Origin of the sequence: Halomonas sp. Ps84H-12 (assembly GCF_024124725.1) — a bacterium.
GTDB lineage: Bacteria > Pseudomonadota > Gammaproteobacteria > Pseudomonadales > Halomonadaceae > Vreelandella > Vreelandella aquamarina.
This window is the reverse complement of the sequence record NZ_JAMXSJ010000006.1, coordinates 1-54,819: the sequence shown is the minus strand read 5'-3', so window position 1 is coordinate 54,819 and position 54,819 is coordinate 1. Positions and strand designations below refer to the sequence as shown.

Sequence of the window (54,819 nt, the reverse complement as noted above, 5' to 3'; positions counted from 1 at the left end):
GTCTGCGTCTGAAACGCCCGCGGGGCAGATGACCACGCATCGGTCACCCATGGTGAACAAGCTGGGGAATACAGATGGCTTACTCATATACTGAGAAAAAACGCATCCGCAAGGATTTCGGCAAACTGCCCCAAGTGATGGATGTGCCTTACTTGCTGGCCATCCAGCTTGATTCCTACTACGACTTTCTCCAGCAGGATCGTTCGCCCGACGAGCGCCACGAGGTTGGCCTGCACGCGGCGTTCAAGTCCGTGTTCCCGATCGAGAGCTTCTCCGGCAATGCGGCCCTGGAATACGTCAGCTACCGCTTCGGTACGCCAGCGTTCGATGTCAAAGAGTGTCAGCTGCGTGGCGTGACCTATTCCGCTCCGCTGCGTGTCAAGGTTCGCTTGATCATCTACGATCGCGACTCTTCGAACAAGGCCATCAAAGACATCAAAGAGCAGGAAGTCTACATGGGGGAGATCCCCCTGATGACCGAGAACGGTACCTTCGTCATCAACGGTACTGAGCGGGTTATCGTTTCTCAGCTCCACCGTTCGCCCGGTGTGTTCTTCGATCACGACAAAGGCAAGAGCCACTCCTCAGGCAAGTTGCTCTACTCTGCTCGCGTGATTCCTTACCGTGGCTCTTGGCTCGACTTCGAGTTCGACCCGAAAGACAACGTCTTCGTGCGTATCGACCGCCGCCGCAAACTGCCGGCCTCGGTACTGATGCGTGCGCTGGGTATGAGCACCGAAGAGATCCTGGCTGAGTTCTTCGAAACCAGCAAATTCCACATCGAGAAGACCGGCTTCTTTGTGGAGCTGGTGCCATCACGCCTGCGCGGTGAAACGGCCACGTTCGACATCAAAGATGGCGAAGGCAGCGTCATCGTCGAAGAGGGTCGCCGGATCACTCAGAAGCACATTCGTCAGCTTGAAAAAGCCGGCCTTGAGCGTCTGGAAGTGCCGATGGAGTATCTGTTCGGCAAAACGCTGGCCAAAGACCAAATCGATACCAAAACCGGTGAGCTGATCTGCCCGTGTAACACGGAAATCACTCCGGAAGTCCTCGAGCGTATGGCGCAGGGCGGTATCACGCATATCGAAACCCTCTACACCAACGACCTCGACTGCGGTTCGTTCATTTCCGACACTCTGAAGCTGGATACCACCGGCTCTCAGTTGGAAGCGCTGGTCGAGATCTACCGCATGATGCGTCCCGGCGAGCCGCCCACCAAAGAGGCTGCCGAGACGCTGTTCCATAACCTGTTCTTCACCGAAGACCGCTACGACCTGTCGGGCGTTGGTCGGATGAAGTTCAATCGTCGCCTGCGTCGTGAAAGCGACACCGGCTCCGGCGTGCTGGATCGCAAGGACATCCTCGATGTCCTGCGTGAGCTGATCAATATCCGTAACGGCTTCGGCGACGTGGACGATATCGATCACCTGGGTAACCGTCGTATTCGCTGCGTGGGCGAAATGGCCGAGAACCAGTTCCGCGTCGGTCTGGTGCGTGTCGAGCGTGCGGTGAAAGAGCGTCTTTCCATGGCGGAAAGCGAAGGCCTGATGCCGCAAGACCTGATCAACGCCAAGCCGGTTGCGGCAGCGGTGAAAGAGTTCTTCGGTTCCAGCCAGCTGTCCCAGTTCATGGACCAGAACAACCCGCTTTCCGAGGTGACCCACAAGCGTCGTGTATCGGCACTCGGCCCGGGCGGTCTGACCCGTGAGCGTGCAGGCTTCGAAGTACGTGACGTACACGCCACGCACTATGGCCGCCTGTGCCCGATCGAAACGCCGGAAGGCCCGAACATCGGTCTGATCAACTCGCTGGCAACGTACAGTCATACCAATAGCTACGGCTTCTTGGAAACACCGTACCGCAAAGTGAATGCCGGTCAGGTCACTGACGATATCGTCCACCTGTCAGCGATTGAGGAAGGTGACTTTGTTATCGCCCAGGCGTCTGCGGCGGTTGACGAGTCCGGCAAGCTGATTGATGACTTGGTACAGGTACGCCACCGCGGTGAGACCACCTTTATGCGTCCCGAGCAAGTGACGCTGATGGACGTGTCTCCGCGTCAGGTTGTATCGGTCGCAGCGGCCCTGATCCCGTTCCTGGAGCACGATGATGCCAACCGCGCCTTGATGGGGGCGAACATGCAGCGTCAGGCCGTTCCGACCCTGCGTGCCGACAAGCCGCTAGTAGGTACCGGTATGGAGCGCTTCGTGGCCCGTGACTCCGGCGTTTGTGCCGTGGCACGCCGCGGCGGCGTCATCGACTCCGTGGATGCGCGTCGTGTCGTGGTTCGGGTGAACGAAGATGAAATCATCGGCGGTGAAGCTGGCGTTGATATCTACAACCTGACCAAGTACACCCGTTCCAACCAGAATACCTGTATGAACCAGCGCCCCATCGTGCGTCCTGGTGACAGCGTTGCCCGTGGCGATATTCTGGCCGATGGCCCGTCTGTCGACATGGGCGACCTGGCGCTTGGCCAGAACATGCGCATCGCGTTCATGCCCTGGAACGGTTACAACTTCGAGGACTCCATCCTGCTCTCTGAGCGGGTCGTTCAAGAAGACCGTTTCACCACGATCCACATTCAGGAACTGACCTGCGTGTCTCGTGACACCAAGTTAGGGCCGGAAGAGATCACGTCTGATATTCCTAACGTTGGTGAATCCGCGCTGGGTAAATTGGACGAGGCGGGCGTTGTTTACATCGGTGCCGAAGTCGGTCCCGGCGACATTCTGGTCGGTAAGGTTACGCCCAAAGGCGAAACCCAGCTGACGCCCGAAGAGAAGCTGCTGCGCGCCATCTTCGGTGAGAAAGCGTCCGACGTAAAAGATACCTCTCTGCGTGCCCCCACCGGCATGAAAGGGACGGTCATCGACGTTCAGGTCTTCACCCGTGACGGCGTAGAAAAAGACTCCCGTGCGCTCTCCATCGAGCAGATGCAGCTGGACGAAGTGCGCAAGGATCTTCAGGAAACCTACCGTATTGCCGAAGACGCAACCTTTGAGCGTCTGAAGCGTACGCTGGATGGCCAAGCGGTTAATGGCGGCCCGAACCTGAAGAAAGGCGACGTGCTGAGCGAGGCGTACCTGGACGAACTGCCGCGTCAGCAGTGGTTCAAACTGCGCATGCAGGATGAAGCCTACAACGAGCTACTGGCCCAGGCCGACGAACAGCTTGAGAACCGCCGTAAAGAGATGGACGAGCGTTTCGAAGATAAGAAGCGCAAGCTGACCCAGGGCGACGACCTCGCACCGGGCGTGCTGAAAATCGTCAAAGTCTATATGGCGGTCAAGCGTCGCATTCAGCCCGGTGACAAGATGGCCGGTCGTCACGGTAACAAAGGTGTTATCTCTGCGATCATGCCCATCGAAGACATGCCGTTCGACGAGAAGGGCGAGCCGGTGGACGTGGTGCTGAACCCGCTGGGCGTACCGTCGCGTATGAACGTTGGTCAGATCCTGGAAACTCACCTGGGTATGGCGGCACGTGGTCTCGGGGTCAAGATTGACGCCATGCTGCGTGATGCGCGTGGTCAGCAGGTTGCTGAAATTCGCGACTTCCTGGGTCAGGTGTATAACACGCCCGGTACCCGCGTTGAGGATATCGACTCGCTGACCGATGACGAAGTCATCGCACTGGCGAAGAACCTCAAAGGCGGCGTGCCGATGGCCACGCCGGTGTTCGACGGTGCCAAAGAGCACGAAATCAAGCACCTGCTGAAGCTGGCGGACATTCCGGAGTCGGGCCAAATGACGCTGTACGATGGCCGTACCGGCGATGCGTTTGACCGTCCGGTGACCGTTGGCTACATGTACATGCTGAAGCTCAACCACCTGGTAGACGATAAGATGCACGCGCGTTCTACCGGTTCTTACTCGCTTGTTACGCAGCAGCCGCTGGGTGGTAAGGCGCAGTTCGGTGGTCAGCGCTTTGGTGAGATGGAAGTGTGGGCGTTGGAAGCATACGGCGCCGCGTACACGCTACAAGAGATGCTCACCGTCAAGTCGGACGACGTCGAAGGCCGCACCAAGATGTATAAAAACATCGTGGATGGCGACCACACCATGCAGGCAGGCATGCCGGAATCCTTCAACGTACTCGTGAAGGAAATCCGCTCGCTGGGCATCGATATCGAGTTAGAGAGCTAGGAGCCGTCCCATGAAAGATTTGGTGAAAGTACTCAAATCGCAATCTCAGTCCGATGAGTTTGACGCGATCAAGATTACCCTGGCGTCGCCGGACATGATTCGCTCCTGGTCCTTCGGCGAGGTGAAGAAGCCTGAGACCATCAACTACCGTACCTTTAAACCGGAACGGGATGGTCTGTTCTGTGCCAAGATTTTCGGCCCGGTTAAAGACTACGAGTGCTTGTGCGGCAAATATAAGCGCATGAAGCACCGCGGCATTATCTGTGAGAAGTGTGGTGTCGAAGTGACCAAGGCGGCCGTGCGCCGTGAACGCATGGGTCACATCGAGCTGGCATCGCCGGTGGCTCACATTTGGTTTTTGAAATCCCTGCCGTCACGTATCGGCATGTTCCTCGATATGACCCTGCGTGATATCGAGCGCGTGCTGTACTTCGAAAGCTTTGTGGTCATCGATCCCGGCATGACCACGCTGGAGCGTGGTCAGCTGTTGAACGACGAGCAGTACTTCGAAGCGCTAGAAGAGTTCGGCGATGATTTCGATGCCCGTATGGGTGCCGAAGCGGTTCAGGAGCTGCTGAAAGATATCGATCTGGAAGAAGAGATCAATACGCTGCGTGAAGAGATTCCGCAGACCAACTCTGAAACCAAGATCAAGAAACTGTCGAAGCGCTTGAAGCTGCTGGAAGCGTTCTACCACTCCGGCAATGCGCCGGCGTGGATGGTCATGGAAGTGCTGCCCGTGCTGCCGCCGGATCTGCGTCCGTTGGTACCGCTGGACGGCGGCCGCTTTGCGACCTCCGATCTTAACGACCTTTACCGTCGTGTGATCAACCGCAACAACCGTCTGAAGCGACTGCTGGATCTTAACGCACCGGATATTATCGTGCGTAACGAGAAGCGGATGCTCCAGGAAGCGGTCGACGCGCTGCTGGATAACGGCCGCCGTGGTCGTGCGATTACCGGCTCTAACAAGCGCCCGCTGAAATCGCTTGCCGATATGATCAAAGGTAAGCAGGGTCGTTTCCGTCAGAACCTGCTGGGTAAGCGCGTAGACTACTCAGGCCGTTCGGTCATTACCGTGGGCCCGACCCTGCGTCTGCACCAGTGTGGTCTGCCGAAGAAAATGGCGCTTGAGCTGTTCAAGCCGTTCATCTACTCCAAGCTGCAGTCGCTGGGCCATGCATCCACGATTAAAGCCGCTAAAAAGATGGTTGAGCGCGAGCTGCCGGAAGTGTGGGACATCCTGGCCGACGTTATCCGCGAACACCCGGTACTGCTTAACCGCGCGCCGACGCTGCACCGTTTGGGCATCCAGGCGTTTGAGCCACTGCTGATCGAAGGTAAGGCGATCCAGCTGCACCCGCTGGTGTGTGCGGCTTACAACGCCGACTTTGACGGTGACCAGATGGCGGTCCACGTACCGCTGACCCTGGAAGCACAGCTCGAAGCCCGTGCGCTGATGATGGCGACCAACAACGTGCTGTCGCCGGCCAACGGCGAGCCGATCATCGTACCGTCGCAGGACGTTGTTCTGGGTCTGTACTACATGACCCGTGAAAAGATCAACGCCAAGGGTGAAGGCATGGTGTTCTCCGACCTCAACGAGGTGGAGCGTGCTTTCGGCACCCAGTCCGTTTCGCTGCACGCCCGTATCAAAGTGCGTCTGGATGAAGTGGATGTCGAAGAAGAGACCGGTGAGCGCAGCTTCCACCGTCGTCTGTACGACACCACCGTTGGACGTGCGCTGCTGTTCCGCATCCTGCCGGAAGGCGTGCCGTTCGCGCTGATCGATCAGCCGATGAAGAAGAAGGCGATCTCCAGCCTGATCAACGAGGTGTATCGTCGTGCGGGCCTCAAGCCCACGGTTATCTTCGCTGACCAGCTGATGTACACCGGCTTCCGTCTGGCGACCTGGTCCGGTGCCTCGATCGGTGTTAACGACTTCGTTATCCCCGATGCCAAGACCGAGATCGTTGATGCCGCTGAAGCAGAAGTCAAAGAGATCGAAGACCAGTTCTCCTCTGGCCTGGTAACCGCAGGCGAGAAGTACAACAAGGTCATCGATATCTGGTCCAAGGCGAATGATAAAGTCGCCAAGGCGATGATGGTCGGCATCTCGAAAGAGACGGTTGTTGATCGTGACGGCAATGAAGTCGAGCAGGACTCCTTCAACAGTGTCTTCATCATGGCCGACTCCGGTGCCCGTGGTTCTGCGGCACAGATTCGCCAGCTGGCGGGTATGCGTGGCCTGATGGCCAAGCCGGATGGCTCGATCATTGAAACGCCGATCGTGGCGAACTTCCGTGAAGGTCTGAACGTACTTCAGTACTTCATCTCGACCCACGGCGCACGTAAAGGTCTGGCGGATACGGCCCTGAAAACGGCCAACTCCGGTTACCTGACTCGTCGTCTGGTAGACGTTGCTCAGGACTTGGTGATTACCGAGACCGACTGTGGCACCGAAAACGGCCTGACGCTGCACCCGATCATCGAGGGTGGCGACATCATCGTACCGCTGTCTCAGCGCGTACTGGGTCGTGTTGTGGCCATTGATGTTGTCGATCCGAGTACCGAAGAAGTACTGATTCCGCGTAATACGCTGCTCGACGAGAAGTGGTGTGCCTCGCTGGACACCATGGGCGTGGACGAAATCGTCGTACGCTCCACCATCACCTGTGATACGGCTCACGGCGTGTGTTCCGCCTGTTACGGACGTGACCTTGCCCGTGGCCACCAGGTCAACATCGGTGAGTCTGTAGGTGTCATCGCCGCACAGTCGATCGGTGAGCCGGGTACTCAGCTGACCATGCGTACCTTCCACATCGGTGGTGCGGCATCGCGTTCCTCTGCGGTCGACAGCGTTCAGGTCAAGCACGGCGGTAAAGTGCGCCTGCACAACATCAAGCACGTTGAGCGCGCTGACGGCAAGCTGGTCGTGGTGTCTCGTTCGAGCGCCCTGGCGGTGGCCGACGATCATGGTCGTGAGCGTGAGTACTACAAGCTGCCCTACGGTGCTGAACTCTCCGTACGCGACGGCGACGTGGTTGATGCCGGTGCGGTCGTGGCTAAGTGGGACCCGCACACCCATCCGATCATCGCGGAAGTAGAAGGTAAGGCGCAGTTCATCGATCTCGACGAGGGTGTCACCATGCACCGCAGCGTCGATGAAATGACCGGTCTGTCGTCCATCGAAGTGATCGAGTCGGCCGCACGCCCAATGGCGGGTCGTGACAAGCGCCCGATGGTGATGCTGAAAGATGCCGCTGGTGAGTACGTATCCGTGTCCGGTTCCAATACGCCGGTTCAGTACCTGCTGCCGGGTAACTCCATCATCTCGGTGGACGACGGTGCGACCATCGGTGTAGGTGAGGTCGTTGCGCGTATACCGGTCGAGGCGTCGGGTAACAAGGACATCACCGGTGGTCTGCCCCGCGTGGCTGACTTGTTCGAAGCGCGTAAACCCAAAGAGCCTGCCATTTTGGCGGAAATCAGCGGTGTGGTGAGCTTCGGTAAAGAGACCAAAGGTAAGCGTCGTTTGACGATTACGCCTGAGTCTGGCGATCCGTTCGAGGCGCTGATCCCGAAATGGCGTCAAATCGCCGTGTTCGAAGGCGAGACGGTCGAGAAGGGTGAGGTGATCTCCGATGGCCCAAGCAACCCGCACGATATCCTGCGTCTGCTGGGTGTCGCGGAGCTGGCCAAGTACATCACCGCCGAAGTACAGGACGTTTATCGTCTACAGGGCGTAGGCATCAACGACAAGCACATCGAAGTCATCGTGCGTCAGATGCTGCGCAAGGTGGAGATCACCGATTCCGGCGACTCTGACTTCATTACCGGCGACCAGGCGGAACTGGTGCGCGTACTGGAGCAGAACGAGCGCCTGGAGAAAGAAGGCAAGTTCCCGGCCAAGTATCAGCGCTTGCTGCTGGGTATCACCAAGGCCAGCTTGGCCACTGAGTCGTTCATCTCCGCCGCGTCGTTCCAGGAAACGACCCGCGTACTGACCGAAGCAGCGGTAACCGGCAAGCGCGACTACCTGCGCGGCCTGAAAGAAAACGTGGTGGTTGGACGTCTGATTCCGGCAGGTACCGGTCTGACTCACCACGCAGAGCGTCGTCGCAAGCGCGAAGACGTAGAGCGTCTGTTCAACCCCTCGGCTACCGAGGTTGAGCAGGAGCTGGGTGCTCAGTTGACCGCCCTGGATTCAGACGACGATCTGTAACCCAGGACAGGCCACGAGCAGCCAAGAGCGGCTGACCCTGAATGGCAGGAACCTGGCGGTAAACCACCGCCAGGGCTTGACGCCAGGCAGGGGCAGCCTTTAGAATGCGCAGCCTTTAACAGTGGGGTGGGTGCGCCCGCATCCGCTGCTTGTATTTGTTAATAGGCCAAGGCAACCATTGGAGTCAGCTAAACACCATGGCAACGATTAATCAGCTAGTGCGCAAGCCGCGCAAGCGCCCCGTCACCAAGAGTGACGTGCCTGCGCTTCAGGCATGCCCGCAAAAGCGCGGCGTTTGTACGCGCGTTTACACCACCACCCCCAAGAAGCCGAACTCGGCCCTGCGTAAGGTTTGCCGTGTGCGCCTGACCAACGGTTTCGAAGTCTCTTCTTACATCGGTGGTGAAGGTCACAACCTCCAAGAGCACTCTGTTGTTCTGATTCGCGGCGGTCGTGTAAAGGATTTGCCAGGTGTGCGTTATCACACCGTTCGTGGCGCCCTTGACACCTCTGGCGTACAGAACCGTAAGCAGGGTCGTTCTAAGTACGGTACCAAGCGTCCGAAGTCCTAAGGCGTCTTGTTGCAGCGTCTTAAGACGCTGGCGTTGTTACCTTAATACGAATATGACGGTCTGATAAGAGTAAGGTCGGGCGGCGCTATTGGCGCAATGAGTTCCGGGTTTACCTGAAGGATCCTTAATTGAGGGCTTATCATGCCTAGAAGAAGAGTTGTAGCTAAACGCGAAATCCTGCCGGATCCTAAGTTCGGAAGTGAGCGTCTGGCGAAGTTCATGAACCACCTGATGGTCAGCGGCAAGAAGTCCGTAGCTGAGCGCATCGTATACGGTGCGTTGGACAAGGTTGCCGAGCGTAGTAAAGAAGAGCCGCTGGAAATCTTCGACAAAGCGCTGGAAACCATCCAGCCGATGGTCGAAGTGAAGTCGCGCCGCGTGGGTGGTGCTACTTATCAGGTGCCGGTTGAAGTTCGTCCGTCACGTCGCCAAGCGCTGGCTATGCGCTGGCTGGTAGACGCTGCGCGTCGTCGCGGTGAAAAAACGATGGTACAGCGTCTGGCAGGTGAAATGCTGGATGCCGCTGAAGGCAAAGGCTCGGCTGTTAAGAAGCGTGAAGATGTGCACCGTATGGCAGAAGCCAACAAGGCCTTCTCTCACTATCGTTTCTAAACTCGGCGTTTCTGAGTTTGTGTTTGATTTTGTTGGTTGTGCTGCGCTAAAGAGTTTTTTCGCCATGCTGCAACACACTGCCGCTACCTTTGAGGGTGGCGGCGGTGGGATAAGCAAAATGAACACTGCTGAATTAACGGGCATTGCCAACTAACGGGAGCTTCACCGTGGCACGCAAAACACCGCTTAATCGCTATCGCAACTTGGGTATTGTTGCCCACGTTGATGCAGGTAAGACAACCACGACAGAACGTGTTTTGTTTTACACTGGCGTAAACCACAAGCTGGGCGAAACCCATGAAGGTGCTTCGACTACTGACTGGATGGAGCAAGAGCAGGAGCGTGGTATTACTATCACCTCGGCTGCTGTTACTACCTTCTGGAAAGGTATGAATCACCAGTTTGATGAGCACCGCATTAATATCATCGACACCCCTGGGCACGTTGACTTCACTGTCGAAGTTGAGCGTTCTTTGCGTGTTCTTGATGGTGCTGTGGTTGTACTGTGCGGTTCTTCCGGCGTTCAGCCGCAGACCGAAACCGTATGGCGCCAGGCTAATAAATATGAAGTTCCGCGTATGGTCTTCGTCAATAAGATGGACCGTACCGGTGCAGACTTCTTCATGGTTGTTGACCAGTTGAAGGAGCGCTTAGGTGCTAACGCTGTGCCAATCCAGATTAACTGGGGTACAGAGGAAGACTTTAAAGGCGTTATCGACCTGATTGAGATGAAGGCTATCCTCTGGAATGAGGCAGACTTAGGCACTTCGTATGAGCTTGTCGATATTCCTGCTGAGCTACAAGAGACTGCCGAAAAATATCGCGAGCAAATGGTCGAAGCCGCAGCTGAAGGCTCTGATGAATTGATGGATAAGTACCTCGAAGGTGAGGAGCTGACCATTGAAGAAATCAAAGCAGGCCTTCGTGCGCGCACACTGGCTAGCGAAATCGTTCTAGTGACCTGTGGTTCTGCCTTTAAGAATAAGGGTGTTCAAGCAGTCCTGGATGCGGTTGTTGAGTATCTGCCCTCGCCGACAGAAGTTAAAGCAATCGAAGGTGAGCTGGACGACAAAGACGGCACCATCGCGACTCGTGAAGCAGACGATAGCGCTCCGTTCGCTGCACTAGCGTTCAAGATCGCCACCGACCCCTTCGTTGGTACGCTGACCTTCATTCGCGTCTACTCAGGCGTTCTGAAATCTGGTGATGGTGTTTATAACTCCGTTAAGCAGAAGAAAGAGCGTGTTGGTCGTATCGTTCAGATGCACGCCAACTCTCGCGAAGAGATCAAAGAAGTACTCGCAGGCGACATCGCTGCTTGTATCGGTCTGAAGGACGTCACTACAGGTGATACCCTGTGTGATATCGATCACAAGATCGTGCTTGAGCGCATGGAGTTCCCGGATCCGGTTATCTCTGTTGCCGTAGAGCCTAAGTCGAAAGCTGACCAGGAAAAAATGGGTGTTGCGCTGGGTAAACTGGCCCAGGAAGATCCTTCCTTCCAGGTGAAGACCGACGAAGAGACCGGCCAGACCATCATCTCGGGTATGGGCGAGCTGCACCTGGACATCATCGTTGACCGTATGCGTCGCGAGTTCAAGGTAGAAGCGAACATCGGCAAGCCGCAGGTTGCTTACCGTGAAACGATTCGTGGCAGCGTCGAGCAGGAAGGTAAATTCGTACGTCAGTCCGGTGGTCGTGGTCAGTACGGTCACGTGTGGCTGCGTATCGAGCCGCTGACTGCAGAAGAGAAGGGTGAAGGCGAAGAAGAGATCTTCTTCAAGTTCAACTCTGAGATCGTAGGTGGTGTGGTTCCGAAGGAATACGTACCTGCGGTTGAGAAAGGTGCTTTCGAGCAGCTGCAAAATGGTGTCATCGCGGGTTACCCGATGATCGACGTCAAAGTCACGCTGTTTGATGGTTCCTACCATGACGTGGACTCTAACGAGACTGCGTTCAAGATTGCTTCTTCTATGGCAGTGAAAGAAGGTGCCAGGAAGGCCAAGGCCGTGCTGCTGGAGCCGGTGATGAAGGTCGAAGTCGTGACCCCCGAAGAGTTTATGGGTGACGTCATGGGCGACCTGAACCGTCGTCGCGGCCTGGTGCAGGGCATGGATGACTCTTCCTCTGGTAAAGTCATTCGTGCAACGGTGCCACTGGGTGAGATGTTCGGTTACGCAACCGATCTGCGCTCACAGACCCAGGGCCGTGCGAGCTACTCTATGGAGTTCGCGAAGTACGAGGAGGCGCCCTCCAGCGTCGTTGAAGCCGTCATCAACCAAAACGGTTAACCGTTAGCTAACGTAAAGAGGTTATAGCAGTGGCTAAGGAAAAATTTGAACGTTCCAAACCGCACGTCAACGTCGGCACCATCGGTCACGTCGACCACGGTAAAACGACTCTGACAGCGGCCCTGACCCGCGTGTCTGCTGAGGTTTTCGGCGGCGACTGGCGTGAATTCGATACCATCGATAACGCTCCGGAAGAGCGTGAGCGTGGTATCACCATCGCGACATCTCACGTTGAATACCAGTCTGAAGTGCGTCACTACGCACACGTTGACTGCCCGGGACACGCTGACTACGTCAAGAACATGATCACCGGTGCTGCCCAGATGGACGGCGCGATCCTGGTATGTTCTGCCGCTGACGGCCCCATGCCGCAGACGCGTGAGCACATCCTGCTGTCTCGTCAGGTTGGCGTTCCGTACATCGTTGTGTTCCTGAACAAAGCGGACATGGTCGATGACGAAGAGCTGCTCGAGCTGGTCGAAATGGAAGTTCGTGAACTTCTGTCCGAGTACGACTTCCCGGGTGACGACACGCCGATCATCACTGGTTCTGCGCTGATGGCGCTGAACGGTGAAGACGAGAACGGCATGGGTACTACTGCGGTAGCTAACCTAATCAAAGCTCTGGATGACTACATCCCTGAGCCGGAGCGTGCGATCGACCAGCCGTTCCTGATGCCGATCGAAGACGTATTCTCTATCTCTGGCCGTGGTACCGTTGTTACCGGTCGTGTAGAGCGCGGTATCGTTAAAGCTGGTGAAGAAGTGGAAATCGTGGGTATCCGCGACACCACCAAAACCACCGTTACTGGCGTAGAAATGTTCCGTAAGCTGCTCGACGAAGGTCGTGCAGGTGAGAACGTTGGTGCGCTGCTGCGTGGTACTAAGCGTGATGACGTTGAGCGTGGTCAGGTACTGGCGAAGCCGGGCACCATCAACCCGCACACTGTCTTCGAAGCAGAAGTCTACGTACTGTCCAAAGAAGAAGGTGGTCGTCACACGCCTTTCTTCAAAGGCTACCGTCCCCAGTTCTACTTCCGTACCACTGACGTAACAGGTACTTGTGAACTGCCGGAAGGCGTTGAAATGGTAATGCCGGGCGACAACGTTAAGATGGTTGTTACCCTGATTGCTCCAATCGCTATGGACGAAGGTCTGCGCTTCGCAATCCGCGAAGGTGGTCGTACCGTTGGTGCTGGCGTTGTTGCAAAAATCGTCAAGTAAACTTGCTTGATGATTGATCAAGAGGGGCTCTTGCGAGCCCCTTTTTCTGCGCACCAATAGCAAATGTTTGACATGGGCTTTTGGCGTGCCTATAATGCGCATCCTTTGAATGCGTGGGTAGACGGCTCGCGCCGTCGACATCCATTGGAGTTTAGGGCAAATGCAGAACCAAAAGATTCGCATTCGGTTGAAAGCGTTCGACCATCGCCTGATTGATCAGTCCACAGCGGAGATCGTTGAAACCGCTAAGCGTACTGGTGCTCAGGTTCGTGGGCCGATTCCGCTGCCGACCAACCGCGAGCGCTATACCATTCTGATTTCACCGCACGTCAACAAAGATGCGCGTGATCAGTATGAGATTCGTACTCATAAGCGTGTGCTCGACATCGTTGAGCCGACCGAGAAAACTGTTGATGCGCTGATGAAGCTCGATCTCGCCGCTGGCGTAGACGTGCAAATCAAGCTCGACTAATACACTAGACACTTCGCGGCCCAGCGCTCACCGTTTTAATATGTGAGCAGCAGCCGCCGCGCCGTGAGGCGCCACACAATGTGCTAGTGGAATGCTCTGGAAAGGGCAGCCATAGCGGGTGATAGCCCCGTACACTATAGGAGACTGAGTATGACTATCGGTTTAGTCGGTAAGAAGGCCGGGATGACCCGTGTCTTTACCGAAGATGGCGCATCCGTGCCCGTGACCGTTATTGAAGTTGATCCTAACCGTGTGACGCGCGTTAAGACCATTGAGTCTGACGGCTACGCAGCGGTTCAGGTGACTACAGGTTCTCGTAAAGCCAAGCACCTCACCAAAGCGCAAGCTGGACAGTTTGCCAAGGCGGGTGTTGAGGCTGGTCGTTCACTGATGGAATTCCGTCTTGCAGAAGGCGAAGAAGCTCCTGAAGTGGGTGGCGAACTCACCGTATCCCTCTTCGAAGCTGGTCAAATGATCGACGTGACCGGCACCTCTAAGGGTAAAGGCTTCCAGGGTGCTGTTAAGCGCTGGAACTTCCGTACCCAAGACAACAGCCATGGTAACTCCCTGTCGCATCGCGCGCCGGGTTCTATCGGCATGTGTCAGACACCTGGTCGCGTATTCAAAGGCAAGAAAATGGCCGGTCAAATGGGTAACACCCGTTGCACCGTGCAGAGCCTTGAGATCGTCCGTGTCGACGCCGAGCGTAACCTGCTGCTGATCAAAGGCGCAGTACCGGGTGCTACCGGTAGCGACGTTATCGTTCGCAGCGCCGTGAAAGCTGGCTGAAGGGGATAATTACCAATGAATCTGAATCTTGCTGCAGGCACGGGTACCGTTGAAGTAGCCGACGCCACTTTTGGCAAAGAATTCAACGAAGCGCTGGTGCACCAGGTCGTTACCGCCTACTTGGCTGGTGGCCGTCAGGGTACACGCGCTCAAAAGAACCGTTCCGACGTACGTGGTGGTGGTAAGAAGCCGTGGCGTCAGAAGGGTACCGGTCGTGCACGTGCCGGTACTATCCGCTCTCCGCTGTGGCGCAGCGGCGGTGTGACTTTCGCGGCGCGTCCACAGGACTACACCCAGAAAGTTAACCGCAAAATGTACCGCGCGGCGATGCGTTCCATCCTGTCTGAGCTGGTACGTCAAGAGCGTTTAGTCGCTATTGAAGAGTTCAGCGTAGAAGCGCCGAAGACCAAGCAGGTAGCTGCCAAGCTGAAAGAGCTCAACCTTGAGAAAGTGTTGATCGTCACTGAAGAAGTTGACGAAACGCTCTATCTGGCCGCACGCAACCTTCCCCACGTCGATGTGGTGGATGTCGCTGCAGCTGATCCGGTGAGCCTGGTTGCCTTTGATAAGGTCCTGGTCACCGTCTCCGCCCTGCGTAAATTCGAGGAGAAGCTGGCATGAACCAGGAACGCGTATTCAAGGTTCTGCTTGGACCGCACGTGACCGAAAAGGCCGCGATGGCAGCCGAGCGCAACCAGTACGTTTTCAAGGTGGCAAGCGATGCTACCAAGCCCGAGATCAAGAAAGCCGTTGAAGCACTGTTCGGCAAGAAGGTCGGCAGCGTTCAGGTGCTGAACGTTAAGGGTAAAACAAAGCGTACTGCTCACGGCGTTGGCCTGCGAAAGGGTTACCGCAAAGCGTATGTGACCCTGGCTGCGGGTGAAACGCTCGAAGACTTCTCTGGCGCCGAATAAGGGCAGGAGTACGGATAATGGCAATCGTCAAGACCAAACCCACATCCGCCGGTCGTCGCCACGTCGTCAAGATCGTTGGTGAGGAGCTGTACAAGGGCCGTGCTTATGCACCGCTTTTGGAAAAACAGTCCAAGTCCGGTGGCCGTAACAACTACGGTCGCATCACCACCCGCCACGTGGGCGGTGGTCACCGTCATCACTATCGGTTGATCGACTTCAAACGCACCAAAGATGGCATTCCTGCCACTGTTGAGCGTCTGGAGCACGACCCGAACCGCAGTGCGCACATTGCGCTGCTGAAGTATGCCGATGGCGAGCGTCGTTACATCATTGCACCGAAAGGTGTCAGCGCGGGTGACGTGCTGGAATCTGGTGTTAACGCGCCCATCAAGAAAGGCAATGCCTTGCCTCTGCGTAACATCCCGCTGGGTTCTACCGTTCACGGTATCGAACTGAAGCCGGGTAAAGGCGCGCAGATTGCTCGCAGTGCCGGTACTAGCGCTCAGCTGGTTGCTCGTGAAGGTAATTACGCCACCCTGCGTCTTCGCTCTGGCGAAATGCGCAAGGTTTTGGCTGAATGCCGCGCAACCTTGGGTGAAGTGAGCAACTCCGAGCACAGCCTGCGTCAACTTGGCAAGGCCGGTGCGAAGCGCTGGAGAGGTGTGCGTCCGACTGTTCGCGGTGTCGCGATGAACCCGGTGGATCACCCGCACGGTGGTGGTGAAGGCCGCACCAGTGGTGGTCGTCACCCGGTATCCCCATGGGGCGTGCCGACTAAGGGTCACAAGACGCGTAAGAACAAGCGCACCGACAAGCTGATCGTTCGTCGTCGTAATAAGACACGTTGATCTAAATTGCCAAGACATTAAGAGGTAACGGCTGTGCCACGTTCACTAAAGAAAGGTCCCTTCATTGACCTTCATCTTTTGAAGAAGGTAGAGGCTGCAGTGGAGAAGAACGACCGTAAACCGATCAAGACTTGGTCGCGTCGTTCGATGATCCTGCCAAACATGGTAGGCCTCACAATCGCTGTCCATAACGGTCGCCAACACGTCCCGGTGCATGTTTCCGAGGAAATGGTTGGTCACAAGCTGGGCGAATTCGCTGCTACTCGCACTTATCGCGGGCATGCGGCGGACAAGAAAGCCAAACGGTAAGCCAGAGAGGATTAAGAGATGGAAGTCACAGCTAAGCTGAGTGGCGCTGCTTTATCCGCACAGAAGGCCCGTTTGGTGGCTGACCAGGTGCGCGGTAAACCGGTCGCCGAAGCTCTTGACCTGCTGACCTTCTCCCCGAAGAAGGCTGCCAAACTGGTCAAGAAAGTGCTTCAGTCCGCCATCGCGAATGCGGAAGAAAACAACGGCATGGACATCGACGAGCTGCGTGTCTCGACCATCTGCGTCGATGAGGGCATGACGCTTAAGCGTATCAAGCCGCGCGCCAAAGGCCGTGCGGATCGTATCTTGAAGCGCACCTGCCACATCACCGTCAAGGTAGCCGAGAAGTAGGAGTCGACCAGATGGGTCAGAAAGTCAATCCAACAGGCATTCGACTGGGCATCGTCAAAGACCATGCTTCTGTCTGGTATGCCGAGCGCGGCGCCTATGCCGATAAGCTCAACAACGATCTCGAAGTGCGCAGCTTCCTGGAAGAGCGTCTGAAAAACGCCTCCGTTAGCCGCATTCACATCGAGCGTCCGGCTAACAATGCCCGCATCACCATTCACACTGCCCGTCCGGGTATCGTGATTGGTAAGAAAGGTGAAGATGTCGACCGTTTGCGTCGCGATCTCACCGAGATGATGGGTGTTCCGGTTCATGTGAACATCGAAGAAGTTCGCAAGCCGGAGCTGGATGCCAAGCTGGTTGCTGCTAACGTAGCGGGTCAGCTTGAGCGTCGCGTTATGTTCCGTCGTGCGATGAAGCGCGCGGTACAAAACGCAATGCGTCTTGGCGCTGGCGGCATCAAGATTCAGCTGTCAGGTCGTCTGGGTGGTGCCGAAATCGCACGTACCGAATGGTACCGCGAAGGTCGCGTTCCGCTGCATACCCTGCGTGCTGATATCGACTACGCCACCTTTGAGGCTCACACCACCTATGGCGTTATCGGCGTCAAAGTGTGGATCTTCAAGGGTGAAATCCTCGGCGGTATCGAGGAAGTACGTGCCAAGGCTAAGCAACAGCAGCCTGCCGGCAACGCGCCCAAGAAGAAAGGTTCCAGGTAAGGGGAGAGCGAGTCGATGTTACAGCCCAAGCGTATGAAATTCCGCAAGATGATGAAAGGCCGCAACCGTGGCCTGGCGCATCGCGGAAGCAAGATCAGCTTCGGGGAATACGGTCTCAAAGCAACCGGTCGTGGCCGCATCACTGCGCGCCAGATCGAAGCAGGCCGTCGTGCGATCACACGTCACGTTAAACGTGGCGGTAAGATCTGGATCCGCGTTTTCCCTGACAAGCCGATCTCCAAGAAGCCGCTCGAAGTTCGTATGGGTAAGGGTAAAGGTTCAGTTGAGTACTGGGTAGCCCAGATCCAGCCGGGTCGGGTCCTTTATGAAATTGAAGGTGTATCCGAAGAGCTGGCCCGTGAAGCATTTGAACTGGCCGCCCAGAAGATGCCCCTGTCCACCACCTTTGCGAAACGGACGGTGATGTGATGAAAGCCCAGGAAATTCGTGAAAAGTCCGTAGGAGAGCTCAAAGAGCAGCTCCTCGAGCTCCTCCGCGAGCAGTTTAACCTGCGCATGCAGAAGGCCACAGGCCAACTGAGCCAGACTCATCTGCTCAAGCAGGTCCGTCGGGATATCGCCCGCGTTAAGACTGTGCTCAACGAGAAGGCAGGTGATTGAGATGGCCGAAGAGAAAAAAACACGTACGCTGACCGGCAAGGTGGTCAGCGACAAGATGGATAAGTCCATCGTCGTTATGATCGAGCGTCGTGAGCGTCACCCGATCTACGGAAAATACGTTAAGCGCTCCACCAAGCTGCACGCCCATGATGAGGCGAACCAGGCAAAGGCAGGCGATACGGTTTCCATTCAGGAGTGCCGTCCGCTTTCCAAGAAGAAAGCCTGGACGCTGGTCGAGGTGGTCGAGCAGGCCAAAGGTTAATTCCTAGGTCTGCCCAACCAGTGCAGTCAGATTAGGTTTGGAGAAAACCGATGATTCAGACTCAGACAATGCTGGATGTCGCCGACAACAGCGGAGCGCGCCGGGTGCAATGCATCAAGGTGCTAGGCGGTTCACACCGTCGCTACGCCCGCGTTGGTGACGTCATTAAAGTAACGGTGAAAGAAGCTATTCCGCGCGGTAAGGTCAAAAAAGGCCAAGTGCTGAAAGCGGTAGTCGTTCGCACCCGTAGTGGCGTCCGTCGTAGTGACGGTTCGCTGATCCGTTTCGATGGAAATGCGGCAGTTTTGTTGAACAACACCAACGAACAGCCGATCGGCACGCGTATCTTCGGGCCGGTAACTCGTGAACTTCGTAACGAGAAGTTCATGAAGATCATTTCCCTAGCGCCTGAAGTGCTGTAAGGAGCGAGGCGGATATGCAAAAGATCAAACGTGACGATGAAGTCATCGTCATCGCCGGGAAGGATAAGGGCAAGCGCGGCACCGTTAAGCGGGTACTAGAAAACCGCTTCGTGGTGTCTGGTGTGAACATGATCAAACGTCACACCAAGCCCAATCCCATGGCGGGTAATCAGGGCGGTATCGTCGAGCGTGAGGCTCCGATTCACGCGTCCAACGTAGCCATCTTCAATTCGGAGACCGGTAAGGCGGATCGCGTCGGCTTCCAAGTTAAGGAAGACGGTACCAAGGTACGTATCTACAAGTCGACGCAGACGCAGATCGACGCCTAACGCGAGTCGGGTAGCAAAATGGCGAACTTGAAAGAACGTTATCAAAACGAGGTGGTGGCTCAACTCAAAGAGCAGTTCAGCTACGCCAACGTAATGCAGGTACCCCGGATCACGAAAGTGACTCTGAACATGGGTATCGGCGAAGCGGTCAGTGATAAAAAACTGATCGACAACGCCATCGGCGACCTGGAGAAGCTCTCTGGTCAGAAGCCGCTGGTGACTAAGGCACGCAAGTCTATCGCGGGCTTCAAGGTGCGCGAAGGTTGGCCGATCGGTATCAAAGTGACACTGCGCTCTGAGCGTATGTGGGACTTCCTGGACCGCCTGGTAAACATTGCGATTCCCCGCGTGCGTGACTTCCGTGGTCTTAACCCGAAGTCTTTTGACGGTCGCGGCAATTACTCTATGGGTGTGCGTGAGCAGATCATCTTCCCGGAGATCGAGTATGATAAGATCGATCGCGTTCGGGGGCTGGACGTCACTATCACTACTACCGCCAACACCGACGAGGAAGGCCGTGCGCTGCTAGCTGCACTGAACTTCCCGTTCAAGAAATAAGGGTTGGATCATGGCTAAGAAAAGTATGGTAGAGCGTGAGCTCAAGCGTACTCAGCTTGTCGAGAAGTATGCGGCTAAGCGCGCAGAGCTCAAGAAAATCATCTCGGACGTGAACGCTTCTGAAGAAGATCGTTTCGAGGCGACGCTGAAGCTGCAGCAACTGCCGCGCGACTCAAGCCCGGTGCGTCAGCGTAACCGCTGCCGCGTGACTGGCCGTCCGCACGGTTTTTACAACAAGTTCGGTCTCGGCCGTAACAAGCTGCGTGAAGCCGCCATGCGTGGCGACGTCCCTGGTCTGAAGAAGTCCAGCTGGTAACGCTACGTAGAATCATCAGGAGCGCACATTAAATGAGCATGCAAGACACTCTGGCGGATATGTTTACCCGTATCCGCAATGCGCAGATGGCCACCAAGGAGACGGCTACCATGCCGTCCTCCAAGCTGAAAGTCGAAGTGGCCCGCGTGCTAAAGGAAGAAGGCTACATTACCGACTTTACGGTGGCTGAAGGCGTTAAACCCGAGCTGACCGTTACTCTCAAGTACTTTGAGGGTAAGCCGGTTATCGAGCACATTCAGCGGGTTTCCAAGCCGTCTCTGCGCCAGTACAAAGGCAAAGACAACCTGCCTAAGGTCGCCGATGGTCTGGGTATCGCGATTGTCACCACCTCTAATGGTGTCATGACCGATCGTGCCGCGCGCCAAGCAGGCGTCGGTGGCGAAGTCATCTGCACCGTATTCTAGGAGGCTGGAATGTCCCGCATAGCGAAATATCCGGTTAAAGTGCCTGCTGGTGTCGACATCAAAATCGACGCTGGCCAGCTGACCGCCAAAGGCGGCCAGGGCACGCTGTCTATGACCATTCACCAAGACGTGGTGATCGCTCAAGAAGACGGCCAGCTGACCTTCGCCCCGAGTGAGTCTGCCAAGAGCTGGGCAATGGCCGGTACTACCCGCGCCTTGGTTCAGAACCTGGTCACGGGCGTATCTGAGGGTTTCACAAAAACTCTCGAAATTGTTGGCGTCGGTTATCGTGCCCAAGCTAAGGGCCAGACGCTCAATCTTTCACTGGGCTTCTCGCACCCGGTCGACTACGAACTGCCTAAGGGTGTTACAGCGGAAACGCCGAAAAACACCGTGATCGTGCTGAAAAGCGCGGACAAGCAGGTGCTCGGTCAGTGCGCCGCGGAAATCCGCGCCTTCCGTCCGCCTGAGCCGTATAAAGGCAAGGGTGTTCGGTACGCCGACGAGCAGGTGCGTCGCAAAGAAGCCAAGAAGAAGTAAGGCAGGGTTATGAACGCGAAGAAAGAATCTCGTCTCCGTCGTGCCCGCCGCGCTCGCGCCAAGATCCGCGAGCTGGGCGTGTATCGCCTGTGCGTCAACCGTACCCCGCGTCACATCTACGCGCAGATTATCTCGCCGGATGGTGGCAAAGTGCTAGCCAGTGCTTCTACGCTGGACAAAGCACTGCGCGAGGGTGCGACTGGCAACACAGACGCGGCCTCTAAGGTCGGTGCTCTGATTGCTGAGCGCGCTAAAGAAGCAGGCATCACCCAGGTGGCCTTCGACCGTGCTGGCTTTAAGTATCACGGTCGCGTCAAGGCTCTGGCCGACGCCGCTCGTGAAGGCGGCCTGGAATTCTAAAGGGTTTTACGATGGCGAAGAACGAACAGCAAAGCGGCGATCTGCAAGAGAAGTTAGTGCAGGTCAACCGCGTCGCCAAGGTGGTCAAGGGTGGTCGTATTTTCGGCTTCACCGCACTGACCGTCGTTGGTGATGGTAAAGGTCGTGTCGGTTTCGGTCGTGGCAAGGCGCGTGAAGTGCCGGTCGCAATCCAGAAAGCGATGGACCAGGCTCGTCGCAACATGGTCAAGGTCAACCTTGCAGGCAACACACTGCAGTACCCGGTCAAAGCCCGTCACGGCGCTTCCAAGGTGTACATGCAGCCAGCCTCCGAAGGTACCGGTATCATCGCCGGTGGCGCCATGCGCTCTGTACTAGAGCTAGCCGGTGTCCACGATGTACTGGCCAAGTGCTACGGTTCCACCAACCCGGTTAACGTGGTACGAGCGACTGTCAAAGGTCTCTCCTCCATGCAAGCACCGGAAGACGTGGCCGCTAAGCGCGGTCTGTCTGTCGAAGCGATCACGGGGTAAGGCACCATGGCAGCAACGATCAAGGTTACCCAGATCCGCAGCACCATCGGCGTTTTGCCCAAGCACAAGGCTACTATGAAAGGCCTGGGTCTGCGTCGCATCGGTCATACGGTTGAGCTGGAAGACACCCCTGCCGTACGCGGCATGATCCACAAGGTTAACTACCTTGTGCGCGTTGAGGGAGAGTAATCCATGAAACTCAATACCCTGAGCCCGGCACCGGGCTCCAAACACGCTGAAAAGCGCGTTGGTCGTGGTATCGGTTCCGGTCTTGGTAAGACCGGTGGCCGTGGCCACAAAGGTCAGAAATCACGCAGTGGCGGCAGCGTCAAGCCTGGTTTCGAAGGCGGTCAGATGCCGCTGCAGCGTCGTCTGCCGAAATTCGGCTTCACGTCTGCTAAGTCGCTGGTATCTGAAGAAGTACGCCTGGCCGAGCTTGCCAAGGTTGCAGGTGACGAAGTCACCATGGAAACCCTGAAGCAAGCCAACGTGCTGAAGGATGCTACGCAACACGCGAAGATCATCCTTTCTGGCGAACTGAATAAGGCGGTTACCGTTCGTGGTATCAAGGTCACCAAAGGTGCCCGTGAAGCGATCGTAGCCGCTGGCGGCAAGGTAGAGGACTAAATGGCCAAGTCAGGAAATATGCCGGCGATGGGCAGCGGTCTGGGTGAACTGTGGGCGCGTTTGCGCTTCGTGCTCCTCGCCATCGTGGTGTACCGTATTGGTGCCCACATTCCCGTTCCCGGTATCAATCCTGACCAGCTTGCTGCCTTGTTTAGGGAGCAACAGGGCACCATCCTAGGCATGTTCAACATGTTCTCGGGTGGCGCCCTGGAGCGCATGAGCGTCCTCGCCTTGGGCATTATGCCTTATATATCGGCGTCGATTATCATGCAGCTTATGACTGCGGTCTCCCCTCATCTTGAGCAGCTCAAGAAAGAGGGCGAGGCTGGCCGCCGCAAGATCAGCCAGTACACCCGCTACGGCACGGTGATACTGGCACTTGTCCAGGCTACCGGCATGTCCGTGGGTCTGGCTAGCCAAGGCATCGCTTACAGCGCTGACTTCAGCTTCTATTTCACTGCGATCATCACGTTTGTGTCGGGTGCGGTGTTTATGATGTGGCTAGGTGAGCAGATCACCGAGAAGGGCATTGGCAACGGTATTTCGCTGCTGATCTTCGCGGGGATCGTCGCTGGGCTGCCCAGTGCCGTGGGGCAAGCGTTCGAGCTTGCTCGCAATGAAGGGGCCTGGAATGTTCTTCCGCTGTTAGCGCTGTCAGTGCTAGGTATTGCCACCGTTGCGTTCGTGGTGTTCATCGAGCGCGGTCAACGCCGCCTCAAAGTGAACTATCCGCGACGTCAAGTCGGCAATAAGATGTATGCAGGCCAAAGCAGCTACTTGCCTTTGAAGGTGAACATGGCGGGTGTTATTCCAGCCATCTTTGCTTCTAGCATCCTCCTCTTTCCGGCTTCGATCGGTCAGTGGGTAGGGGCTGGCGAAGGGATGGAGTGGTTGCAGCGTGCATCACAAGCGTTAGGCCCTGGCCAACCGCTTTACATCTTGCTTTTCGCGGCGGCAGTGGTATTCTTCTGCTTCTTTTACACAGCGCTGGTCTTCAACCCCAAGGATGTGGCTGACAATTTGAAAAAGTCAGGCGCCTTCCTGCCGGGCATTCGCCCCGGCGAGCAGACCGCTCGCTATATCGACAAAGTGATGACGCGTCTCACTCTGTTCGGTGCCTTGTATATCACTGCGGTTTCCTTGATGCCCCAGTTCCTGATCGTAGCGTGGAACGTCCCGTTCTTCTTTGGCGGTACGTCGCTTCTGATCGTGGTAGTGGTCATCATGGACTTCATGGCCCAGGTGCAGTCGCATCTCATGTCGCATCAATATGACTCAGTGATGAAGAAGTCCAACCTGAAAGGCTACGGTAGCGGCGGCATCATGCGCTGAGGCGCGCCGTTGCGAATTGGAGAGAACGATGAAAGTTCGAGCTTCCGTAAAGAAGATGTGCCGTAACTGCAAGATTATTCGTCGCAATGGCGCTGTTCGCGTCATTTGCATCGAGCCGCGGCACAAACAGCGTCAGGGCTAAACCTGGGCTGTATTAAGCGGGTGCCGGCATACCCCTTGCCTTAGGGCTTATAAAGGGGTATGCTGTTGCGCCTTTTGTAGATGATTAAACGAGCAAGCCGCTCAAATTTCGGAGTAAGCTGATGGCCCGTATTGCAGGCGTCAATATCCCGGACAACAAGCATGCGGCGATCTCGCTGACCTATATCTTCGGGATTGGCCGTACTCGTGCTAAGCACATTTGTGCTGCTGCCGGTATCGCGCCGACTACCAAGATCGTAGACCTGTCCAGCGATGAGCTGGATACCCTGCGTTCTGAAGTTGGTAAGTTCACCGTAGAAGGCGACCTTCGTCGTGATGTCACGCTTAACATCAAGCGTCTCATGGACTTAGGCTGCTACCGTGGTCTGCGTCATCGTCGTAGTCTTCCGCTGCGTGGTCAGCGGACCAAGACTAACGCGCGTACCCGTAAGGGCCCGCGTAAGCCGATCCGCAAATAACACGCAGGCTCTTTCATAGAGAGCCAGCGTATAGACAGGAATAGACATCAACATGGCTAACCCGCGTAGTAACCGTAAAAAGGTTAAAAAGCAGGTAGTGGATGCCGTTGCGCATATCCATGCCTCTTTTAACAACACGATCGTGACGATCACAGACCGCCAGGGCAATGCTCTCTCTTGGGCAACTGCCGGTGGTTCGGGTTTTCGTGGTTCTCGTAAGAGCACCCCGTTCGCTGCGCAAGTAGCAAGCGAACGTGCAGCGACTGCTGCAGCCGAGTATGGTGTGAAAAACGTAGACGTGCTGGTCAAAGGCCCCGGTCCCGGCCGTGAATCCGCCGTGCGCGCACTGAATGCCGCCGGCTTCCGCGTGCAAAGCATCGTAGACGCGACGCCCATTCCCCACAATGGCTGCCGTCCGCCTAAGAAACGCCGCGTTTAAGGAGACAGATTCATGGCTCGTTATATTGGACCTAAGTGCAAATTGTCTCGCCGTGAAGGCACCGATCTCTTCCTGAAGAGTGGCGTGACTCCCTTCGAGAAGAAGTGTAAATCCGAGCAGATCCCGGGTGTACACGGCCAGCGTCGTCAGCGTCTTTCCGACTACGGCTTGCAGCTTCGTGAGAAGCAGAAAGTACGCCGTATGTATGGCGTACTCGAAAAGCAGTTCCGCAACTACTACAAAGAAGCCGCTCGCCTGAAAGGTGCGACCGGTGAAGTATTGTTGCAGCTGCTCGAATCCCGACTGGACAACGTCGTCTACCGCATGGGCTTCGGCTCGACTCGCTCTGAAGCGCGTCAGCTGGTCAGCCACAAGGCGATTTCCGTGAATGGCCGCACCGTTAACGTTGCTTCCTACCAAGTGAAGCCCGGTGACGTGGTCGCTATCCGTGAAAAGGCGAAGAACCAAGCCCGTATTCAAAACGCGTTGACCATTGCGGCCAACCGTGGCGACATCGCTTGGATCGACATCGACGCCAAGAAGATGGAAGGCACTTTCAAGGCTCTGCCTGAACGCGGTGACCTGACTGCCGACATCAACGAAAACCTGATCGTCGAGCTGTACTCCAAGTAAGCAGTTTGATGTACGTTTCTGCTTCTTGAGGCCTGGGCGGGATAGCAAAGCTAACCGCCCAGATGCTCTTGAGTATTGTGCTTTAGAGTACTCAGTATCCGTTTGGCAGCCTGAAAGGTGTTCATATGCAGCGTTCAGTGACAGAGTTTCTTCGTCCTCGCGACATCAAGGTCGAAGAAATCAGCGCACATCATGCCAAAATCGTCCTCGAACCATTCGAGCGCGGCTTTGGTCACACCCTGGGGAATGCACTTCGTCGCATTCTGCTTTCATCCATGCCCGGCGCCGCTGTGGTAGAGGCTGAAATTGCCGGTGTAGAGCACGAATACAGTGCGCTCGAAGGGGTGCAGGAAGATGTCATCGAAATCCTCCTGAACTTGAAAGATGTTGCGATCAAGATGCACAGCCGCGATGAGGCGGTGCTCTCGCTGAACAAGCAGGGCCCAGCCGTCGTCACCGCTGGCGACATTGCGCTTGATCATAGCGTCGAAATCGTCAACCCGGACCATGTCATTGCACACGTCAATGAAGGTGCCGAGCTGAAAATTCAGCTTAAGGTCGCGCTGGGTCGTGGTTACGAACCGGCTGACGCTCGTGGCTCTGATGAAGAGACCCGTGCGATTGGACGCCTGCAGCTGGATGCCACCTTCAGCCCTGTTCGCCGTGTTTCCTACTCGGTCGAAGCCGCTCGTGTCGAGCAGCGTACCGACCTCGATAAGCTGATTATCGACCTGGAAACCGACGGCACCCTGGATCCGGAAGAGGCTATCCGTCGCAGTGCGACCATTCTGCAAGAGCAGCTGGCCGCCTTCGTCGACCTGGAAGCTGATAAAGAGCAGGAAGTCGAAGAGGAAGAGGATCACGTCGATCCGATCCTATTGCGCCCCGTAGACGATCTCGAGTTGACCGTACGCAGCGCTAACTGCCTCAAAGCCGAGAATATCTACTACATCGGTGATCTGATTCAGCGCACGGAAGTGGAGCTGCTGAAGACCCCGAACCTCGGTAAGAAGTCCTTGAATGAAATCAAGGATGTATTGGCAGCGCGCGGCTTGTCCCTCGGCATGCGGCTGGAAAATTGGCCACCCGCTAGCCTGAAGGACGACAAGGCCTCCGCGTAAGCGTCGACTTGAGTCCCAGTTTGGTAAGGAATCACAACCATGCGTCATCGTAAGAGTGGTCGTCATCTGAATCGTACCAGCTCGCACCGTCAGGCCATGTTCAAGAACATGTCTGTCTCGCTGGTCGAACATGAAGTCATCAAGACAACCCTGCCCAAGGCCAAGGAACTGCGTCGCGTTATCGAGCCGCTGATCACCCTGGCAAAGCAGGATAGCGTTGCAAACCGCCGTTTGGCCTTTGCTCGTACGCGCTCCAAAGAAGCCGTCGGCAAACTGTTCAACGAGCTGGGTCCGCGCTACGCCGAGCGTCCGGGTGGTTACATCCGTATTCTCAAGTGCGGTTACCGCACCGGCGACAACGCGCCCATGGCGTACGTTGAGCTCGTAGACCGCCCGGTGGCTGAAGAAGAAGCCGTCGCTGAATAAGCGCTGCTCCTTCTGGTAGGCACAATGAAAACCGACCCTTTGGGGTCGGTTTTTTTATATCTGCGCTTTTTCCGCTGCTTTATCGAGATGAATGCTCTATGGGAAGATCAATTTAACGATAAGGCATGCTAGGCTAATGCAGCAGCCGTATGAATGGCCAAGTGTCGGGCAGTGTGATCAATCAGTAAGAGGTCGGTATGGCAACAACACGGGGAGTGAGCACAGCGGTTTGGGCGGCGCACTGGCTACTGGTCATGCTGATGATGACGCTGATGGGTAGCGCCAACGCCCAGGCGAATCCTCGTTATGCAGGCATCGTTGTGGATCTCGAAAACGGCGAAGTGCTATACGCTGAAAATGCTGACGAGCCACGCTATCCTGCGTCGCTCACGAAAATGATGACGCTCTACCTAACATTCGAAGCGCTGGAGGAGGGAAGGCTAAGCCTCGATCAGCCGTTGCCCGTTTCTGCTCAGGCGGCTGCCATGCCGGCGACCAAACTATGGCTGTCGGCCGGTAGCTCCATTCCTGTGGATACGGCGATTCGTGCGCTAGCCGTGCGTTCTGCCAACGATGTGGCGGTCGTGGTGGCAGAGGCACTAGGAGGCAGCGAGCAACGCTTTGCGAACCTGATGACGGCGAAGGCGCGTGAGTTGGGCATGAATGCCACTACCTTCCGCAACGCTTCGGGCTTACCGGATGATCTGCAAATCACCACCGCGCGAGATATGTTGACGCTCTCGGTGCGGGTGATGCAGGACTTTCCCCAGTATTACCACTATTTCGGTTTGCAGGAGTTCACCTACCGCGGTACTCGCCATACCAGCCACAACCGATTGGTGCGTGACTACCCAGGGGCCGATGGCTTAAAAACTGGTTTCATTCGCGCCTCAGGCTTTAACGTGGCCACCACTGCTGTCCATGATGGCCGCCGTATGGTAGCCGTAGTGATGGGTGGATTCAGTTCCTCTTCCCGTGATACCCATATGGCAGATCTGCTAGACCGCAGCTTTATGCGTGCGTCGCTAAGAGATCAACGCTCATGGCTTGCTGATACCAGTTTCTCAAGTGAGTTTATGGGGTTTGCAGGACCAGCCCAACCGCTTACTCAGCCTCGCTCACAACCGATGATGGCTAATATCTCCGCCACGTCGCTATCACCCACACGGCCCATGTCTAACAGTACGCCGGCACAAACCGTTGAGGCCCAGCTTCTCCAAGCGGAGGCCGCACGTGAGGAGGCACCAGAAGCTGCCTCGCAAGATCCACTGCAAGCCTTTATTGAGCGGGAGCGCGTGCTGGCGACGGCACCTCCCACTGCGCAAATGGCCTCTGCTGGCTGGGGCATTCAAGTAGGTGCCTTTAGCCAGGCGGCCCAAGCTGAACAATTGGCTCGCCAAGCCGCGCAGCAGCTGCCAACGAGCGTGGGAGGCCGCGTTGCCATCGATCCGCTTCAGGGGCCCACGACAGTATTTCGCGCCCGTGTCGTCTCGCTGAACGAATCCCAGGCGCGGCAAGCTTGCCAAACGCTTCAGGCGCAGGGCATGGATTGTATGGTGGTCAACGCAAGCCTTTAACCACCGCAGTGGTTCACCGCCCCGCTAATGTACGTTGGCGGGGCTTTTTATTGTATGTCGATGATATCCGAGTAGGACCATAACAATAGCAACACAAGGAGCATGTTTATGACGCCATCCTTAAAAGGCATACTTTGCATGTGCTTAGGCGTGCTGTTTTTAGCACTAGGGGACGCAGTATCAAAGTGGTTAGGGGCGGTGCACTCCCCGATACAAATTATTTTTTTCCGCACGCTGGTATCGTTACCGCTCATTGCTCTGTTGGCTTATTTTGGCGGCGGGCTACGTAAGCTGCGCACCAAGCGGCCAGGCGTTCACCTGCTGCGTGGGTTGATCTACACCGCCACCATGGTGTGCTTTGTGTGGGGGCTAACCCTGTTGCCGCTGGCAGAAGCCACCGCCATTGCGTTTGTCGCACCGCTATTTGTCACGCTGCTATCCGTGCCGCTTTTAGGTGAGCGTATTGATCCGCCAGTGCTTGTAGCATCACTGGTAGGCTTTGTGGGTGTGCTGATTGTAGTTCGCCCGGGCGGAGATGCGTTTCAACTAGGCGCCATGATTATGCTGGCCGCAGCGGTATTTTATGCCCTGATGATGGTCACGGCGCGGCGCTATGGCGCCAACGAGCACCTGTGGGCCATGGTGTTCTACATGACGGCCGTGCCGCTGGTACTGACGGGCCTCAGCCTGCCCTGGGTATGGCAAACGCCCCATCCCTGGCACTGGCTGGGCTTTGCCGCCTCCGGGGTGCTGGGGGTGGGGGCCACGGCGTTCATCACCCTGGCCTTTCGCCATGCGCCCGCCGCCATTGCGGCGCCCTTCGATTACACCGCCATGCTGTGGGCCGTGCTGCTGGGGTGGTGGTTCTGGGGAGAACTGCCGGACGTCTGGGTCTGGGTAGGCAGCGCGCTGATCATGTGCAGCGGTCTGGCCATTGCCTATCACGATCGTCGCACCACCCTGAAACGTCGCCCCACAGCGTAAGCGCTAGGCAAACTGATAGACATCCATTGCCAGCACGCCGTGCTCAACACTGTGGTGTAGCTGGGTGGCGGCGCTGCCGCCTGCTCCCATAGCCACCAGCAGCGGCTGGAAGTGCTCTGGCGTGGGATGATTGCGCTTGGCGTCTGGGGCGGTTTGCCAGTTGGCCAGCGCGTCACGATCGCCCTCGCGCAGCCGTGCATTAACCCACTCGGCAAAGCTGCCTACCCAGGCCGGTATCTGGCTACCCTGTGGCTGAAGCTCATAGAGGTTATGGGTCAAGCTCCCCGAGCCAACCACTAAAATATCCTCCTGGCGCAGCATTGCCAGCTGCTCGCCCAGGGCTATCAACTCGGTATTACTCCAACGGCTGGGAAGCGAAAGCGACACTACCGGCACGTCAGCGTCAGGGTACATCAGTGAGAGTGGCACCCAGGCACCGTGGTCCAGCCCGCGCTCCACGGGCGTGGCGCCGAGCTGCTTGGCCAGCCGTTGGGCCAGCTCAGGGTTACCAGGGGCAGGGTACTGAACCGCAAATAGCGCATCAGGAAAGCCGCCAAAATCGTGGATGGTGACAGGCTTTACGCTGCTGCTGACCTGCAAGTGTGGGGTTTCCCAGTGCGCGGAAACGACCACCACGGCCTTGGGGCGTAGGGTTTGGCCCAACTCCCGTAAAAAGTGATGGGCGGGGGTGGGGGTGAGCGCCAGCATGGGAGAGCCATGGGAAATGAAGAGACTCGGTAACATAGGATACACTCCAGTCAGTGGGCCTGCCAACGTGTGATTCTCGGCAGGCCATTGGATTATGCCAGTCGGCGGCTGATGACGAAGCTACCGCTGCCCAGGCCGGCTTGCACCAGGAGGGCCACGGCCCAGAACACTGGGAACTCCCAGCCGCCGCCGGGATTGGAGAAGACCCAGCCGTTACCGAGGTGTACCCAGGCTGCGCCGAGCAGCACCGGTACTAGCGCCAGACTCACCCAGCGGGTGTATAGGCCCAGCACCAGGGCCAAGCCTCCGCCGACTTCGGCGGCAATGGTCAAGTAAGCCATGAAACCGGGCAGGCCAAGCGATTCGAAGTAGCCCACCGTGCCAGGAAGCGTAAACACGAACACTTTCATCAGGCCGTGAGCCAGGGCCATCACACCTAGGCTAACGCGCAGTAGGGCGGTCGCATGAAGGATTGTCGTCGGGGTAGTTAACGTCGTCATAGCACTCTCTCGCGTTTTGAGCATCACCATGGATGCGATGATGCTACTGTAGGCCAGCGAGTGGAGAAGATAATCTAACCGATGAGCACTTTACTGTTGCGATATACGCGATAATCCAAGCCCCTGTTCCCATATGGGTGGGTCGCCCCAGGCATCGGCCAATTGGTCGATGAAGTGCGCTACCTTGGCGGGTAGAAAACGCCGTGCGGGGTAGAGGGCGTGTATGTCTAGGTAGGTCGGCGGTAGGTCTAATAGAAGCGGCACCAAGTGCCCCCGCTGGATGCTCTCATGAATCAGAAAGCTGGGTTGTTGGGCGATGCCTAATCCCGCTTCTGCGGCATGGGTCAACATATCCCCATTATTGCTCTCCAGCGGCCCCGTGACGCTAACGTACTGCTGGCCGAAGCGCCAGTCGCCGCTGTTCTGCCCGCTGCGATAGCGTAGGCAGTGGTGCTGGGTAAGGTCTTCGATGCGCAAAGGCGTGCCGTGCTGCGCTAAATAGCCGGGTGACGCGCACAGCACGAGCTGGCAGCGGGCTAGCCGTCTGGCGATCAGGCTGGAGTCGGGCAGGCTACCGATGCGGATGGCGACATCATAGCCCTCCTCCAACAAGTCTACGCGGCGGTCGTTGAGATCGAGGCGTACGTCGAGTGCGGGGTGTGCCTGCATGAACTGCGCTACCTGAGGCGCGAGATAGCGCGTGCCGAAACTCATGGGACCATTGATGCGCAGCCGCCCACTCACAGTGTGAGTGCCACTGCCGACATCGGCAGCGGCCTCCTCCAACGCCAGCAAAATAGCCTGGGCATGGGTTAAATAGCGCTCTCCCGCATCGGTAAGATGCAGCCGCCGCGTCGTGCGCTGAATCAAGCGAGCGCCCAGCGTCTCCTCTAGCGCCATGACCTGCCGCGACACCCGCGTACGTGAAAGATCCAGTGCCTCGGCAGCGCGGGTATAGCTGCCAAGCTCCGCCACTTTGACGAAGGCGGTCAGTTGGTCGAGCCGACTCATGAGGCGCGAAACGCCAGCGCCGCCCGGTAAGGGTCGGGCTGGCCGCAGATCGCAGAAATCACCGCCATCCCTTGGGCACCGGCGGCACTCACTTGGGCGGCGTGCTGCGCCTTTAAGCCGCCAATCGCCACGCTGGGCAACGGGCAGGCGCGCACCAGCTCGGCCAAGCCCTCGAAGCCGATGGGCCGAGCATGATCTTGCTTGCTGGCAGTGGCGAAAATGGGGCCTAACCCGACGTAGTCCAACAGCGCGATGGGCGCGTCACGAAGCTGCGTGAGGGTGTTGATCGACAGTCCTAGAATGGCCTGCGGCCCCAGCGCCTCCCGCGCCTCTTGAACCGCGGTATCGCTCTGGCCTACATGCAGGCCGTCGGCGCCGCTGGCGACGGCCACACTTAGCCGGTCATTAATAATCAAGGGCACACCGCTACCTTCCAGCAGTGCTTTCAGCCGTGTTGCCTGGGCAATCATGGACTCATCGCTGGCATGCTTATCGCGCAGCTGCACCATGGTCACGCCCCCCTTCACGGCGGCTTCCATGGTCGCTTCAAGCCCCGTTTCGGCGCATAACGCAGCATCGGTGACTAAATAGAGCGAAAGATCAAACGGCATGGAGCGTCTCCAGCTGGCTAAGAGAAGAGAGATCGTCAGGGGTAAGGGCATACAGCGCATCCAGTAGCGCGACCTGAAAACTGCCCGGCCCACTGGCCTGCTGCCCCGCACGGCTTCCGGCAATGCTGAAGCACGCCAGCGCAGCCAGCGTTGCCGAAAGTGGATGGGCCTGGTTGGCGGCCAAAAAACCCGCTACCAAAGCGCTTAACCCGCAGCCCAGGGTGGTTACGCGCGGCATTAGCGTGTGGCCGCCCGTTAAACGGTAGTGGTGGGTGCCATTGGTAATAAAATCGGTTTCGCCGGTCATGGCAACAATGCAGCACTGCTGCTGTGCCAGCTTGATCGCCGCTTGGGCGGCATCCTCCGTTGTGGTGGTGGCATCGACGCCGCGACCTTGGCTGGCTAAGCCAGTGAGCGCCATGACTTCCGATGCGTTGGCGCGAATGACGTTAGGCCGATGGGCAAGCAGCGCGGTGCAGACCTGCTGACGAAAGGCGGTGGCCCCGACCGCTACGGGGTCTAACACCCATGGGGTGCCTGTTTCTTTAGCCGTGCGAGCGGCAAGCTGCATCGACTCTGCCCAAGGGGTAGAGAGCGTGCCAATGTTAATGGAGAGTGCGCCCGCTATTGCGGTGAATTCAGCCACCTCTTCAGGGGCATGCAGCATGGCAGGCGAGGTGCCCGTAGCCAGCAGCAGGTTAGCCGTGCTGTTCATCGCAACATAGTTAGTCATGCAGTGCACGAGCGGCGTAGACTCGCGTAGAGCGGCGAGCATGTCGCCAAGTGGGGGGTAGGTCATGGTTTCCTCCCGGCGAAGGAGGTGGTGGTGAGCACCACGACTCCCTACGCCGGCGTTATCCGGTTCAGGTTCGAAGGGTGCTTCTCAGCCGCTGGGCGGCGCCCCTGTCGTTGGTGGGTACTATCCTAGCCTTGGGCGAGGCTGTAAAGCCCCAGTGCAGCCGCTACTTTTCAGCAACGATTAGGAGAGTGGCAGCAGGGTGTTAACGGCTCACCTAGTACGTTTCGATCGCGGAACATAAAGGCTCCTTGGGCGAGGGCTGGAAATATACAACCTGCGCCCTCATAACAGGGGGAAGTAAGCAAAATGATCAATACGCAAATAGCGGTAGACAGCTTGACGCTGTTAGCAGCCTAAGCCTTGTACAAGGTAATATGTTCGTCAAAGAATTTGCGTTATATCAGCATACTTTTCATAATGCCCCAACCCGCAATAGGAGAGTTATATGTCGTTTCAAGGTGAACAGTACCCAGGCGTTGCCCCCGTTGCCCCGCAAACTCAGGGTTTTCGCTTAAACCACACCATGCTGCGGGTAAAAGACCCGGAACGCGCCCTGGCGTTCTACTCCAAAGTGTTCGGTATGCAGGTGCTGCGGCGGCTGGATTTCGAAGAAATGCAGTTCTCGCTCTATTTTCTGGCCAACGTGGAAGCCGACGACCAGGTGCCGGAGGACCAGAACGCTCGCACCGCCTGGACTTTCAGCCAGAAGGGCCTGCTGGAACTGACCCACAACTGGGGCACCGAAACCCAGCAGGATTTTGCCTACCACGATGGCAACGCTGAGCCCCAGGGCTTTGGCCATATCTGCTTCAACGTGCCGGATTTAGAAGCCGCCCAGGCGTGGTTTGATGAGCACGATGTCACCTTCGTGAAGCGTGCCGACCAGGGCAAGATGAAAGACGTTATCTTCGTGAAAGATCCGGATGGCTACTGGATTGAAGTGATTCAAGCCGACCGCATGGCAGCCATGGGCGACTAAGGTGGCCCATTTGCTGTTTCGGTTGCGCCATGTAACCGATGAAGAGGCCATGGAAGTCCGCCAACTGCTGGATGAGCATGGCTTTGATGTGTACGAAACCCAGGCGGGCTTTTTCCGCCTGGGGGTCGATGCCATTTGGCTGCGCAACCCTGCCCAGCGTGACGACGCAGAGGCCGCATTGACCGAGTATCAGGCCGAACGCCAAGCTAACGCACGCCAAGCCCATAAAGAGGCGCTGGCCCGCAATGAAGCGCCAACACTCTGGCGGCGCTTAGCGGAGCACCCGTTTCAGGTAACGCTGGTAATGGTGGCTGTGGTTCTGATTGCGCTGCTCACTCTGCTGCCATTTATTGGCCTGGCGCGCTAGCCTGGGAAAGGGCGTTAGATAGGTGCCCGCGCTTAGCGTACATCATTACACCGTGTTGGCCTGCACGAAGCTGCGGGGCCGCACCCGGTGGGTAGCGGCACCAACTGCCTTTCGGGTACTCGCTGCCCGCGTCGCACAGCGAGCCTTCCAGCACCAATAGCTCTAAGCCTCCGGGCAGGGCAGGGTAGTCGATGGTGGTATCGCTCTCCCAACGCTCCAGGCTGACCCGCTCATCGCCAAAGGTGTGCAGCATTTTGTAGGTAATGCCCGGCCGACGGTCAGGCTGCCAGGGCAAGCGGTGGGCAGGAATCGCCAGTTGGAGCAGGTCGTTCTCATCAAACTGATGCAACTTAACCAGTATCAGCGCGCCCTCTTCGCCAATCTGCGGCGTATGGCCAGTGCCAATCGGGTTACGCAGGTAGCTGCCAGCGGAGTAGCGGCCATGCTCATCCGCAAACACGCCCTCTAACACGAGAATTTCCTCGCCGCCGTCGTGGGTGTGGTGGCTGAACTGGCTATTAGGCGCATAGCGTACCAGGCTAGTGGCTCGGGCCACTTCATCGCCGATGCGATCCAGCATCATTCGTTCTACGCCCGCACTGGGGGAGGCCACCCAGTGGTACTGCTCCGGCGTGACACAGGCAAAGTGGCTAAAATCGGCGTTTAGGCGCATGGCATTGGCTCTTTGCAGCGGTTTAAACAGCGTTAACGAAAGTCGGTGATGCAAGTCTCCCCATCCACCGCGCAAAATGCAATGCAAAAAAATACCGCCGGGTTGGCGGTATTTTTGTCTTCACGGTATGAATCAGTGGCTATGACCATGATCGTCGTGGTCGTGGTCGTGGTCGTGGTCGTGGTCGTCATAACCATGATCATCATGGCCCGGCTCTGCAAGAGCGTCGTGCAGCACCTGCGCATTGTGGCGCATCATGCCCAGGTACGTACTGGCATCGCCTTCACTGGCCAGCGCATCCGCGTAAAGCGTGCCTGCGATGGGCAGGCCGGTTTCTTCGGCCAGTTGCACGATAATGGACTGGTTGGTCATGTTCTCGTGGAACAGCGCTTGCACGTTCTCCTGCTCAATCACATCCACCAAAGCCGCCATGCTGGCGCCGCTGGGGTCGGCTTCGGTAGAGAGCCCGACCGGTGAGAGAAAATTAACGCCATAGGCGCTAGAGAAGTAGCCAAACGAGTCGTGCCCGGTGATCACACTGGCCGATGCAGGAATCTCGCTGAGCAGCTCACGAATCTCGGCATCAACGCTATCCAGCTCCGCCAAGTAGCGCTCGGCGTTGGCTTGGTAGCTCTGCGCATTGGCGCTATCCGCCTCGATCAATCCATCACGAATATTGGTGACGTAGACCTTGGCCTGCTGCAGGTCCTGCCAAGCGTGAGGGTCGTTATCGCCATGATCGTGGTCGCTATGGTCATTATGGGCGTGCTCTTCTTCGCCATGCCCGTGATGGTCGTGATCGCCATGATCATGATGCTCATGCGCTTCGTGCCCGTGGTCATCATGGCTATGGGCCGCAAACGCCCGCGGAACAATGCCGTCGGTGGCGGTGACCATTGGGCCGCTGTAGTCGCTGGAGTCAATCAGGCGCTCCATCCAGCCCTCAAACAGCAGGCCGTTGAAGACCACTAAATCGGCCCCGGCTAGCGCACGGGCATCGCCAGGGCTAGGGGAGAAAACGTGGGCATCGCCATCAGGGCCCACCAACGAGCTGACCGTCACATGCTCTCCACCGACGTTTTCCACCATATCCGCCAAGATAGAAAAGCTGGTGACAACCTGCACCCGCTCGTTCGCCATGGCGGCAGGCAGTGCCAATATGGCCGAAACGCCCACTAGCCAACGCGATGAAGAGAAAAGCGACATAACATGCTCCTGATTTAAGAAATAACCGTATGAACATCAACCCGCTAGTGCGACTGCTCCAGCGCCAAGGGCGTGGTTTTGCGCCGCAACTTAGCGGCCAAACTGTGGTAACGGCCAAACAGCGCCGAGAGTAAATACGCCACCCCGGCCAGCAAAATAATGCTCGGGCCTGAGGGCGTGTCTAAATGGAACGACAGCAGTAGCCCGCCGGTGCTGGCCAGCATCGCCAACACCACGGCAATCCCAATCAAGCCTTCTAACCGCTTGCTCCAAAACCGTGCTGCCGTAGCGGGTAGCATCATTAAGCCAACGGCCATCAGCGTGCCCAGGGTTTGGAAGCCCGCCGTTAAGTTCAGTACCAGTAGCCCTAAAAAGACGCTATGTACCCAACCGCCACGACTACTTTGGCCGCGTAAAAACAGCGGGTCTAAACACTCCACAACCAGGGCGCGGAAGATAATCGCCAGAGTGATCACAATCAGCGTGCTGATCGAGGCAATCAGCAGCAGCGCCGTGGAGTTAATCGCCAAAATAGAGCCGAACAGCACGTGGGTTAAATCCACGCTGCTGCCGCCCATGGAAATCAACATGACGCCCGCCGCCAACGAAATGATGAAAAAGCTCGCCATGGCTGCGTCTTCCCGCTGGCCGCCCATTTTGGAAACGGCCCCGGCCAGTAGCGCCACCATCAGCCCGAACAGCACGCCGCCCACACTCATCACCGGCAGCGAAAACCCCGCCAGCAAGAAGCCCAGCGCCACCCCCGGCAAAATGGCATGGGCCATGGCATCGCCAATCAGGCTCATGCCGCGCAGCACCAGAAACACACCCAGCGGCGGCGCAGCCAAGGAAAGTGCCAGCCCGCCGACCACGGCACGGCGCATAAAGCCGTAATCAAACGGTGCAATGAACCATGCATCAAGCAGTGCCAGCATGACGGCCTCCTAAGGTAAACGGCACCATTTGGGCCGGGGCATGCTGGTGGTTGAGCGCGCTGGGAGCGACCCAGCGGCCATGGCCGCCATTCAGCATTAACACCTCATCCGCCAAGCGGCGCAGGTGGTCCATATCGTGCAGCACAATAATGATCGTGACACCCTCATCGGCCATCTGGCGCAAGATGCGAATCAGAATATCGACCGTATCGCTATCTACGTTGGCAAACGGCTCGTCTAGCAGCAGCAGCTCCGCTTCCTGCATTAGCGTGCGGCCAATCAGCGCTCGCTGGCGCTGGCCTCCGGAAAGCTCGCCCAGCGGGCGGTGAGCCAAGTGAGAAATACCCAGGCGCGCCATAATCTCGCGGCCTTTGCGGTAGTGGGCCGCGCAGTAACCTTTCATGGCACCATGGCTTGGCCAACTGCCGGTCATCACCAGCTCTTCCACGCTCATGGGGAAGGTGAGGTCTAACGCCAGCTGCTGGGGCAGCCAGGCACGGCGCGCTTTATCCACCGTGCATACCACCTTGCCGCTAATCGGCCGCAGTTCACCCATAATGGCCTGAATCAGCGTGCTTTTACCGGCACCGTTCGCACCAATGAGCGCGGTAATCGCGCCGGGCTTAATATCGCCATCCACATGTTCTAACACCGTGCGACGGCCCTGGGCCAAGTGCAGGTCGTGCAGCTGCAAACGCGAAGAGGAACGTTCACTCATAACGGCCACCCGCCTGCCCACACCACCAGCCCCCAAAGCGCCAGCAACGGCAGCGCGACAAAGCCCAACCGCTTAGTGGCAGACAACGACATCAGCGAAAAATGACAAGGTCCTTCCTTGTTATGGCGATGCATGTGCTCACTCATCGAGCGTCCTCGCTATCGAATAAATAAGTTATAACATAACATTTGGTGAAACCAAAAAAGTGGCGGATATTTTACGCGCTCACGGCGCGCTGACAACGGTAAGCGCGCTAATCTTCCGCCCACTCCAAAAGTGCCTAACAAAGCGACGATGGCAATGTAGGCACTAAACATAGATAAATAGTGTAGAGAGGAGGTAACGACCTAATAGCGCCAGGTGGCGCCAATCTGCTGGGGCGACACCATCAGCGCGTATTCACCTTCTAACGTGATGGGGCCAAGAGACACGCGGGCAGGCTGAAAGCGGTTAATCGCGCTGGAGGCCTGATTAGGCTGCGTCCAAATGTGCAGCTCATTAATCAGCATGCCTGTAGCGAAGTTGATGGCACCATCCCGCTCGCGACCGTCAGCGGCAATTACCGCCCCCGCCACAGTGTTCACCACCAGCGAGCTAACCCGCGCCTCAAACCCACGGCGTTCACGCTCCGCCTGGGCAAGCGAAAGCCCCAACGCCTGCACGCCGCTTAACTCACCCTGCGCTTTAAGGCGCTCGTACTCTACCAGCGCCGCCTGATGCGGCTGGCGATCCGTCAGCATACCGCCCAGCGCTAAGGCGGATTTTACGACTCCTACGCGGGCATCAAAACGGTCGTCCGGGTCGTTGGCTTCGCTGGCTTGGTAAGCATCAAACGCAAGGCTTGCAGCATAGATGCCCGTCCAACCCGCATCCCACCACTGCGCGTGCTGCGCCCCACTTTCAAACACCTCATCGTAAGCTGCCCAATCGGCACTGGTTTGTGCCTGAGCAGGCAGCGACAGCAGCAGCGCCGCCCCCGCCGCCAAGGTACCCCGTGAAAGTTGACGTAAGCGCATAACAGAACACCTAAAAGCCGTGAATTAGCATTAAGCGTAGCACGACGATAGCGCAGGGCCGGGGTGAATCAGACGGGCTAAGAATGGCGAAGATTAATGGCGTTATAAAGCGAAGGATGGTTAGATAGGTAAAAAATATAGGGAGAGCTGCCATGGATGACTTTTCGCCTTCACCATCCTGCATTCCAAGCGTGCAAACCTTTATTACCTCCAGCACTGCCGGGTGTTGGTAAATGGAGGGCGAGTGGAGTACGTGACCGATGAGGGCAGCAAATCCCGCTACTGGAATATCCCCATTGCCAATACCACCTCGATTTTATTGGGGACAGGTACCTCCATTACCCAAGCCGCCATGCGTGAACTCGCCAAAGCGGGTGTGTTAGTCGGATTCTGTGGCCGCGCATCAGAAATTCCGCAACTATTCCTTCTCCTCATCCTCTTCCTCTTCCCAGCGTTCGATGGCGCGTTTGTCGTCGGGGAGTCGCACCATATCGCCCACGTTGAGATTTTGGTGTGACTGAAAGCGGTGGCCGCGTTGGTCGAGAATGGCGGCCACGCTGCCAATGCTCACGGCATCTTCTTCGCGGTAGGCTTCTACTTTGACCCGCACAATGCGGCCTTGGTAACGGGCGGAAAGCACGGCACCTGGGTAGGGGGGCGTGTGTTCGGGGTCGTCCTTGAAGAGGGCTGCTACGCTGGCGCTGCCGGGCTCGTCCCATTCAATGTGCTTGTGCATGGTGAGCGTCCTTACTATGGGTGAATAAAAATAAGAAGGCTCGTTAAGTGTAGTGTGCGTTGGCAGAACTCGGCCAATCTAATCAAGAGCGCGTCTAGCGCTAGGGTGTGTAGCTGTGGGTAGAGTAGGTACCACAGCTGTGCTGCCAGGGGCTGTTTATCCAGCGCAATCATCACCCATTCCGCTTGGCTCACATAGGCTGCCCGGTTGATCCGTGCGCTTAGCGTTTGCGAGGGCGTGATTAAGCAGTGCACATGGTAGCGCTGCTCAATGGGCGATAGCCGCTCATCTATCTGATTGCATGTCACAATAATTGGCACCACATGCTCTGCAAGGCCCGACTCTCGGATGGAACGTAGGTGTCGCGGTAGCAAGGCTCCTGTCACTGTTGCGTCAACGATAAAGCAAACCGTACTCATGTAAGCGGCTTACTTTGTTGTTAAGCATGTCTGAAAGTAATTTGTTGTAGATGTTGGTTTATTTGCGTATCAAGATAAAGTTTTCTGACGGTAGCTCGCTAGGCGCTGGGTTTTTTGAACCAACCTGGTGCACTGATACCTTTTTATGAGCTTTTATGGTGCGCCAATAAAAAATAAAGGCGCTTTTGTGCGCAAGCAAAAGGCCTTTGCTACATGAAGAGGCATCTCTCCATAGGTTTTTGTATTTTAAAAACAAAGCATTATAAATTTTTGATGCCATAATGGTGCAGAGTTGGCATGCTCTGTGCTTATACATTGTAGATGGTTTTGTCACCAGCTATTAGATCGTATGCAGAAGCCTCTCGGCATGCTACAACGATAGCCGGTCTGAAATGATCGCTGGGCGTTTTGTTGTCCATCGTCAGGCAAACGTTAAGCGAACAAAAAAGACAAACGCGCCACATGCAGCTGCGTGTTGAACGGTTTGTTGAATAACACTTTTATCGATAGCTTACAGTTACAAGCTTTAAGCCACGCTCATACCGGAGGACACTATGTCAGCCAAGACTCTCGCGCTAATCGAAGAACATGATGTTAAGTGGGTAGACCTGCGTTTCACCGACACGCGCGGTAAAGAGCAGCACGTCACCGTACCGGCACGCGACGTGAATGAAGAGTTTTTTGAAAACGGCCAAATGTTTGACGGCTCTTCTATTGAAGGCTGGAAAGGCATTAATGAATCCGACATGATCCTGCGTCCGGAAGACGGCACCGGCTTCCTGGACCCCTTCACCGAAGACGCTACCCTGATCCTGCGTTGCGACATCATCGAGCCTGCTACCATGCAGGGCTATGATCGCGACCCGCGCTCTATCGCTAAGCGTGCAGAAGCTTACCTGCAGTCTACCGGTCTGGGCGACACCGCCTTCTTCGGCCCAGAGCCGGAATTCTTCATCTTTGACGAAGTGCACTGGAAGTCCGATATCCAGGGCTCTATGTACAAAATCACGTCTGATGAAGGCGCTTGGGCAACTGACAATAAAGTAGAAGGCGGCAACCTGGGTCACCGTCCGCGCGTGAAAGGCGGCTACTTCCCGGTTCCTCCGGTCGATAGCTTCCACGATATCCGTGGCGCGATGTGTAACACCCTGGAAGCGATTGGCCAGACCGTGGAAGTTCACCACCACGAAGTTGCCAACGCGGGTCAGAACGAAATCGGCGTTAAATTCAACACGCTGGTGAAGAAAGCTGACGAAGTTCAGGAAATGAAGTACGTGATCCACAACGTGGCGCACGCTTACGGCAAAACCGCTACCTTCATGCCGAAACCGCTGGTAGGCGACAACGGTTCTGGTATGCACGTACACCAGTCGTTCTGGAAAGATGGTCAGAACCAGTTTGCTGGCGACGAGTATGCGGGCCTGTCTGAAATGGCTCTGTACTACATCGGCGGTATCATCAAGCACGCCCGTGCTCTGAACGCCTTCACCAACGCGTCTACCAACTCGTACAAGCGTCTGGTACCGGGCTTCGAAGCGCCGGTTATGCTGGCCTACAGTGCTCGTAACCGCTCTGCGTCTATCCGTATTCCTTACACTGCCAGCCCGAAAGGCAAGCGTGTAGAGACTCGCTTCCCTGACCCGACTGCTAACCCCTACCTGGCGTTTGCAGCGATGCTGATGGCGGGTATCGACGGTATCAAGAACAAGATCCACCCTGGCGATGCCATGGACAAGAACCTGTACGACCTGCCGCCGGAAGAAGGCAAGTCCGTACCGACCGTTGCCAACAGCCTGGACCAAGCACTGGAAGCACTCGATGCTGACCGTGCGTTCCTGACTGAAGGCGGCGTATTTACTGATGAAATGATCGATGCTTACATCGAGCTGAAGATGGAAGAAGTGGAGCGCATTCGCATGACCACTCACCCGATCGAGTTCGACATGTACTACTCTTGCTAAGAACGGTTGCTAAACACCGTTTTAACAAGAGTGCTAACATCACCCTTGCGGTGTGATTAGCCTGAAAAACCCCGCCTCGGCGGGGTTTTTTGTTGGAGCAACATAAGGGTGAGAAAGTAATGATCAGTAGATGGCGTTTGCGTCAAAAAAGTGGTTTGCCCACAGGGGCTGCGCTGCTGCTGGGCCTGTGGGTAAGCGCTGCGCAGGCTCAAACGGTGTATCGCGTGGTGGATGCGCAGGGCAACGTGACGTTTACTGACAACCCAGAGCGCGGTGGTAAAGCGATCACGCTGGCCCCGCTGCCAAGCGTGCCTACCGCTGTTCGGCCTGCTTCTCCGTCTCCCCGCGCCAAGGGGAATCCTGGCCAACCGTTTATGCCCTATGACCGCTTTGCGATTGCTAACCCAGCGGCGGGGGCCTCGTTGCGAAGTAATATGACGCCGGTTGAAGTGGCGGTTTCGCCGCCGCTACGCGACGACCACCAAATTCAACTGCTCGTGAATGGCGAACTAAGCCAATCTGCCCTGCATAGCGATGCGTTCTGGCTGGCGGGCTTGCCAGCGGGCCAACACCAGCTGCAGGCCGAACTGTTGGATAGCCAAGGGCGTATTCAACACCGCACCGATCCGGTGACTATTTTTATTGCTGAATAGTGCAATGCACTACAATGGTGCATAGGAGTATCTGAATTTGTTCGGCAGTGCGCTATAACGGCTCGCTGTGCCCACACCGGCTGCCCATCAGCCGTGCATGCCGCCGTTTGTGCTTAATTGGCGCGCTTTTTGCAGTTCCTCTCTCAACGATCCCATCACGCTAGTGTTCATCACACTATTATTAGAGCGACGTTTCAGGACACGCCATGTATCAGCGCTTATTAGAACATCTCACCACCGCAGTGCTACTGCTCGACGGTGAACTCCGTGTCCGCTGGATGAACCCAGCGGCGGAAGCGCTGCTAGCGGTGAGCTTTAGCCGTGTGCAGGGTATTAGTCTAGATACCTTGCTAGGCGGTGGGGAAAGTATTGATGAGGTATTGGCCAAAGCGCGGGATGCCTTTCACCCCTATACCCAGCGGGAAGCGCGTGTCACGCCGCTCAATAGTGAGCCGCTCACGGTGGACTATACGGTAACGCCCCTCTCAGCCGATGAGCTGCTGCTGGAAGTCGAGCCGCGAGACCGCTTGATGCAGATCTCCCGCGAAGAGGCGCTCACCACCCGCCAAGAGACCATTAAGGTGCTGGCGCGGGGCTTGGCCCACGAGGTGAAAAACCCATTAGGCGGCATTCGCGGTGCGGCGCAACTGCTGGAGCGTGATTTAGACGACCCGGCGCTGCGGGAATTTACCCATATCATCGTCGAAGAAGTAGACCGCTTACGAGATTTGGTTGATTCCATGCTGGGCCCGAACCGCATCATTAAGCATGAGCCGGTCAATATCCATAAAGTGCTGGAGCGAGTGCGAGCGCTGCTGATTGCCGAGCATCCCGATGTCACCGTCAACCGTGATTACGACCCCAGCCTGCCGGATCTTTCCGGTGATGAGTCGCAAATGATTCAAGCGGTATTGAACGTGGCGCGTAACGCGGTGCAGGCCATGAGCGATGCAGAGACCCCCTCACCGGAGCTGATTCTACGCACCCGTGCCCGGCGCCAGTTCACTTTAGGCGCCGAGCGGCACCGGCTAGTGAGCGAAGTCGGCGTGATTGATAACGGCCCTGGCATTCCTGAAAGCCTACGCGAAACCCTCTTTTACCCGATGGTGTCTGGCCGCGCGGAAGGCAGCGGTTTGGGGCTATCCATTGCTCAGTCAATTTTGCACCAACATCAAGGATTGATCGAATGCGACTCACGACCTGGACATACCGAATTTCGTTTACTGATTCCATTAGTTATTAATTGCACCGGAGAAGCGTCATGACTGAGGCGACACGTACCGATGTTGCACGGGTGGTTATTGTCGATGATGACCGCGCTATCCGTTGGGTGCTGGAGCGCGCACTGGCGCAGCCAGACCTAGAGGTTGAGTGTATTGAGCGTGCCGACACAGCGCTGGCACGGCTGCTGGAAAGCCCACCGGATGTGTTGGTGACCGATATTCGCATGCCGGGGATTGATGGGCTGGATTTAATGTCACGGGTTCGCGAAGCCCACCCGGACCTGCCGGTCATTGTCATGACCGCTCACTCCGATTTAGACAGCGCCGTGGCCTCTTATCAGGGGGGGGCGTTTGAGTACTTGCCCAAGCCGTTTGATGTGGATGAGGCGCTGGCGCTGGTACGCCGTGCGGTAGCCCACGCCCGTGAACGCCAGCGGCCGGTGAGCGTGCCGGAAGGCCTAAGCGCCGAGATCATCGGTGAAGCGCCCGCCATGCAGGAAGTCTTTCGCGCCATTGGGCGGCTCTCCCACTCGCACATTACGGTACTGATTAACGGTGAGTCGGGCACCGGTAAAGAGCGTGTCGCCCAGGCGCTGCATCAGCACAGCCCGAGGGCGGGCAAGCCGTTTATTGCTTTGAATATGGCGGCAATTCCTCGTGACTTAATAGAGTCCGAACTGTTTGGCCATGAGAAAGGCGCGTTTACCGGGGCGGCTGCCCAGCGCCAAGGGCGCTTCGAGCAGGCCAACGGTGGCACGCTGTTTCTGGATGAAATCGGCGATATGCCCGCTGAGACGCAAACCCGTCTGCTGCGCGTGCTGGCCGACGGCGAGTTTTACCGCGTGGGCGGGCATACCCCGGTAAAAGTTGATGTGCGGATTATCGCGGCAACCCACCAGAACCTAGAGTCGTTGGTAGATGATGGGCGCTTTCGTGAAGACTTGTTCCACCGTCTGAACGTGATTCGCGTTCATCTACCGCGCCTTGCCGAGCGCCGCGAAGATATTCCCCGGCTAACCCGGCATTTTTTGGCCGAAGCGGCGAAAGAGCTTTCCACCGATATCAAAGTGCTGACCCCTGAGGCAGAGGCGCACTTAACCCGGCTGCCGTGGCCCGGCAACGTACGTCAGCTGGAAAATATCTGCCGTTGGTTAACGGTCATGGCCTCTGGCCGGGAAATCCTGGTAGAAGACCTGCCGCCAGAGCTACGCACGGTCGGTGCGTCGGAAAGTAGCGTTCACGGTGATTGGCGTTCAGCATTTCGCGATTGGGCTGATCATGCTTTGGCAGAAGGCCATACGCACCTGCTGGAAGAGGCGGTACCTGATTTCGAGCGCATTTTGATTGAAACTGCACTCAAACATACCGGTGGTCGCAAAGGCGAGGCCGCTGAGCTGCTGGGCTGGGGGCGTAATACGCTTACCCGTAAACTAAAAACGCTGCTGCCTGCGTTGGCGGATGACGCCTAGGGCATCGGCTCGGCGGAAATGGGGGCAGGGAGTACAAACACGGCATCAGCCAGTGTTGGCTCGGGGAGGTCGCACTCAGCCTGTTCCCAGGGCAGCAGGCTGAAAGTGTGTTGAATCCCCAGTCCTTCTAGCTGATGCTCCACACCATGGCCGTAGGTGACGTGCCCAAGGCCCATTAAGCCAACGGCTAACGCCCCCTCTTTTGCCGCGCCTGCCAGGCCGTGGGCCATGGCGATATCCCAGGTGAGCTGCGCTTGGGTAAAGCGTTCCAGCATTTCCGAGTTTTCTTGGGCCATGGCATGCTGTTCAAACACCTCTTTTAGCCGAGTTTGGTACGCAGGGCTGGCAGGCAGAGGTGGGGGAATAGCATGACGCTGTTCGGCAGGTACGCTTTCAAAACTCTCTTTTGAGAGCTGCTGGCGTAGTTCTGGTGAAATATTGAGTGCGACCAGCGGAATGTGCTGTAGCCGGGCAAAGTGGAAGATCGGTAAATAGAGTTCGGCATCAAACCCCCAGGCCTCTTCCCACTCGCTTTGGGTCAATAGTTCTGTCTCGGTAAGCTGGCCAGCCACCCAATGATCTAATACCGGCTGCGCGCTCCTTGGCAGCATCTCCAAGCCAATAACCATATCTTCCCGAAGCGCATGTAGCCCCGCCAGGGTATGTAACTGCCAGCGGTGGTGGTCAATGGCATCGTGCTGTTCGCCAAGCAGCACCACTTGCCGCTGGGCTGCTTGAGCGAGAAGCGCTTGATGAGAAGTGGCCCGCTCACCTTGCCACCACTGCCCAGGCTGCGGGCAGCTTCCGTAGGCGTGCGTGGTTAAGGTGCCTGTGAGCAGCGCAGCCAAACCCAAACCGATGCGCACCGCGTTAGCCCTCTTGAGCCTTAAGGCAGTTGATGTCGACTGCTTTACGCGTTTTTCGTTTTCCATTGCGTTGCTGAGGCTAAACCGGTGGGCGGGCGTCCGCACACTGGGCTAAGAAGCGTGTAAAGTCGTCCAGGATAATGTCCAGGCTGCTATGCAGGCGATGATCGTCATCAATCATTCGCAGTGACAAGCGCTGTAGGCGAGCACGCTCAATCACTGGGCCTGGGGGGACCACATCATCGCGCCAGCCATGAATGATATGCGTATGCTGGGCTTGAATCGTCGGTGAGGTCTCTGGGTACTCAGGCAGGCCAAGCGCGGGGGCGAGTAAAAAACAGCCCAACACCGGTGTTTGCGCACTGGCGGCAGCGCTGAGCCAGCCGCCTAAGCTTGAGCCTGCTAATACACGGCGGGCGGGGTCATCACCACGAGCCAGCAGAGTAGCGGTAAGGTGTTTCAATCGCTCGGCTGGCTCGTCCATGCCCCGGTAATCCATGACGACCGGCTCACAGTCATCAAGCTGTTCAGCAATACCCTTGAGCGCCTGCATTTTCAGTGCCCCTGGGCCACTCTCCAAGCCATGTGAAAGGTAGACGGTCATCATCATGGTTAATCCGCCGAACGCTGAATGGCTTCACCACCCTGCTCAATATCCTGGCCCATACCGCGAACTGTGTTACAGCCGCTAATGGTGAGTAGTGTGGCCAGTAAGAGTATGCCAAGCGCAATGGTGCGTTTCATTGGGTCTTTCCTCTCTGCTAAATAATGCCCCGCTGGGGCGTCATGGTGTGATGAGTAACATAAGCGCTGTTGGTGCGGGTTGCCACCGGTAAGTAGCCATGAGGTGGAACGTTTTACCAACGCTGCTTATCTCTCTTTAGCATAGATGTGAACCGTGCGCATTTGTCGCATGTGTCAATATTACCCATGTCATCCCTGAGTTTTCTGTCAATTTCGGTTAGGCTGGGCTTTTATTTTTTTGTTTAATTTATTGATATTAAAGATATTTTTTATTTATTGGTATGATTGGCCCAATGCCTGCAGTGTTATAAGTGTTAATACTTATAGTGTCACCATTGATGATTTAACCAATTTCACTGTTGGCAACCAAGTTCCAACCCATCAAAGCGTGAGCAGGCTAATAGGCAATAGAGGAGGGCAGGAGGCCCAGTAAGCATCACGGACGTGAATGGACTCTTAGCCTGCTCACTCTTATCAGCATAAGGCCGTGCTGATCATCGAAGCCAAGGAGTGGCAGCGATGCAAAACAGCCATCTTGCAACTGTGAGGTGGTTTTTTTGCGTTTATTTTTCAATCATTAATACATTGATTTATATAACGTTTTTTCTCGCCTTAGGGGTGTTGCATAGTTCCTGTACAGATATGCAAAGTATTTTGGTCTATCCTTTCGGGTAAACCAAAATCAGCGGTTATAAGACGTCAACGCATCGGCCGCACACTGACAGGGACAAGCGCTATGGTGATGGTATTGATGTTCTGCATGTTCGTGCTGTTTCTAGGGTTTTCGGGGGTGGGCCTGTACATGATGTTTAAAACATCATTTATGACGGCTACAGAGGATCGCGACGACATGCCGCCTGATATGTAAGTAATTGAATAATAAATAAAAAGCCACCTTTTTTTTGGGTGGCTTTTGCATGTTGGCATGTAGAGACTCTTACCCCATCCAATAAAGGCTCAGCAGTGCAAAGCCATAGCCCATCACGCCACCAACCAGTACATCGCTGACATAATGCAGCCCTAGCCCCACTCGAGAAATTGCAATGAGTAGGCTGAGTGGAAGCACAATCGGCAGCAGCCAGGGGGTGTGGGCGGCCACTAATACGCTGAACATGACGGCGTGCATGGTGTGGCCACTGGGGAAACTGTAGCGATCTCGAGCGGGTTCACCGCAGTGTACGCCTCCCAGGTAAGTGATAAAGGGGCGCTCTCGGCACAGCTTGGTTTTGACCAGCTTATAAACCGTGACAGCTACCAGGGCGATCAGCGAGTACTGCATCATCCGCCACGTGCCATCAGGTTGAAGCCAGGGCTGGGCAGCAATCAGCAGTACCCACACCGGCCAGTCGCCTAACTTACTGGCTGTTTTCAGCATTAGCCGCCAGGGGCGGTAGAGCGAGAGGTGCGTGACCCGTTGGCAAAACCGCCACTCCCACAGGTCAAGACGATCGAATACGACAAGCGGGCGAGCTCGCATGGTGGACCTCCTGGGTATGGTGTAGGTAGCGCAGAAATTGCTCAGCAATGCCCGACCAGCTTTGTTCTAGCGCGCGTAAACGGGCAACTCTTCCTATTCGTGCGTAATCGGCGGGGTGTTGGCACAGTGCCACGGCCGCTTCTTGAAAACCGTGGGCGTCGTTAGGCGCTACGGTCACCCCGTTATGGCCGTTTTGGATCAGCTCCGCGCTGGCTGCATGACGATAAGCAACTACCGCCAAGCCGCTTGCCATTGCCTCCGTTACTACGTTGCCCCACGTTTCCGACAGCGAAGGAAATACAAACATATCAGCACTGGCGTAGTGGCAAGCTAGCTCATGTTTATCCACAAATCCGGTGAAATGTGCGTCAGGGAGTGCCTTCTCTAACTGTGCACGCCCTGGGCCATCACCAACGATCACCTGTGCCATATCGGGGCGCACATTGCGCATGGCTTGCAGCGTTTCTTGTAGCAGGGCCAGATTCTTCTCTGGTGCGAGTCGCCCGACATAGAGGGCGACCGGCTGGTGCTCGCTAACTCCCCACTGCTTACGCAGCTCTGCACTACGGTGAGCTGGAGAGAATTTTTCCCCATCAATCCCCCGAGCGAGCACCTGTACTTCATGGATACCCTGTTGGCGTAAAGCTGTGGCTTGCTGATGAGTGGGCACTAGTGTCAGTGCGCAGCCATTGTGAAAGTAGCGCAAATAGCGGCGAGTCGCGGCAGAGAGCCAAGAGGCGCCGTAATCATGGCAGTAATGATCGAAGTTGGTGTGCCAACCTGCCACCAGCGGAATGCTCAACTGTTGCGCTGCCTGGCGAGCTGCCCAGCCGAGCGGGCCTTGGGTGGCTAAATAAATCACATCTGGCCGGTGCTGTTGCCAAAACCGCTGCAACGTGGACGGGCGAGCAAATCCCACCTGAACATCACGATAGCCGGGCAGCGCCAGGTGGTTAACCTGTAGTTCTTGGGTGGCATAGGCGGCACTGCCGGGTGCCTTAGGCTTAGGGCGAATCACATCCATTGTGACGCCCAGCCGCTGCAGCTCACGACATATCCGGTTGAGAGTATGCGCAACGCCGTTAATTTCTGGAGACCATGTTTCGCTAACGATACAGAGCCGCATGAGCGATTCGTCCCTTTATCACGTTTCTCATTATGTTGCGCGGGCACAATGACACTGCCAAGACAGGCAAGTGAACAAGCGATGACAGACAGCCATCATGCAGTAAGTGAGGCGCTGAGTGTTTTTGGCCAGTCCACGATAGCGAGCCTTGCCATAACCAAAAACGTGTTTGATGTACCGAAAGGGGTGCTCCACCTTGGCACGGATACTGGCTTTGATTTTTTCGACTTTCTGTCGCCTGGCATCTCGCTTCTGGCGGGTGCCAGGCCGTTTGGCAATATACCAAGAGACGTCGTTGCGGTGCTTGTGCTCGTCTCTTTTTTGAATACCCAGGTAACCATGCCGGTATCGGCCATGCGAATAGGATTGGGGCATAGCGGTACCGACTGCGCCTTAGGCGAGTAACGTTGTTACCCGCCTAAGGCGCTGCGTACTAATGGGCGGTGCGCTTGCCGGTGGTGCTGTTGAACGGGTGAAGCGCATCGCTGGTCACGTACACCTGCAGCGTTTCACCTTCGCTGACCGGCGGCTGGCCTGCGGTACGCACCACCGTAGGTTGGTCGCTGCCTGCCAAGTTTAGGTAGAGATGGCTCTCTGCACCGGCGGCTTCAAACAACATCAAGGTAGCGTTCAGCGTTATATAGGGCGCGGCTGGCGGGGCGAGCTGCATATCGTCTGGGCGGATGCCGACGGTATCAGTCTCTTTCGGCAACTGGCTCAGCACGCCCTGGGTATCCTGCTGCGCAAGGTAATCCAGCGGCAGCATGTTCATAGCCGGGGAGCCAATAAATTCCGCCACAAACATAGTGGCCGGACGGGCGTAGATCTCCATCGGGGTGCCCACCTGCTCGATCTGACCAGCATTGAGCACCACGAGCCTATCCCCCAGCGTCATCGCCTCGAGCTGGTCGTGGGTCACATAGAGGCTGGTGGTTTTTAACCGCCGCTGAAGCTGCTTGATCTCAACGCGCATCTGCACGCGCAGCTTAGCATCTAGGTTAGAGAGCGGCTCATCAAACAGAAACGCGGCGGGCTCGCGCACTAACGCACGGCCCATCGCCACCCGCTGGCGCTGGCCGCCGGATAGCTTGCGCGGTTTGCGCTCCAAAAAGTCCTCAATCTCCAGCATCTTGGCCGCCGTGCGCACCCGCTGGTCGATGTCGTCTTTCTTGAAGCCGCGATTCTTCAGGCCATATGCCAGGTTGTTGTACACCGTCATATGCGGGTAGAGGGCGTAGTTTTGGAACACCATGGCGATATCCCGCTCGGCGGGCTCAAGTTGGTTCACCACTCGCTCGCCGATCTTTAACGTGCCTTCAGTGATGCTCTCCAGGCCTGCCACCATGCGCAGCAGGGTGGATTTACCGCAGCCAGAAGGCCCCACCAGCACCACAAACTCGCCATCTTGGATATGTAAATCGACGCCTTTGACCGCTGCCACGTTGCCCGCGTAGGTTTTTTTCAGCCCTTCCAAGGTAATGCTGGCCATGGTTATTTCTCCGTCTCGGTCAGGCCTTTCACAAACAGGCGTTGCATAAACAGAATCACTAATACCGGTGGCAGAGCCGCCATCACCACGGCGGCCATAATAAGGTGCCACTGGGGGTTCTCTTCAGAGGTCATGCGCTGAATGCCCATCACAATGGTGTAGTAGTCCGGGTCGGTGGTGATCAGCAGCGGCCACAGATACTGGTTCCAGCCGTAAATAAACATGATCACGAACAGTGCGGCGATATTGGTGATGGAGAGCGGCATCAAAATGTCTTTGAAGAATTTCAGTGGGCCTGCGCCATCCACCCGGGCCGCTTCCAACATCTCCTCGGGGATGGTCATGAAAAACTGCCGAAACAGAAACGTCGCGGTGGCGGAAGCAATCAGCGGTATCGAAAGCCCCGCGAAGCTGTTTAGCATATTGAGATCTGCAACGACCTGAAATGTCGGAATAATGCGGACTTCGACGGGTAGCATCAGCGTGATGAAAATCAGCCAGAAGAAGAACATCCGAAAGCGGAAGCGGAAGTAGACAATCGCAAACGCGGAAAGCAGCGAGATCGACAGCTTACCCACGGTAATCGCCATGGCCATGATGAAGCTGTTCCATAGCATGGTGCCGGCCGGCGGCGCGCCCGCGTTTGAGACGCCGGATTGCCACATACGGGTAAAGTTTTCGATGCCGTGGGCACCTGGCAACATTGGTAGCGTGCCGCGTAGCAGGTCGCCCGGCGCTTGGGTCGAGGCCACCAGCGCTACGTAGACGGGAAACACCACCACCGCGACGCCGAGCATCAGCGTTAAGTGGGCAAAAAAGTTCGCCCAGGGACGATTTTCAACCATGACAAGACTCCAACAGTCAGCCTGCGGCTAGTAGTTCACCCGGCGCTCAATAAAGCGGAACTGCACCACCGTGAGTGCGACCACAATCACCATCAAAATCACCGACTGCGCGGCAGATGACCCCAGGTTCAGGCCCACGAAACCATCGGCGTACACCTTGTACACTAGTGTGTTGGTGGCCTGGGCGGGGCCGCCCTGGGTAGTGGCGTGAATAATCCCGAAGGTATCGAACATCGCGTACACCACGTTCACCACCATCAGGAAGAAGGTGGTGGGAGACAGTAGGGGAAACACAATGGTCCAGAAGCGCTTCATGGGGCTGGCACCATCAATGGCGGCGGCTTCGATAAGCGATTGGGGGATCGACTGCAGCCCGGCCAGGAAGAACAGAAAGTTATAGGAGATCTGTTTCCAGGCGGCGGCAAAAATCACCAGCAGCATGGCGTCCGCCCCTGAGGTTCGGTGGTTCCACTGATAGCCCACCATATCCAGCATATAAGGCACGATGCCGATGGAGGGATTGAAGATGAACCACCACAGTACCCCGGCAATGGCGGGGGCAATGGCATAGGGCCATACCAGTAGTGTGGTGTAGGTGCTGCGCGAGCGAATCATGCGATTCACCGTGCAGGCCAGCAGCAGCGCCGCCGCCATGGACAGCAGCGTGGTGCCAATGGCAAAAATGGCCGTCACCGAGAGCGAGTTGAGATAGTTGCCGTCACGAAACAGGCGGGAAAAATTCTCCAGCCCCACGAAGGTCGTGCGTAGCCCAAAAGCATCTTCACGAAGTAGCGACTGATAGAGCGCTTGTCCGGCCGGCCAGATAAAGAAAATCAGCGTGACAATGACCTGAGGAGCCAGCAGGGCGTAGGGCAAAAAACGCCCTGGGAAGGTCATGCGTTTGGTTTGCATAGGCAACGTATCCTGCGTCTATAAACGGCACCAATAAGTGGGGCACTTAAAAACAGGCTCGCCGCCTGCCAAGGGCAGGCGGCGAAGCAGGTGCTTACTTACTGATTCGCGGATTCAAAGTCGCGCAGTAGTTGGTTGCCGCGCTCTACTGCCGCATCGGCCGCTTCTTGGCCCGACTTGTTGCCGGTCATCACAGCTTCCATCTCTTCAGAGATGATGTCGCGGATCTGGACGAAGTTGCCAAAGCGCAGGCCTTTGGAGTTCTCGGTGGGCTCGTTCAGCGTCATCTGCTTGAGCGAAATATCCGCACCGGGGTTCTCATCGTAGTAACCCTGCTCTTGGCTCAGATCCCAAGCGGCTTGCGTGATCGGCAGGTAGCCGGTCTGCTGGTGCCACTCGGCCTGAACTTCCGGCTGGGAGAGATACTCGAAAAACGCTGCTACGGCGGCGTACTCCTCATCGGTGTGGCCTTGCAAAGCCCACAAGGTAGCCCCGCCAATGATGGAGTTTTGCGGCGCACCTTCTACGTCGTCGTAGTAGGGCTGCATGCCAAAGCCCACTTCGAAGTCGGCATTGGCAGCGACGTCGGCACGGGAAGCAGAGGAGCCAAAGAAGATCGCGCACTCCTGGGAGTAGAACATGGGTTCGGCATCCGGGCCAGAACCCGGGCCGCCCCATTTGAACGCGCCAGCGTCTTGCCAGGTTTTCAGGTTGTCCCAGTGGCGGGCGACCAGCTCGTTGTTGAAGTTCAGCTCGGTTTCCATGCCGCCAAAGCCGTTTTCCAGCGTACCCAACGGCGAGTTGTGCATAGCGGAGAAGTTCTCCAGCATCACCCAGCTCGGCCAAGAGGTGGTAAAGCCGCAGTTAGCAGCATCAGACTCGGTAATTTGAGTGGCGTACTCTGCGAGCTCTTCCCAGGTTTGCGGCGGCTGTTCTGGGTCTAGGCCAGCTTCCTCAAACGCATCACGGTTGTAGTACATGATGGGCGTGGAGGAGTTAAACGGGAACGACAGCATATTGCCGTTGGTATCGGTGTAGTAGCCCACCACGGCGGGCAGGAAGGCTTCGCGATCAAACGCACGGCCATGAGCTTCCATCAGCTCATACACCGGATAAATCGCCCCTTCGGCGTTCATCATGGTGCCGGTGCCGACTTCAAACACCTGCAGGATGTGCGGCTGCTCGCCTGCGCGGAACGCTGCAATGGCGCCGGTCATGGTTTCGGTGTAGTTGCCGCGGTAGCTGGGCGTCACGCGGTACTCATCTTGAGAAGCATTGAACTCCTCGGTCATGCCTTCCAGAATTTCACCGAGTTGACCGCCCATGGCGTGCCACCAGGTCACTTCGGTAGCGGCATTGGCAGAAACACTTAACGTGGCGGTCGCCACACCGAGGGCAAGCGCGTGCAACGTGAAACGAGACATAACGGCTCCTTGTCGGTCGTGCGCAGTACGTTTTTTTAAGGTTTTTGGGTGCACTGAACAGTAGAAAGTGTAGATGACGATTTCATGAATGCACGATGAAGTTGTCGTGACGGACAACATTCGGCGAGACGCTGGTAGCGCCCAGTAGGCAAAGGGAATGCGGGGTGCTAGCAGTCTGTCGGACTTGAGGTTAATGGATGAGCTGAGGCGTGGGTTCTTCACCCCCCCTGTGTTGGTGTTGGTGTTGGCGTTGGTGCTGTTGTGTGGCTCTTAACCTGCCCCTCAGCTTCTGCAAGGCGGTTCTGACGCCTTGCCTGCTGGCCGGTTGGGCGCGGCGAGCCCTCAGCCCGCCGTCAACCGGTGCATCCGCTTGATA

Annotated in this window: 64 protein-coding genes, 1 pseudogene and 1 riboswitch; of the genes and pseudogenes, 42 read left to right on the top strand and 23 right to left on the bottom strand. The window is 56.7% G+C overall.

Annotated elements, in window-relative coordinates; all coding sequences use genetic code 11:
• The first annotated feature begins 74 nt into the window (after positions 1-74).
• From rpoB to NH344_RS04335, 36 genes are all read left to right on the top strand, one after another.
• A complete protein-coding gene (gene rpoB / locus NH344_RS04510; protein WP_074211189.1) occupies positions 75-4,151 on the top strand; it encodes a DNA-directed RNA polymerase subunit beta in 4,077 nt (1,358 codons plus the stop codon).
• 10 nt (positions 4,152-4,161) lie between these two features.
• Positions 4,162-8,376: a DNA-directed RNA polymerase subunit beta' gene (gene rpoC, locus NH344_RS04505; protein WP_253027583.1), complete on the top strand. Its 4,215-nt coding sequence runs from the start codon at positions 4,162-4,164 to the stop codon at positions 8,374-8,376.
• 197 nt (positions 8,377-8,573) lie between these two features.
• On the top strand, positions 8,574-8,948 hold the full coding sequence (rpsL, locus tag NH344_RS04500; protein ID WP_009098973.1) for a 30S ribosomal protein S12: 375 nt from the start codon (positions 8,574-8,576) through the stop codon (positions 8,946-8,948).
• 141 nt (positions 8,949-9,089) lie between these two features.
• On the top strand, positions 9,090-9,560 hold the full coding sequence (gene rpsG / locus NH344_RS04495) for a 30S ribosomal protein S7 (protein WP_016915771.1): 471 nt from the start codon (positions 9,090-9,092) through the stop codon (positions 9,558-9,560).
• A gap of 167 nt (positions 9,561-9,727) precedes the next feature.
• Positions 9,728-11,851: an elongation factor G gene (fusA, locus tag NH344_RS04490; RefSeq protein ID WP_062362755.1), complete on the top strand. Its 2,124-nt coding sequence runs from the start codon at positions 9,728-9,730 to the stop codon at positions 11,849-11,851.
• A gap of 29 nt (positions 11,852-11,880) precedes the next feature.
• Positions 11,881-13,074, top strand: coding sequence for an elongation factor Tu (tuf, locus tag NH344_RS04485; RefSeq protein ID WP_044628837.1), 1,194 nt, complete (start codon positions 11,881-11,883; stop codon positions 13,072-13,074).
• Positions 13,075-13,234: 160 nt separating this feature from the next.
• On the top strand, positions 13,235-13,546 hold the full coding sequence (gene rpsJ, locus NH344_RS04480) for a 30S ribosomal protein S10 (protein WP_009098983.1): 312 nt from the start codon (positions 13,235-13,237) through the stop codon (positions 13,544-13,546).
• 150 nt (positions 13,547-13,696) lie between these two features.
• Positions 13,697-14,335: a 50S ribosomal protein L3 gene (gene rplC / locus NH344_RS04475; RefSeq protein ID WP_044628835.1), complete on the top strand. Its 639-nt coding sequence runs from the start codon at positions 13,697-13,699 to the stop codon at positions 14,333-14,335.
• 15 nt (positions 14,336-14,350) lie between these two features.
• Entirely contained in the window at positions 14,351-14,956 is a 606-nt protein-coding gene (rplD, locus tag NH344_RS04470) for a 50S ribosomal protein L4 (protein ID WP_054640900.1), read from the top strand.
• A complete protein-coding gene (gene rplW, locus NH344_RS04465; RefSeq protein WP_009723902.1) occupies positions 14,953-15,249 on the top strand; it encodes a 50S ribosomal protein L23 in 297 nt (98 codons plus the stop codon). The genes rplD and rplW overlap by 4 nt, the downstream gene beginning before the upstream one ends.
• 17 nt (positions 15,250-15,266) lie before the next feature.
• Positions 15,267-16,097, top strand: a complete 831-nt coding sequence (gene rplB, locus NH344_RS04460; protein WP_044628832.1) for a 50S ribosomal protein L2 — start codon at positions 15,267-15,269, stop codon at positions 16,095-16,097.
• A gap of 33 nt (positions 16,098-16,130) precedes the next feature.
• Positions 16,131-16,406, top strand: a complete 276-nt coding sequence (gene rpsS / locus NH344_RS04455; protein ID WP_009098993.1) for a 30S ribosomal protein S19 — start codon at positions 16,131-16,133, stop codon at positions 16,404-16,406.
• An 18-nt stretch (positions 16,407-16,424) separates the two neighbouring features.
• Positions 16,425-16,757 carry a 50S ribosomal protein L22 gene (gene rplV, locus NH344_RS04450; RefSeq protein ID WP_044628831.1) on the top strand — a complete coding sequence of 111 codons (333 nt, stop codon included), beginning with the start codon at positions 16,425-16,427 and terminating at the stop codon, positions 16,755-16,757.
• A gap of 11 nt (positions 16,758-16,768) precedes the next feature.
• Positions 16,769-17,473, top strand: coding sequence for a 30S ribosomal protein S3 (rpsC, locus tag NH344_RS04445; RefSeq protein ID WP_044628830.1), 705 nt, complete (start codon positions 16,769-16,771; stop codon positions 17,471-17,473).
• A 15-nt stretch (positions 17,474-17,488) separates the two neighbouring features.
• Positions 17,489-17,902 carry a 50S ribosomal protein L16 gene (gene rplP, locus NH344_RS04440; RefSeq protein WP_007112000.1) on the top strand — a complete coding sequence of 138 codons (414 nt, stop codon included), beginning with the start codon at positions 17,489-17,491 and terminating at the stop codon, positions 17,900-17,902.
• Positions 17,902-18,093 carry a 50S ribosomal protein L29 gene (gene rpmC / locus NH344_RS04435; RefSeq protein ID WP_044628829.1) on the top strand — a complete coding sequence of 64 codons (192 nt, stop codon included), beginning with the start codon at positions 17,902-17,904 and terminating at the stop codon, positions 18,091-18,093. Before rplP ends, rpmC begins: the two co-directional genes overlap by 1 nt.
• Position 18,094: 1 nt before the next feature.
• Positions 18,095-18,355, top strand: coding sequence for a 30S ribosomal protein S17 (rpsQ, locus tag NH344_RS04430; RefSeq protein ID WP_009723897.1), 261 nt, complete (start codon positions 18,095-18,097; stop codon positions 18,353-18,355).
• Between the two features lie 50 nt (positions 18,356-18,405).
• On the top strand, positions 18,406-18,777 hold the full coding sequence (rplN, locus tag NH344_RS04425; protein ID WP_009723896.1) for a 50S ribosomal protein L14: 372 nt from the start codon (positions 18,406-18,408) through the stop codon (positions 18,775-18,777).
• 14 nt (positions 18,778-18,791) lie between these two features.
• Entirely contained in the window at positions 18,792-19,106 is a 315-nt protein-coding gene (gene rplX, locus NH344_RS04420) for a 50S ribosomal protein L24 (RefSeq protein WP_009723895.1), read from the top strand.
• Positions 19,107-19,124: 18 nt separating this feature from the next.
• Complete coding sequence (rplE, locus tag NH344_RS04415) at positions 19,125-19,664, top strand: 50S ribosomal protein L5 (RefSeq protein ID WP_044628828.1); 540 nt, start codon at positions 19,125-19,127, stop codon at positions 19,662-19,664.
• A gap of 10 nt (positions 19,665-19,674) precedes the next feature.
• Positions 19,675-19,980: a 30S ribosomal protein S14 gene (gene rpsN, locus NH344_RS04410; RefSeq protein ID WP_044628827.1), complete on the top strand. Its 306-nt coding sequence runs from the start codon at positions 19,675-19,677 to the stop codon at positions 19,978-19,980.
• Positions 19,981-20,012: 32 nt separating this feature from the next.
• A complete protein-coding gene (gene rpsH, locus NH344_RS04405; RefSeq protein ID WP_009723892.1) occupies positions 20,013-20,405 on the top strand; it encodes a 30S ribosomal protein S8 in 393 nt (130 codons plus the stop codon).
• 9 nt (positions 20,406-20,414) lie between these two features.
• On the top strand, positions 20,415-20,945 hold the full coding sequence (gene rplF / locus NH344_RS04400; protein WP_044628826.1) for a 50S ribosomal protein L6: 531 nt from the start codon (positions 20,415-20,417) through the stop codon (positions 20,943-20,945).
• A gap of 9 nt (positions 20,946-20,954) precedes the next feature.
• Positions 20,955-21,305: a 50S ribosomal protein L18 gene (rplR, locus tag NH344_RS04395; protein ID WP_044628825.1), complete on the top strand. Its 351-nt coding sequence runs from the start codon at positions 20,955-20,957 to the stop codon at positions 21,303-21,305.
• 11 nt (positions 21,306-21,316) lie between these two features.
• Positions 21,317-21,817, top strand: coding sequence for a 30S ribosomal protein S5 (rpsE, locus tag NH344_RS04390; protein WP_044628824.1), 501 nt, complete (start codon positions 21,317-21,319; stop codon positions 21,815-21,817).
• A gap of 6 nt (positions 21,818-21,823) precedes the next feature.
• Positions 21,824-22,006, top strand: coding sequence for a 50S ribosomal protein L30 (gene rpmD / locus NH344_RS04385; protein ID WP_009723888.1), 183 nt, complete (start codon positions 21,824-21,826; stop codon positions 22,004-22,006).
• 3 nt (positions 22,007-22,009) lie between these two features.
• A complete protein-coding gene (gene rplO, locus NH344_RS04380; protein ID WP_044628823.1) occupies positions 22,010-22,444 on the top strand; it encodes a 50S ribosomal protein L15 in 435 nt (144 codons plus the stop codon).
• Complete coding sequence (secY, locus tag NH344_RS04375; RefSeq protein ID WP_044628822.1) at positions 22,445-23,776, top strand: preprotein translocase subunit SecY; 1,332 nt, start codon at positions 22,445-22,447, stop codon at positions 23,774-23,776. It abuts the gene before it with no gap.
• A 28-nt stretch (positions 23,777-23,804) separates the two neighbouring features.
• Positions 23,805-23,918, top strand: a complete 114-nt coding sequence (gene rpmJ / locus NH344_RS04370) for a 50S ribosomal protein L36 (protein ID WP_009099023.1) — start codon at positions 23,805-23,807, stop codon at positions 23,916-23,918.
• Between the two features lie 121 nt (positions 23,919-24,039).
• Complete coding sequence (gene rpsM / locus NH344_RS04365) at positions 24,040-24,396, top strand: 30S ribosomal protein S13 (protein ID WP_044628821.1); 357 nt, start codon at positions 24,040-24,042, stop codon at positions 24,394-24,396.
• Positions 24,397-24,448: 52 nt separating this feature from the next.
• Positions 24,449-24,835, top strand: a complete 387-nt coding sequence (gene rpsK, locus NH344_RS04360; RefSeq protein WP_009099028.1) for a 30S ribosomal protein S11 — start codon at positions 24,449-24,451, stop codon at positions 24,833-24,835.
• A 12-nt stretch (positions 24,836-24,847) separates the two neighbouring features.
• The gene (gene rpsD, locus NH344_RS04355; RefSeq protein WP_044628820.1) at positions 24,848-25,468 is read left to right on the top strand and encodes a 30S ribosomal protein S4; all 621 of its coding nucleotides are present in this window, start codon (positions 24,848-24,850) and stop codon (positions 25,466-25,468) included.
• Positions 25,469-25,593: 125 nt separating this feature from the next.
• Positions 25,594-26,589, top strand: a complete 996-nt coding sequence (rpoA, locus tag NH344_RS04350; protein WP_016915790.1) for a DNA-directed RNA polymerase subunit alpha — start codon at positions 25,594-25,596, stop codon at positions 26,587-26,589.
• 39 nt (positions 26,590-26,628) lie between these two features.
• Positions 26,629-27,015, top strand: coding sequence for a 50S ribosomal protein L17 (rplQ, locus tag NH344_RS04345; protein WP_044628819.1), 387 nt, complete (start codon positions 26,629-26,631; stop codon positions 27,013-27,015).
• Positions 27,016-27,212: 197 nt separating this feature from the next.
• Positions 27,213-28,592 carry a D-alanyl-D-alanine carboxypeptidase gene (locus NH344_RS04340; protein ID WP_044628818.1) on the top strand — a complete coding sequence of 460 codons (1,380 nt, stop codon included), beginning with the start codon at positions 27,213-27,215 and terminating at the stop codon, positions 28,590-28,592.
• Between the two features lie 108 nt (positions 28,593-28,700).
• Complete coding sequence (locus tag NH344_RS04335; RefSeq protein WP_044628817.1) at positions 28,701-29,576, top strand: DMT family transporter; 876 nt, start codon at positions 28,701-28,703, stop codon at positions 29,574-29,576.
• Between the two features lie 3 nt (positions 29,577-29,579).
• Here the strand turns inward: NH344_RS04335 and NH344_RS04330 are convergent, their stop codons facing one another.
• The 5 genes from NH344_RS04330 to thiM all read right to left on the bottom strand — a co-directional run bounded on the left by NH344_RS04330 (position 29,580) and on the right by thiM (position 33,205).
• Positions 29,580-30,320 (bottom strand): class III extradiol ring-cleavage dioxygenase, encoded by a 741-nt coding sequence (locus tag NH344_RS04330; protein WP_044628816.1) that lies wholly within the window; start codon positions 30,318-30,320, stop codon positions 29,580-29,582.
• A 56-nt stretch (positions 30,321-30,376) separates the two neighbouring features.
• Complete coding sequence (locus tag NH344_RS04325) at positions 30,377-30,784, bottom strand: DoxX family protein (RefSeq protein WP_044628815.1); 408 nt, start codon at positions 30,782-30,784, stop codon at positions 30,377-30,379.
• Positions 30,785-30,874: 90 nt separating this feature from the next.
• The gene (locus tag NH344_RS04320) at positions 30,875-31,795 is read right to left on the bottom strand and encodes a LysR family transcriptional regulator (protein ID WP_044628814.1); all 921 of its coding nucleotides are present in this window, start codon (positions 31,793-31,795) and stop codon (positions 30,875-30,877) included.
• A complete protein-coding gene (thiE, locus tag NH344_RS04315) occupies positions 31,792-32,406 on the bottom strand; it encodes a thiamine phosphate synthase (RefSeq protein ID WP_058579836.1) in 615 nt (204 codons plus the stop codon). The genes NH344_RS04320 and thiE overlap by 4 nt, the downstream gene beginning before the upstream one ends.
• Positions 32,396-33,205: a hydroxyethylthiazole kinase gene (thiM, locus tag NH344_RS04310; protein WP_137092798.1), complete on the bottom strand. Its 810-nt coding sequence runs from the start codon at positions 33,203-33,205 to the stop codon at positions 32,396-32,398. Before thiM ends, thiE begins: the two co-directional genes overlap by 11 nt.
• A 24-nt stretch (positions 33,206-33,229) precedes the next feature.
• Positions 33,230-33,321: riboswitch (TPP riboswitch) on the bottom strand.
• A gap of 329 nt (positions 33,322-33,650) precedes the next feature.
• On the opposite strand from thiM, the gene gloA reads away from it, so the two are divergent.
• Positions 33,651-34,184: a lactoylglutathione lyase gene (gloA, locus tag NH344_RS04305; RefSeq protein WP_253027582.1), complete on the top strand. Its 534-nt coding sequence runs from the start codon at positions 33,651-33,653 to the stop codon at positions 34,182-34,184.
• Position 34,185: 1 nt separating this feature from the next.
• A complete protein-coding gene (locus tag NH344_RS04300) occupies positions 34,186-34,551 on the top strand; it encodes a DUF6164 family protein (protein ID WP_253027581.1) in 366 nt (121 codons plus the stop codon).
• On the opposite strand, the gene NH344_RS04295 is transcribed toward NH344_RS04300, so the two are convergent.
• The 8 genes from NH344_RS04295 to NH344_RS04260 form a co-directional block, all read right to left on the bottom strand.
• Positions 34,532-35,224: a cupin domain-containing protein gene (locus tag NH344_RS04295; protein WP_044628809.1), complete on the bottom strand. Its 693-nt coding sequence runs from the start codon at positions 35,222-35,224 to the stop codon at positions 34,532-34,534. The two genes, NH344_RS04300 and NH344_RS04295, sit on opposite strands and share 20 nt — an antisense overlap.
• Before the next feature lie 132 nt (positions 35,225-35,356).
• Complete coding sequence (locus NH344_RS04290; protein WP_044628808.1) at positions 35,357-36,430, bottom strand: zinc ABC transporter substrate-binding protein; 1,074 nt, start codon at positions 36,428-36,430, stop codon at positions 35,357-35,359.
• A 44-nt stretch (positions 36,431-36,474) separates the two neighbouring features.
• Positions 36,475-37,365: a metal ABC transporter permease gene (locus NH344_RS04285; RefSeq protein ID WP_044628807.1), complete on the bottom strand. Its 891-nt coding sequence runs from the start codon at positions 37,363-37,365 to the stop codon at positions 36,475-36,477.
• Positions 37,349-38,083, bottom strand: a complete 735-nt coding sequence (locus tag NH344_RS04280) for an ABC transporter ATP-binding protein (protein WP_044628806.1) — start codon at positions 38,081-38,083, stop codon at positions 37,349-37,351. Before NH344_RS04280 ends, NH344_RS04285 begins: the two co-directional genes overlap by 17 nt.
• The gene (locus NH344_RS04275; protein ID WP_162835825.1) at positions 38,080-38,229 is read right to left on the bottom strand and encodes a hypothetical protein; all 150 of its coding nucleotides are present in this window, start codon (positions 38,227-38,229) and stop codon (positions 38,080-38,082) included. Before NH344_RS04275 ends, NH344_RS04280 begins: the two co-directional genes overlap by 4 nt.
• A 201-nt stretch (positions 38,230-38,430) precedes the next feature.
• Positions 38,431-39,099: a hypothetical protein gene (locus NH344_RS04270; protein ID WP_044628805.1), complete on the bottom strand. Its 669-nt coding sequence runs from the start codon at positions 39,097-39,099 to the stop codon at positions 38,431-38,433.
• Between the two features lie 418 nt (positions 39,100-39,517).
• A complete protein-coding gene (locus tag NH344_RS04265) occupies positions 39,518-39,835 on the bottom strand; it encodes a hypothetical protein (RefSeq protein WP_044628804.1) in 318 nt (105 codons plus the stop codon).
• A 14-nt stretch (positions 39,836-39,849) separates the two neighbouring features.
• Positions 39,850-40,143 carry a hypothetical protein gene (locus NH344_RS04260; protein ID WP_152621775.1) on the bottom strand — a complete coding sequence of 98 codons (294 nt, stop codon included), beginning with the start codon at positions 40,141-40,143 and terminating at the stop codon, positions 39,850-39,852.
• 665 nt (positions 40,144-40,808) lie between these two features.
• Here NH344_RS04260 and glnA point away from each other — a divergent pair.
• From glnA to ntrC, 4 genes are all read left to right on the top strand, one after another.
• Positions 40,809-42,215: a glutamate--ammonia ligase gene (gene glnA / locus NH344_RS04255; RefSeq protein WP_044628803.1), complete on the top strand. Its 1,407-nt coding sequence runs from the start codon at positions 40,809-40,811 to the stop codon at positions 42,213-42,215.
• A gap of 119 nt (positions 42,216-42,334) precedes the next feature.
• Positions 42,335-42,868, top strand: a complete 534-nt coding sequence (locus NH344_RS04250) for a DUF4124 domain-containing protein (protein WP_253027580.1) — start codon at positions 42,335-42,337, stop codon at positions 42,866-42,868.
• A 206-nt stretch (positions 42,869-43,074) separates the two neighbouring features.
• Positions 43,075-44,133, top strand: coding sequence for a nitrogen regulation protein NR(II) (gene glnL / locus NH344_RS04245; RefSeq protein WP_253027579.1), 1,059 nt, complete (start codon positions 43,075-43,077; stop codon positions 44,131-44,133).
• Complete coding sequence (ntrC, locus tag NH344_RS04240) at positions 44,130-45,560, top strand: nitrogen regulation protein NR(I) (protein WP_058578629.1); 1,431 nt, start codon at positions 44,130-44,132, stop codon at positions 45,558-45,560. Before glnL ends, ntrC begins: the two co-directional genes overlap by 4 nt.
• On the opposite strand, the gene NH344_RS04235 is transcribed toward ntrC, so the two are convergent.
• From NH344_RS04235 to ugpB, 10 genes and pseudogenes are all read right to left on the bottom strand, one after another.
• A complete protein-coding gene (locus NH344_RS04235) occupies positions 45,557-46,426 on the bottom strand; it encodes a ChaN family lipoprotein (RefSeq protein ID WP_240312623.1) in 870 nt (289 codons plus the stop codon). The two genes, ntrC and NH344_RS04235, sit on opposite strands and share 4 nt — an antisense overlap.
• 79 nt (positions 46,427-46,505) lie before the next feature.
• Entirely contained in the window at positions 46,506-47,033 is a 528-nt protein-coding gene (locus tag NH344_RS04230) for an alpha/beta fold hydrolase (protein ID WP_044628858.1), read from the bottom strand.
• Between the two features lie 5 nt (positions 47,034-47,038).
• Positions 47,039-47,170, bottom strand: a complete 132-nt coding sequence (locus tag NH344_RS04225; protein WP_044628799.1) for an entericidin A/B family lipoprotein — start codon at positions 47,168-47,170, stop codon at positions 47,039-47,041.
• A gap of 937 nt (positions 47,171-48,107) precedes the next feature.
• The gene (locus NH344_RS04220) at positions 48,108-48,647 is read right to left on the bottom strand and encodes a phosphatase PAP2 family protein (protein WP_044628798.1); all 540 of its coding nucleotides are present in this window, start codon (positions 48,645-48,647) and stop codon (positions 48,108-48,110) included.
• Positions 48,610-49,773 carry a glycosyltransferase family 1 protein gene (locus NH344_RS04215; protein ID WP_044628797.1) on the bottom strand — a complete coding sequence of 388 codons (1,164 nt, stop codon included), beginning with the start codon at positions 49,771-49,773 and terminating at the stop codon, positions 48,610-48,612. The genes NH344_RS04220 and NH344_RS04215 overlap by 38 nt, the downstream gene beginning before the upstream one ends.
• A 30-nt stretch (positions 49,774-49,803) precedes the next feature.
• A pseudogene (locus NH344_RS04210) lies at positions 49,804-50,067 on the bottom strand (transposase); the annotation flags it as partial.
• 139 nt (positions 50,068-50,206) lie between these two features.
• On the bottom strand, positions 50,207-51,262 hold the full coding sequence (locus tag NH344_RS04205; RefSeq protein WP_044628795.1) for a sn-glycerol-3-phosphate import ATP-binding protein UgpC: 1,056 nt from the start codon (positions 51,260-51,262) through the stop codon (positions 50,207-50,209).
• 2 nt (positions 51,263-51,264) lie between these two features.
• Positions 51,265-52,107, bottom strand: a complete 843-nt coding sequence (gene ugpE / locus NH344_RS04200) for a sn-glycerol-3-phosphate ABC transporter permease UgpE (protein WP_054641590.1) — start codon at positions 52,105-52,107, stop codon at positions 51,265-51,267.
• 27 nt (positions 52,108-52,134) lie between these two features.
• On the bottom strand, positions 52,135-53,019 hold the full coding sequence (ugpA, locus tag NH344_RS04195) for a sn-glycerol-3-phosphate ABC transporter permease UgpA (RefSeq protein WP_044628793.1): 885 nt from the start codon (positions 53,017-53,019) through the stop codon (positions 52,135-52,137).
• Between the two features lie 98 nt (positions 53,020-53,117).
• Entirely contained in the window at positions 53,118-54,443 is a 1,326-nt protein-coding gene (gene ugpB, locus NH344_RS04190; protein ID WP_253027578.1) for a sn-glycerol-3-phosphate ABC transporter substrate-binding protein UgpB, read from the bottom strand.
• Positions 54,444-54,819 lie beyond the last annotated feature (376 nt).

Excerpts from the sequence above, each read along its gene's own strand:
- rpoB (WP_074211189.1), top strand. The coding sequence starts at position 75 with ATGGCTTACTCATATACTGAGAAAAAACGCATCCGCAAGGATTTCGGC.
- rpoC (WP_253027583.1), top strand. The coding sequence starts at position 4,162 with ATGAAAGATTTGGTGAAAGTACTCAAATCGCAATCTCAGTCCGATGAG.
- rpsL (WP_009098973.1), top strand. The coding sequence starts at position 8,574 with ATGGCAACGATTAATCAGCTAGTGCGCAAGCCGCGCAAGCGCCCCGTC.
- rpsG (WP_016915771.1), top strand. The coding sequence starts at position 9,090 with ATGCCTAGAAGAAGAGTTGTAGCTAAACGCGAAATCCTGCCGGATCCT.
- rpsJ (WP_009098983.1), top strand. The coding sequence starts at position 13,235 with ATGCAGAACCAAAAGATTCGCATTCGGTTGAAAGCGTTCGACCATCGC.
- rplC (WP_044628835.1), top strand. The coding sequence starts at position 13,697 with ATGACTATCGGTTTAGTCGGTAAGAAGGCCGGGATGACCCGTGTCTTT.
- rplD (WP_054640900.1), top strand. The coding sequence starts at position 14,351 with ATGAATCTGAATCTTGCTGCAGGCACGGGTACCGTTGAAGTAGCCGAC.
- rplW (WP_009723902.1), top strand. The coding sequence starts at position 14,953 with ATGAACCAGGAACGCGTATTCAAGGTTCTGCTTGGACCGCACGTGACC.
- rplB (WP_044628832.1), top strand. The coding sequence starts at position 15,267 with ATGGCAATCGTCAAGACCAAACCCACATCCGCCGGTCGTCGCCACGTC.
- rplV (WP_044628831.1), top strand. The coding sequence starts at position 16,425 with ATGGAAGTCACAGCTAAGCTGAGTGGCGCTGCTTTATCCGCACAGAAG.
- rpsC (WP_044628830.1), top strand. The coding sequence starts at position 16,769 with ATGGGTCAGAAAGTCAATCCAACAGGCATTCGACTGGGCATCGTCAAA.
- rplP (WP_007112000.1), top strand. The coding sequence starts at position 17,489 with ATGTTACAGCCCAAGCGTATGAAATTCCGCAAGATGATGAAAGGCCGC.
- rpmC (WP_044628829.1), top strand. The coding sequence starts at position 17,902 with ATGAAAGCCCAGGAAATTCGTGAAAAGTCCGTAGGAGAGCTCAAAGAG.
- rpsQ (WP_009723897.1), top strand. The coding sequence starts at position 18,095 with ATGGCCGAAGAGAAAAAAACACGTACGCTGACCGGCAAGGTGGTCAGC.
- rplN (WP_009723896.1), top strand. The coding sequence starts at position 18,406 with ATGATTCAGACTCAGACAATGCTGGATGTCGCCGACAACAGCGGAGCG.
- rplX (WP_009723895.1), top strand. The coding sequence starts at position 18,792 with ATGCAAAAGATCAAACGTGACGATGAAGTCATCGTCATCGCCGGGAAG.
- rplE (WP_044628828.1), top strand. The coding sequence starts at position 19,125 with ATGGCGAACTTGAAAGAACGTTATCAAAACGAGGTGGTGGCTCAACTC.
- rpsN (WP_044628827.1), top strand. The coding sequence starts at position 19,675 with ATGGCTAAGAAAAGTATGGTAGAGCGTGAGCTCAAGCGTACTCAGCTT.
- rpsH (WP_009723892.1), top strand. The coding sequence starts at position 20,013 with ATGAGCATGCAAGACACTCTGGCGGATATGTTTACCCGTATCCGCAAT.
- rplF (WP_044628826.1), top strand. The coding sequence starts at position 20,415 with ATGTCCCGCATAGCGAAATATCCGGTTAAAGTGCCTGCTGGTGTCGAC.
- rplR (WP_044628825.1), top strand. The coding sequence starts at position 20,955 with ATGAACGCGAAGAAAGAATCTCGTCTCCGTCGTGCCCGCCGCGCTCGC.
- rpsE (WP_044628824.1), top strand. The coding sequence starts at position 21,317 with ATGGCGAAGAACGAACAGCAAAGCGGCGATCTGCAAGAGAAGTTAGTG.
- rpmD (WP_009723888.1), top strand. The coding sequence starts at position 21,824 with ATGGCAGCAACGATCAAGGTTACCCAGATCCGCAGCACCATCGGCGTT.
- rplO (WP_044628823.1), top strand. The coding sequence starts at position 22,010 with ATGAAACTCAATACCCTGAGCCCGGCACCGGGCTCCAAACACGCTGAA.
- secY (WP_044628822.1), top strand. The coding sequence starts at position 22,445 with ATGGCCAAGTCAGGAAATATGCCGGCGATGGGCAGCGGTCTGGGTGAA.
- rpmJ (WP_009099023.1), top strand. The coding sequence starts at position 23,805 with ATGAAAGTTCGAGCTTCCGTAAAGAAGATGTGCCGTAACTGCAAGATT.
- rpsM (WP_044628821.1), top strand. The coding sequence starts at position 24,040 with ATGGCCCGTATTGCAGGCGTCAATATCCCGGACAACAAGCATGCGGCG.
- rpsK (WP_009099028.1), top strand. The coding sequence starts at position 24,449 with ATGGCTAACCCGCGTAGTAACCGTAAAAAGGTTAAAAAGCAGGTAGTG.
- rpsD (WP_044628820.1), top strand. The coding sequence starts at position 24,848 with ATGGCTCGTTATATTGGACCTAAGTGCAAATTGTCTCGCCGTGAAGGC.
- rpoA (WP_016915790.1), top strand. The coding sequence starts at position 25,594 with ATGCAGCGTTCAGTGACAGAGTTTCTTCGTCCTCGCGACATCAAGGTC.
- rplQ (WP_044628819.1), top strand. The coding sequence starts at position 26,629 with ATGCGTCATCGTAAGAGTGGTCGTCATCTGAATCGTACCAGCTCGCAC.
- NH344_RS04340 (WP_044628818.1), top strand. The coding sequence starts at position 27,213 with ATGGCAACAACACGGGGAGTGAGCACAGCGGTTTGGGCGGCGCACTGG.
- NH344_RS04335 (WP_044628817.1), top strand. The coding sequence starts at position 28,701 with ATGACGCCATCCTTAAAAGGCATACTTTGCATGTGCTTAGGCGTGCTG.
- NH344_RS04330 (WP_044628816.1), bottom strand. The coding sequence starts at position 30,320 with ATGTTACCGAGTCTCTTCATTTCCCATGGCTCTCCCATGCTGGCGCTC.
- NH344_RS04325 (WP_044628815.1), bottom strand. The coding sequence starts at position 30,784 with ATGACGACGTTAACTACCCCGACGACAATCCTTCATGCGACCGCCCTA.
- NH344_RS04320 (WP_044628814.1), bottom strand. The coding sequence starts at position 31,795 with ATGAGTCGGCTCGACCAACTGACCGCCTTCGTCAAAGTGGCGGAGCTT.
- thiE (WP_058579836.1), bottom strand. The coding sequence starts at position 32,406 with ATGCCGTTTGATCTTTCGCTCTATTTAGTCACCGATGCTGCGTTATGC.
- thiM (WP_137092798.1), bottom strand. The coding sequence starts at position 33,205 with ATGACCTACCCCCCACTTGGCGACATGCTCGCCGCTCTACGCGAGTCT.
- gloA (WP_253027582.1), top strand. The coding sequence starts at position 33,651 with ATGTCGTTTCAAGGTGAACAGTACCCAGGCGTTGCCCCCGTTGCCCCG.
- NH344_RS04295 (WP_044628809.1), bottom strand. The coding sequence starts at position 35,224 with ATGCGCCTAAACGCCGATTTTAGCCACTTTGCCTGTGTCACGCCGGAG.
- NH344_RS04290 (WP_044628808.1), bottom strand. The coding sequence starts at position 36,430 with ATGTCGCTTTTCTCTTCATCGCGTTGGCTAGTGGGCGTTTCGGCCATA.
- NH344_RS04285 (WP_044628807.1), bottom strand. The coding sequence starts at position 37,365 with ATGCTGGCACTGCTTGATGCATGGTTCATTGCACCGTTTGATTACGGC.
- NH344_RS04280 (WP_044628806.1), bottom strand. The coding sequence starts at position 38,083 with ATGAGTGAACGTTCCTCTTCGCGTTTGCAGCTGCACGACCTGCACTTG.
- NH344_RS04275 (WP_162835825.1), bottom strand. The coding sequence starts at position 38,229 with ATGAGTGAGCACATGCATCGCCATAACAAGGAAGGACCTTGTCATTTT.
- NH344_RS04270 (WP_044628805.1), bottom strand. The coding sequence starts at position 39,099 with ATGCGCTTACGTCAACTTTCACGGGGTACCTTGGCGGCGGGGGCGGCG.
- NH344_RS04265 (WP_044628804.1), bottom strand. The coding sequence starts at position 39,835 with ATGCACAAGCACATTGAATGGGACGAGCCCGGCAGCGCCAGCGTAGCA.
- glnA (WP_044628803.1), top strand. The coding sequence starts at position 40,809 with ATGTCAGCCAAGACTCTCGCGCTAATCGAAGAACATGATGTTAAGTGG.
- NH344_RS04250 (WP_253027580.1), top strand. The coding sequence starts at position 42,335 with ATGATCAGTAGATGGCGTTTGCGTCAAAAAAGTGGTTTGCCCACAGGG.
- glnL (WP_253027579.1), top strand. The coding sequence starts at position 43,075 with ATGTATCAGCGCTTATTAGAACATCTCACCACCGCAGTGCTACTGCTC.
- ntrC (WP_058578629.1), top strand. The coding sequence starts at position 44,130 with ATGACTGAGGCGACACGTACCGATGTTGCACGGGTGGTTATTGTCGAT.
- NH344_RS04230 (WP_044628858.1), bottom strand. The coding sequence starts at position 47,033 with ATGATGACCGTCTACCTTTCACATGGCTTGGAGAGTGGCCCAGGGGCA.
- NH344_RS04225 (WP_044628799.1), bottom strand. The coding sequence starts at position 47,170 with ATGAAACGCACCATTGCGCTTGGCATACTCTTACTGGCCACACTACTC.
- NH344_RS04220 (WP_044628798.1), bottom strand. The coding sequence starts at position 48,647 with ATGCGAGCTCGCCCGCTTGTCGTATTCGATCGTCTTGACCTGTGGGAG.
- NH344_RS04215 (WP_044628797.1), bottom strand. The coding sequence starts at position 49,773 with ATGCGGCTCTGTATCGTTAGCGAAACATGGTCTCCAGAAATTAACGGC.
- NH344_RS04205 (WP_044628795.1), bottom strand. The coding sequence starts at position 51,262 with ATGGCCAGCATTACCTTGGAAGGGCTGAAAAAAACCTACGCGGGCAAC.
- ugpE (WP_054641590.1), bottom strand. The coding sequence starts at position 52,107 with ATGGTTGAAAATCGTCCCTGGGCGAACTTTTTTGCCCACTTAACGCTG.
- ugpA (WP_044628793.1), bottom strand. The coding sequence starts at position 53,019 with ATGCAAACCAAACGCATGACCTTCCCAGGGCGTTTTTTGCCCTACGCC.
- ugpB (WP_253027578.1), bottom strand. The coding sequence starts at position 54,443 with ATGTCTCGTTTCACGTTGCACGCGCTTGCCCTCGGTGTGGCGACCGCC.